At 43.6% G+C, this 57,671-nt stretch carries 41 protein-coding genes (1 of these 41 running past the window's edge); 24 read left to right on the plus strand and 17 right to left on the minus strand.

Annotated features, from left to right (window positions below; translation table 11 throughout):
* Nucleotides 1–132: 132 nt before the first annotated feature.
* From H5125_RS06705 to H5125_RS06730, 6 genes are all read right to left on the minus strand, one after another.
* Nucleotides 133–456, minus strand: coding sequence for a low molecular weight protein tyrosine phosphatase family protein (locus H5125_RS06705; protein ID WP_182743842.1), 324 nt, complete (start codon nucleotides 454–456; stop codon nucleotides 133–135).
* Nucleotides 457–567: 111 nt separating this feature from the next.
* On the minus strand, nucleotides 568–924 hold the full coding sequence (locus H5125_RS06710) for a hypothetical protein (RefSeq protein ID WP_182743843.1): 357 nt from the start codon (nucleotides 922–924) through the stop codon (nucleotides 568–570).
* 953 nt (nucleotides 925–1,877) lie between these two features.
* Entirely contained in the window at nucleotides 1,878–3,455 is a 1,578-nt protein-coding gene (locus tag H5125_RS06715; protein WP_182743844.1) for a general secretion pathway protein GspF, read from the minus strand.
* Nucleotides 3,448–3,588, minus strand: a complete 141-nt coding sequence (locus H5125_RS06720; RefSeq protein ID WP_162022691.1) for a hypothetical protein — start codon at nucleotides 3,586–3,588, stop codon at nucleotides 3,448–3,450. The genes H5125_RS06715 and H5125_RS06720 overlap by 8 nt, the downstream gene beginning before the upstream one ends.
* Nucleotides 3,589–3,598: 10 nt before the next feature.
* The gene (locus H5125_RS06725) at nucleotides 3,599–6,037 is read right to left on the minus strand and encodes a LamG domain-containing protein (protein ID WP_310734186.1); all 2,439 of its coding nucleotides are present in this window, start codon (nucleotides 6,035–6,037) and stop codon (nucleotides 3,599–3,601) included.
* 2 nt (nucleotides 6,038–6,039) lie between these two features.
* The gene (locus H5125_RS06730; RefSeq protein ID WP_182743845.1) at nucleotides 6,040–7,308 is read right to left on the minus strand and encodes a hypothetical protein; all 1,269 of its coding nucleotides are present in this window, start codon (nucleotides 7,306–7,308) and stop codon (nucleotides 6,040–6,042) included.
* 304 nt (nucleotides 7,309–7,612) lie between these two features.
* On the opposite strand from H5125_RS06730, the gene H5125_RS06735 reads away from it, so the two are divergent.
* From H5125_RS06735 to H5125_RS06835, 21 genes are all read left to right on the plus strand, one after another.
* Nucleotides 7,613–10,270: a PD40 domain-containing protein gene (locus H5125_RS06735; RefSeq protein ID WP_182743846.1), complete on the plus strand. Its 2,658-nt coding sequence runs from the start codon at nucleotides 7,613–7,615 to the stop codon at nucleotides 10,268–10,270.
* A 57-nt stretch (nucleotides 10,271–10,327) separates the two neighbouring features.
* Nucleotides 10,328–11,068, plus strand: coding sequence for an SH3 domain-containing protein (locus tag H5125_RS06740; RefSeq protein WP_182743847.1), 741 nt, complete (start codon nucleotides 10,328–10,330; stop codon nucleotides 11,066–11,068).
* Nucleotides 11,038–11,700, plus strand: a complete 663-nt coding sequence (locus tag H5125_RS06745; protein ID WP_220487248.1) for an outer membrane beta-barrel domain-containing protein — start codon at nucleotides 11,038–11,040, stop codon at nucleotides 11,698–11,700. The genes H5125_RS06740 and H5125_RS06745 overlap by 31 nt, the downstream gene beginning before the upstream one ends.
* 77 nt (nucleotides 11,701–11,777) lie before the next feature.
* Nucleotides 11,778–12,281 (plus strand): TlpA disulfide reductase family protein, encoded by a 504-nt coding sequence (locus H5125_RS06750; RefSeq protein ID WP_101087756.1) that lies wholly within the window; start codon nucleotides 11,778–11,780, stop codon nucleotides 12,279–12,281.
* 4 nt (nucleotides 12,282–12,285) lie between these two features.
* Nucleotides 12,286–12,546, plus strand: a complete 261-nt coding sequence (locus H5125_RS06755) for a DUF4266 domain-containing protein (protein ID WP_182743848.1) — start codon at nucleotides 12,286–12,288, stop codon at nucleotides 12,544–12,546.
* A complete protein-coding gene (locus H5125_RS06760; RefSeq protein ID WP_242445187.1) occupies nucleotides 12,533–13,687 on the plus strand; it encodes a DUF3570 domain-containing protein in 1,155 nt (384 codons plus the stop codon). Before H5125_RS06755 ends, H5125_RS06760 begins: the two co-directional genes overlap by 14 nt.
* Nucleotides 13,688–13,741: 54 nt before the next feature.
* Nucleotides 13,742–14,302, plus strand: coding sequence for an AraC family transcriptional regulator (locus tag H5125_RS06765; RefSeq protein WP_182743849.1), 561 nt, complete (start codon nucleotides 13,742–13,744; stop codon nucleotides 14,300–14,302).
* Between the two features lie 6 nt (nucleotides 14,303–14,308).
* On the plus strand, nucleotides 14,309–16,537 hold the full coding sequence (locus H5125_RS06770; RefSeq protein WP_182743850.1) for a tol-pal system YbgF family protein: 2,229 nt from the start codon (nucleotides 14,309–14,311) through the stop codon (nucleotides 16,535–16,537).
* A complete protein-coding gene (locus tag H5125_RS06775) occupies nucleotides 16,537–19,602 on the plus strand; it encodes a hypothetical protein (protein ID WP_182743851.1) in 3,066 nt (1,021 codons plus the stop codon). Before H5125_RS06770 ends, H5125_RS06775 begins: the two co-directional genes overlap by 1 nt.
* Entirely contained in the window at nucleotides 19,589–20,380 is a 792-nt protein-coding gene (locus H5125_RS06780) for a tetratricopeptide repeat protein (RefSeq protein WP_182743852.1), read from the plus strand. The genes H5125_RS06775 and H5125_RS06780 overlap by 14 nt, the downstream gene beginning before the upstream one ends.
* Nucleotide 20,381: 1 nt before the next feature.
* The gene (locus H5125_RS06785; RefSeq protein ID WP_182743853.1) at nucleotides 20,382–20,735 is read left to right on the plus strand and encodes a hypothetical protein; all 354 of its coding nucleotides are present in this window, start codon (nucleotides 20,382–20,384) and stop codon (nucleotides 20,733–20,735) included.
* Between the two features lie 141 nt (nucleotides 20,736–20,876).
* Nucleotides 20,877–21,530 carry a MotA/TolQ/ExbB proton channel family protein gene (locus H5125_RS06790; protein WP_182743854.1) on the plus strand — a complete coding sequence of 218 codons (654 nt, stop codon included), beginning with the start codon at nucleotides 20,877–20,879 and terminating at the stop codon, nucleotides 21,528–21,530.
* A gap of 5 nt (nucleotides 21,531–21,535) precedes the next feature.
* Nucleotides 21,536–22,102: a biopolymer transporter ExbD gene (locus H5125_RS06795; protein ID WP_182743855.1), complete on the plus strand. Its 567-nt coding sequence runs from the start codon at nucleotides 21,536–21,538 to the stop codon at nucleotides 22,100–22,102.
* Nucleotides 22,099–22,632 carry a biopolymer transporter ExbD gene (locus tag H5125_RS06800; protein WP_220487250.1) on the plus strand — a complete coding sequence of 178 codons (534 nt, stop codon included), beginning with the start codon at nucleotides 22,099–22,101 and terminating at the stop codon, nucleotides 22,630–22,632. Before H5125_RS06795 ends, H5125_RS06800 begins: the two co-directional genes overlap by 4 nt.
* A 1-nt stretch (nucleotide 22,633) precedes the next feature.
* Nucleotides 22,634–23,638 (plus strand): AgmX/PglI C-terminal domain-containing protein, encoded by a 1,005-nt coding sequence (locus H5125_RS06805; protein WP_182743856.1) that lies wholly within the window; start codon nucleotides 22,634–22,636, stop codon nucleotides 23,636–23,638.
* Nucleotides 23,639–24,013: 375 nt separating this feature from the next.
* Complete coding sequence (locus H5125_RS06810; RefSeq protein WP_101087745.1) at nucleotides 24,014–24,895, plus strand: helix-turn-helix domain-containing protein; 882 nt, start codon at nucleotides 24,014–24,016, stop codon at nucleotides 24,893–24,895.
* Nucleotides 24,879–32,789: a type I polyketide synthase gene (locus tag H5125_RS06815; protein ID WP_182743857.1), complete on the plus strand. Its 7,911-nt coding sequence runs from the start codon at nucleotides 24,879–24,881 to the stop codon at nucleotides 32,787–32,789. Before H5125_RS06810 ends, H5125_RS06815 begins: the two co-directional genes overlap by 17 nt.
* On the plus strand, nucleotides 32,786–34,879 hold the full coding sequence (locus tag H5125_RS06820) for a PfaB family protein (RefSeq protein ID WP_182743858.1): 2,094 nt from the start codon (nucleotides 32,786–32,788) through the stop codon (nucleotides 34,877–34,879). Before H5125_RS06815 ends, H5125_RS06820 begins: the two co-directional genes overlap by 4 nt.
* Nucleotides 34,876–40,848 carry a beta-ketoacyl synthase N-terminal-like domain-containing protein gene (locus H5125_RS06825; protein ID WP_182743859.1) on the plus strand — a complete coding sequence of 1,991 codons (5,973 nt, stop codon included), beginning with the start codon at nucleotides 34,876–34,878 and terminating at the stop codon, nucleotides 40,846–40,848. Before H5125_RS06820 ends, H5125_RS06825 begins: the two co-directional genes overlap by 4 nt.
* A gap of 17 nt (nucleotides 40,849–40,865) precedes the next feature.
* Nucleotides 40,866–42,494, plus strand: coding sequence for an eicosapentaenoate synthase subunit PfaD (gene pfaD, locus H5125_RS06830; RefSeq protein ID WP_162022677.1), 1,629 nt, complete (start codon nucleotides 40,866–40,868; stop codon nucleotides 42,492–42,494).
* A gap of 63 nt (nucleotides 42,495–42,557) precedes the next feature.
* On the plus strand, nucleotides 42,558–42,815 hold the full coding sequence (locus H5125_RS06835) for a hypothetical protein (protein ID WP_182743860.1): 258 nt from the start codon (nucleotides 42,558–42,560) through the stop codon (nucleotides 42,813–42,815).
* A 92-nt stretch (nucleotides 42,816–42,907) separates the two neighbouring features.
* On the opposite strand, the gene H5125_RS06840 is transcribed toward H5125_RS06835, so the two are convergent.
* Nucleotides 42,908–43,600, minus strand: a complete 693-nt coding sequence (locus H5125_RS06840) for a fumarylacetoacetate hydrolase family protein (RefSeq protein WP_101088192.1) — start codon at nucleotides 43,598–43,600, stop codon at nucleotides 42,908–42,910.
* 372 nt (nucleotides 43,601–43,972) lie between these two features.
* Between H5125_RS06840 and H5125_RS06845 the strand changes: the two genes are divergently transcribed.
* Nucleotides 43,973–46,009, plus strand: coding sequence for a methyl-accepting chemotaxis protein (locus tag H5125_RS06845; RefSeq protein WP_220487254.1), 2,037 nt, complete (start codon nucleotides 43,973–43,975; stop codon nucleotides 46,007–46,009).
* A gap of 106 nt (nucleotides 46,010–46,115) precedes the next feature.
* Here the strand turns inward: H5125_RS06845 and H5125_RS06850 are convergent, their stop codons facing one another.
* From H5125_RS06850 to H5125_RS06865, 4 genes are all read right to left on the minus strand, one after another.
* Entirely contained in the window at nucleotides 46,116–47,699 is a 1,584-nt protein-coding gene (locus H5125_RS06850; RefSeq protein WP_182743861.1) for a PAS domain-containing methyl-accepting chemotaxis protein, read from the minus strand.
* A gap of 491 nt (nucleotides 47,700–48,190) precedes the next feature.
* Nucleotides 48,191–49,204 (minus strand): succinylglutamate desuccinylase/aspartoacylase family protein, encoded by a 1,014-nt coding sequence (locus H5125_RS06855; protein ID WP_101087738.1) that lies wholly within the window; start codon nucleotides 49,202–49,204, stop codon nucleotides 48,191–48,193.
* On the minus strand, nucleotides 49,204–50,109 hold the full coding sequence (gene rimK, locus H5125_RS06860) for a 30S ribosomal protein S6--L-glutamate ligase (protein ID WP_101087737.1): 906 nt from the start codon (nucleotides 50,107–50,109) through the stop codon (nucleotides 49,204–49,206). The genes H5125_RS06855 and rimK overlap by 1 nt, the downstream gene beginning before the upstream one ends.
* A 3-nt stretch (nucleotides 50,110–50,112) precedes the next feature.
* Nucleotides 50,113–50,544, minus strand: coding sequence for a RimK/LysX family protein (locus tag H5125_RS06865; protein ID WP_182743862.1), 432 nt, complete (start codon nucleotides 50,542–50,544; stop codon nucleotides 50,113–50,115).
* 470 nt (nucleotides 50,545–51,014) lie between these two features.
* Here H5125_RS06865 and H5125_RS06870 point away from each other — a divergent pair, with 470 nt between their 5' ends.
* Nucleotides 51,015–51,686 carry a DUF2461 domain-containing protein gene (locus H5125_RS06870; RefSeq protein WP_182743863.1) on the plus strand — a complete coding sequence of 224 codons (672 nt, stop codon included), beginning with the start codon at nucleotides 51,015–51,017 and terminating at the stop codon, nucleotides 51,684–51,686.
* A 443-nt stretch (nucleotides 51,687–52,129) separates the two neighbouring features.
* A complete protein-coding gene (locus tag H5125_RS06875; protein WP_182743864.1) occupies nucleotides 52,130–53,506 on the plus strand; it encodes an RsmB/NOP family class I SAM-dependent RNA methyltransferase in 1,377 nt (458 codons plus the stop codon).
* Between the two features lie 87 nt (nucleotides 53,507–53,593).
* Here the strand turns inward: H5125_RS06875 and H5125_RS06880 are convergent, their stop codons facing one another.
* The 6 genes from H5125_RS06880 to H5125_RS06905 all read right to left on the minus strand — a co-directional run.
* Nucleotides 53,594–53,992: a DUF2802 domain-containing protein gene (locus H5125_RS06880; RefSeq protein WP_059747932.1), complete on the minus strand. Its 399-nt coding sequence runs from the start codon at nucleotides 53,990–53,992 to the stop codon at nucleotides 53,594–53,596.
* A 94-nt stretch (nucleotides 53,993–54,086) separates the two neighbouring features.
* Nucleotides 54,087–54,581, minus strand: a complete 495-nt coding sequence (locus tag H5125_RS06885) for a chemotaxis protein CheW (protein WP_011636681.1) — start codon at nucleotides 54,579–54,581, stop codon at nucleotides 54,087–54,089.
* A gap of 2 nt (nucleotides 54,582–54,583) precedes the next feature.
* The gene (locus tag H5125_RS06890) at nucleotides 54,584–55,666 is read right to left on the minus strand and encodes a chemotaxis protein CheW (protein WP_101085372.1); all 1,083 of its coding nucleotides are present in this window, start codon (nucleotides 55,664–55,666) and stop codon (nucleotides 54,584–54,586) included.
* Complete coding sequence (locus tag H5125_RS06895) at nucleotides 55,650–56,444, minus strand: ParA family protein (protein ID WP_101085373.1); 795 nt, start codon at nucleotides 56,442–56,444, stop codon at nucleotides 55,650–55,652. The genes H5125_RS06890 and H5125_RS06895 overlap by 17 nt, the downstream gene beginning before the upstream one ends.
* A gap of 45 nt (nucleotides 56,445–56,489) precedes the next feature.
* On the minus strand, nucleotides 56,490–56,954 hold the full coding sequence (locus H5125_RS06900; RefSeq protein ID WP_182743865.1) for a membrane anchored protein in chemotaxis locus: 465 nt from the start codon (nucleotides 56,952–56,954) through the stop codon (nucleotides 56,490–56,492).
* Nucleotides 56,947–57,671, minus strand: the 3' portion of a protein-coding gene (locus tag H5125_RS06905) for a chemotaxis response regulator protein-glutamate methylesterase (protein ID WP_182743866.1). Its footprint extends 472 nt past the window's final position; only the last 725 of its 1,197 coding nucleotides appear in the window; its start codon lies beyond the right edge, outside the window — the gene reads right to left on this strand; its stop codon occupies nucleotides 56,947–56,949. The genes H5125_RS06900 and H5125_RS06905 overlap by 8 nt, the downstream gene beginning before the upstream one ends.

Here is a 57,671-nt window from a genome sequence, read left to right on the forward strand (position 1 = left end):
CGATGATTTGACAGCTAAATGACAGACGAAGTAGATGAATTTGTTGATTGATTTTAATTTGACTGCAAAAGCAGTCAAATAAGTTAGGCTCGCCTATTGACTGGTGGAAGGCTCATATGTGTTATGTGATTTTTATTGAACAAGTGACGGCACTTTTGATTGTAATATCTCGATCAGTTTTTCATCCATATATTCATAATCATCTGGTATGTCTAAAGAGATTACTTTCTGATCTTTTATTGCTCGACCAAACTTGCTGCTTAATTTCTTTTTATGAGCCTTTTCCATAACGAAAATATAATCAGCCCACTCAATATCTTCAAGACTTACATGAACCTCAGCATCGTTACTAACACCTGCGGAATAAACTTCCCAGTCATCTACGTTGCTGAAGATAGCTTCTGCCGTAGGACTTCTTAACTTATTCTTACTGCATAGAAACAATACGTTCTTCACTGAGCCTCCAAGAACACATAACGCCGCCATATGGGGCGCAAAAATGCTTGGCTATACTTTGCGACGAAGGAGCGCAGCCAAGCGTTTTGCGTCCCTGCCATAATGGCCTTGTTATAGCTGCCATCGCTTTGGATAGATGCCTTTAAAAGCGATATTGATAAGCTCTTGCTTATCGATATGTCCTTTTTTGAACTTCATTCCATAAAAAATGAAAGCAAATAATACGCAAAATACATATAAAGAAAAGCAAAGAACTAAAAGGCACACAGTGAACATCATCAATACTGTGCCACTATCATAGCTACGAATTGGTACATCTGACTGAATCCCAAAGCTTGAGGCTATAGCAAAAAACAACGGATATGCTACCGAAAACCCAATCAGACAACCAAAACCACCAATCTTTGCAGACTGCGAGTAAAAGTAAGGTTTTAATTTTCTTTGGCTATTGATAGCTCGAATTAGCACAACCACTTCCCTAGGATGTATAACAGCTTATTAAAGGGCCAAATAAATTTAAAGTCGGCCATTTAAGTTATTGATTAATATCATCCTACATTTGCTATCTTGTTGAAGTAAAGTAATTAAATGTATCTAACAGACAAAAACAAACCGAGCTTGTGCGTAAAGTAGAATTTGCCTTCACTTTACAAAAAACTAAAGATAACAATATCAGATAATTACGTTTTTCATATTGATAAACCGATAAAACTAAAGAACGACTTTTAATCATTCTTTAGCGTAAATCGATGAAAAACTATTATACCTGTACATAAAATTAGTACATGCCACATAAAAGTGTGCCTGCTGATTTTTCTTTAATTCTTTTGATTTTCACATGCGAAGCATGTGGCTTTTGGGGTTAAGGGGTATCCCCTTGCCCGAGTTTATCTCCCATTGGAATACACCTGATCAAACTTTAAGATAAACGCACAGATGGCCGAGCATACAAAGATTGTACTTGCAGCATGTCACAGAAGTGTTTGCACTTGAGGTAATTCAGTCACATCCATTGTGAACCAACATCAACAATCACTAACAGTTGTCAATCCGTCAGCAACGAAGAAATAGAGCCTCGAGTATAAGCGCGGCTGTGACCGTCCATGACATGGACGTCATGGCCGAGCTTACAAGGATGTACTCGCTGCGTGTCACAGAAGCGTTTGCCCTTGAGGTGATTAGGCCACATCCATGAGCCAATATCCTCTGCACTTTTGTGTCGAAACACAGCCAGCAACAAAGAAATAGAGCCTCGAGTATAAGCGCGGCAGTGACCGGCCATGACATGGACGTCATGGCTGAGCTTACAAAGATGTACTCGCAGCGTGTCACAGAAGCGTTTTTACTTGAGGTGGTTCTGTCGTATCCATGCGAGCACAATATAAACAATATCCTTTGTTCCTCCTCCACAAAGGGTATAACTACACTATTGGTTGAAACGCGGTTAATGAATCAAGCATGGTTGCATTGCCTAATCCTTGTCCTGGGGCAACTGAGGTAAATTGGCTTTGTTCGCCATGTAGAGCCATATAATTTAGCAATACGGTTTCTACCAACAAGTTAACGTTATTGGCCGACGGGGCTGACGCGGTATCAACGGATGCATCAGATCGCATAAAACCAATTTGTTGTTTTCTGGCCATTTGGTCGGCGCTGCCTCCCATTAATTGTGGTTTGCCAGACGGATTGTAAACCAAAAAGAAAGACGCACCTGTTGATGAATTATCGCCAGTCCATTCGCCTTTACCGCGCCCTTCCATTGAGTCATCGATGCGACCATTACTGGCAACTGAGCCATCACTGAACACGTATAGCATTAACGGCATATTACGACGTGAAGCATATTCTAAACACGCGCCCATGCAGCGACCGGCTCGTAAGTCTCTTAACTCACCTGTGGCGCGCTCGCCAGTGTGATAGTCAAACCCCCCCATGGTGACCGTGCCCGCACCAGAAAAGCCATTAACCACTAACTTCATGATTGACGCGGTTTTTTGGAACTCAGACTCAGAGTCAAATTCATTAATCCCAAAAATGCCACCAGGACCGACAATATCAGGGTCTAACAATGGGTTTAATGTTGATGGGTCGCCAAAACGGTCGGCAAGGTCAGCACTTTTAACATAACCACAATTAACCAAATCTTTAATCACATCACCGCGGGTAACTTGCGTGTTCACTGCCGCCATTTTTTGCGCGCTAATACGTTGAATACTTTCCATCACGGCCACAGCATCACGTTGCGACAATAAACTGAATAAATCACCTACATCCACTAAACCCGTTACGTCTGAAGGGCGATCAATTTTAGTGGGACGTTTGCTTAAATCGATAAAGTTGGTGGGCGCCATTGAATTGCCGCCGGAATCTGAATTACGCGACCCCACTAACGGCATTAACGAACCGTTCGCCCCTGCTGCCGCGATGGCATACATAGGATTGTGTGGATTATTACCCGTGTCATTATCTGAGCGATTGGGGATCACAGCACCGTTGATACGTGATGCGGTATCAGATGATACTTTCTCTAAAATTCCGCGTAAAAAAGCCGAGTCAGAGTGAAATGCCAATCCTAAATCAGTATTAATAAAATCAGACATTCCCGCATTAGGGTTTGCAATAGACGGAGCCATATCACCTGGTAAACCCAGTTTGTTATAACCAGCCGTGGATAAGAAATCTTGCTGGCCGCCAGCGCCGCCAACCAACACATTAGAACCCGCAATATTGGCACCACCGGCTAAATCGAAACTAATAAACGGAATTTTGCCCGCCCCTTGTACGCTTATGCCGCAAGAGTCTCTTAGTGCTTCAAGATCGGGTGATAGCGCCGCATGAGCATTGTTAGGGTTAGCAAACAGGCTAAATAACGATAAACCAGCAACTGCGGCGCCGCCTTTGTACAAGCCTGTCGAAATAAAATCTCGCCTAGTCATCGGCTTACTATGGTCAGCAAACAACAATGGACTGTCTGGATGAAGGTGCTTAGGTCTAGTCATTGTTGAATCCCTTTTGTGCCCGTATTACGGCTATATCAGTTGCATGGGTTAATCGCGAAATAGTCAGTCCAACAACCGTTTGCCTAAGCTGCTGCGCGGTTAATGCTATCAATCGCTGTAAATATCGTTTCATACTGTCGCCCCTATTGCACTAGCATCACGGCACTGGCCAATACGGCAGCACAACTAGACTTAGCGATAGTACGGGTGCGCTCTGCAGTACAGGTGCCACTACAAACCGACAGACCGCTCACTAAGCTATCAAGTTCATTGTAAACCGAACTTTGACTTGGCTGACTGGCTAACGATAACGGCATAAGTTGGTTAATTAACGGGTTCAATAAATTGGCGCGATCAGTGGTATTTAACGCCACACTAGGTACGGCAGTAAAGTCCACATCTGGGAACCAATTACTGCGAATCGTGTTGTCTTCAATCGCAGTATCACAATAGGCAATGGCAAGCTGGGTAATGCCCATTTGCTGCGCAGAGATAAAGGTTTCGATATTTTCAAGACTCGGTAATTGACGTTTAACTAACTGATAGGTGTTAAATACTTTAGTCGATTGTTGGTCAACGCCCGTGAGCATACTCATACTGTGATTAATTTCAGCAAAGTTACGCACACCGACTTGAGCCGATTGAGTGGTTGCTGGCATCTCGGCAGGGGTAACAAATACCCCAGGTAACACTACATTGGTGTGTTCGCCTAATTGTTCAAAGGTTAAGAAAAACTCATCCAGATTAGCGCCTTTTTCAAGGGCGATAATAGTACCCAATGCTGAGATAGAAAACGGCTCTGCAATCGCTTGCCCTGCCGATACTGATAAATCGAGATTCGCGTATGACTGGCCTTGAGCACTTTCTTTACCGTTTATACCGATACGTAAGCCTTTTAACGCAAAGCTGTCTGCTACTGGCGTACCGTCAATGTTCACAATGGCAGCATTACTAAACAAATAGCTGTAGTTATCAAACTGACTGACTTCAAACATGACGTAGGTATTGGGAAGATCAATTAAATGACTAATCGAGAAAAGTAAAAAGAACTTTTCACCCACTCCAACATTATAATTTTGCTGTACTTGCTCAGGTGCGAGTACCCGATTATAAATGGCTAATAAGCGAATATCGCCTTGCCATACATGCTGGTTTGACGCTTCTCTACCCAAAATAAGCGCGAAGCTGTCGTCCCAATTGGCAAGTGGCGCAATGTCTTCATCGACCACATCAATCAATTGACCATTAACGTAAATACTGCGGCCAGTGGTGGCATTGTAAGTCATCACTACATGCTGCAATGTGGCTTGTAATACCTCTTCCGCGTCTGGTGTACTTAATGCTGGCTCGCCATTGGTACTAGTTGCTTGAGTGCGCAGCATAAAGTCATAGTTATATTGAGTTTGGCCTAAGGTAAAATTACGTGCGCTGTCTCCCGCAGAATAGGTCACTATTCTGGCTGGACCTTCTTGAGTTACATTATTAGGTGTCACCCAAGCCTCAACAGAAAACTCACCTGTTGCGGTAATTAAATCATGCAGTTTTTTGCTGTTAGCGGTACTCGCCTGCGCTTTACCGTTAGTAAACGACAAGCCCCAACTGCCCAACCAATCTACATCACCGGTTAAGGTCAAATTAGCGGCTGGAGATATGCCTGAGGTGTCATAAGCAATGCTGCCCTCACCTGTTTTAAATTGATATAAAGCAATTACGTCAGTTTCAAAACGGCCACCACTTGAGGCGGTAATGCCATCGGTTAAACGTAATGACTTTGACACCACCATGTCTGGTGAAATCTCATCAAGTTCAATGCCATCACTGAGCGCCATAATCGCATCGCGCATTTCAATGCTATCGTCTACACAATTGCTCCAGCAGTTATGAAACTCCGAACCTAAACGCACCACAAGCCTTGATTGAGCGGGGTCGTCTAAATTAATCACTCCTTTGGCGGCTTCATAAGCTTGGCTCACATCGGTGCTGGCAAAAAATGGCGACTGGGGAGATTGTGCTGCTTCATTATGGCAAGACACACAATATTGATTCACGATGGGATAAACGTGCTGACTGAATAAACTGCTGTCATCAGGGAAGTTTTTACTAGAACCTGGATCACGAATAACCGGTGCAGTCAGCTCAATAGTATTGACCGTACTAACACGCTCATCGGCCCATAACTTGATCCATTGGGTCATGGTTTCACCACAAGCTGAATCACTGGCGAGCCAACAATTGTGTCCACCAGCGACTTTACTGACTAAACGTGAAGCTTTAGGGTCGGTTAAGTCAACCAATGGATTCGTGGCAGCATAAGCATCGTTAACGTTATTTCGACTGGCAAAATAAGGCGCTTGATTACCTTCTGTATGGCACGCACCGCATTTGTCTTGGGTTGAGATGTTATCCCACAACGATGTTTTGTATTTTTGAATATCAGCCGTTGCTGCTGCAGGGCCGGTATACACGTCAGATTGTGGCGTTTGTTGCGCAGGCGGATTCTTTTCAACATCCCCGCCACCACAAGCAGAAAGCCCGATGATTAATGAGGCAATAACAAGGCCTTTAGCCATTAAATATTTCACGGTTATTCTCCCATACAGTAGTTGCCAACTTCAGCAAAAACGCGCTTAAGTTGGTAAGAGTTCTGTTTAAAAGAAGCCGTAGTAGCACTAATTTGTGCAATATCAGCTTGGCTTTCTGCGTCTCGTAAACACACAGTTTTAAACACCTTTTTAACTTGGCATTGGGCAAAGGCATTACTGTTTGCCAGCTCTTGGCCTAAGGATTTAGCCCCACTACCTTGACCAGACAAACTGTTATCCCAACCCAATTTTTGATTAGGGCCTTCGCGCCAGTAATTGTTCCATCTATCGTTTGGTGTGGCATAGCCAAAAGGAAAACTGGTTGAATTGATATGATACTTACCTTGCACTCGTGTGCCGGTGGCGGGGTCGGTTTGACCGCTGGTGTTGTAAGCTATTGCTCCAGCTTCACCCGTTGGATCTTGGTCACGGTTAAACTCATATTCATAAAAAGCAAACGCTTGCGCCAGTGGATCCATACCACTGTGACAACTTGAGCAGTTATTGATAAATAAACGGCTGTCTCCACCAGGACTGCGGCTCACATCTTGTCGAATACGATCGGTTGGGCGGGTGTTGTCTTTTAATGGCTCTAAATCGGTACACAAATGATTCATTAAGGTAAAACGAAACATCGCGCGGTTAGTGCCTAAATAGAAAAACTCTTTCGCAGCGGCGCGGCTAGTTAATACCCCTGCCGTTGCATCAGCAGGTAATCCATTCACACTCGATTGAGTGGTGCGCTCTAAACCATCTTTTAAATCAATAAATTGGTCTTCTAATGCCTGATAATGGTCATTATTGTTGCGATTGTAGCCGGGTAAATTTAAACTATTCTTACCCACATATACCATGTCGGCTTGCAGAATATCTCTAAAATCAACATCGTCTCTAACCGCACCAATCACAGTGGCTGAATAGTCATTTAACGGCGCAAAAATGTCTTGATCAATATTGGTCCACGGTGTGGCGAATAATTTCAACGTCGTAGAATAAAATGCCGGTGTTTCCATTGCGAGGTATGCCGCTTCGATGGGTTTGCCGTCATCAAGTAATGCTGCCATATTTTGCAATGTGATTTCGGAAGCTGGAACCCCAGCTATACGGTCATGCAGTTGTTTTGCTTGCTCTAAGCTGGCAGCAACCACATTGGCCGACAAAAGGCTCAATACACCAAGTGCTAATACACTCATAAACGGCTTAAAATGCATCGTTTTTCCATAATAAGATAATAAGCTGAAGCTTTTTACCGTACGAAGTCGTTGCTTCATACTGTCTCCTTGTTAGCACTTGACTGCCTGGTATTGAACTGAAATTGATATTTGGACATGATAAAAATCGAATGGTGCTGATTAAATCATTCAACGGCTCACATTAAAAGTTTTTATTTTGTTAATTTTTTTGACACTTACAGCCAATAACTTGGCGCCAAAAAAGCGTCTTGCCGTGTCAAAATAAAGTATTCAAATATTTAATAAAAAATGTTGAAACACTGGGCCTAGAAAGCAATAATGTCAGCCGCAATAGGGTTTTGCTATGATACTCACAAAAATAATAAATCGTTAAGGAAAATAAATGAGGCCGACTTTGGGCTATAACATTATGATGTTTACGGTAATTACATTGTTATTGGGATGTAACACCGAAACAGCAATTAAAGATCAACAGCCTGATCCCGTTCTTGTTGAATATCCTGTGGCTTATATTGAGCGTAATTTAACTGCGGTCGATCAAAATCCTGCACAATTTGAAGATCTTAATCCAGGCCATTTTAATCCTGGCGCGCAACTGCTCATTAAACGCAATGCCTTCGCTGATTCACCTGCGACGAATTTAACAGCCTCCTTATTTGCTGAAGATCAGTTGATTGATATTCGCGATTTGTCGGTGTCAGATGATGGTCAACAACTGCTTATGGCCATTCGCGCACCTGAAATCGACGGTGTTGACGACGATGAACAACCTAAATGGAACATCTGGCGTTATACGGTAGCAAGCCAAATCTTAGAACGAATCATCAGCAGTGACATAACGGCAGAGCAAGGCGATGATTTAATGCCGGCGTTTTTGCCCGATGGCAGAATTATATTTGCCTCAACCAGGCAGCGTTTATCTCGGGCAATTTTGCTTGATGAAGGTAAACCACAATACACAGCATTAGATGAAAGCCGTGCTAATGAAACCTTTAACATCCATGTAATGGACCCAGACGGCAGCGCCATTAAGCAGTTAACCTTTAACTTAAGCCATGACTTTTACCCATTGGTTCTGCAAAGCGGAAAGATTTTATACAGCCGCTGGGATCGAATGGGCGGCGACCACGGAATTAACCTGTACCGTATGAATCCAGACGGAACAGAAAACGAATTAGTCTTTGGCTGGCATTCGCATCAATTGACCCTTGACGGCCAAACCGAAGCGATTGATTTTATCAAGCCACAACAATTAGCTAGCGGCGAAATATTGATGTTGCTTTCATCACAGGACGACACCAGGATTCAAAAACGTCCGGTGCTGATTAATATTGACGACTACATTGATGCCCAGCAAGCCACTGCCAATTCTGGCGCGCAAGGCGAAGCGATTACAGACGCCACGTTATCAGAATTTAACTTCTCATTTTCTGCCGCATTATCAGAAACAGGTAGAATCAATCATTTATACCCACTACCCGATAACAGCCAGCGCTTTTTAATGAGTTGGGATTTGTGTCGTGTTGTTGTAAATGACATCGTCCGCGCCTGCGGTCAACTCACCGCGGAGCAACTCGCTGACGATAATCTGATTCAAGCCGATCCCTTATACGAGCTGTGGCTACTCAACAATGCCAACAACACCCAACAATTGGTGGCCACAACAGCTCAAGGGACGGTGCTAACCGAATCGGTGGTGATGCAACCTAGCGCACAACCAAAAACCTTTGTCGCGGACAAGGTCGTCGGCAACGAACTTGATTCACAGCTAAGTCAAGAATTGGCTGGTTCTATCCACATTCGCAGCGTATATGACTTTGATGGTATCGACACCACTGCCAACGTAGGTGGTATTAGCCGTTTAAGTGACCCATCGCAAACACCCGCAGCCAACTTACCGGCTCGCTTTTTACGGATTGTGCGTGGTATTCCCATGCCACCCGACGATGTTAGAGACATTGCCAATACCGATTTTGGCCGCAGTAATAACCAACTGATGCGCGAAATTGTCGGTTATAGCCCAATTCAACCCGATGGTTCAGTCAAAATAAAAGTGCCTGCTAATGTCCCATTGGCCATCAGTGTGTTAGATATCAATGGTCAGCGTATTGGCGGACGCCACAATCAATGGATCACGTTAACGCCGGGTGAAACCCTAGAATGCACCGGCTGTCATACTGCTAACAGTCAACTGCCTCATGGCCGACTCGACGCCCAAGCCCCTAGCATTAATACCGGAGCCGCGGGTGGTTCTGCCTACCCTAATGCCACAAGCAATATCATTCCTGCGCAAGGACAAACCATGGCCGAAGCCAATGAAATGGTCAATGGCCTTGCCGAGCTTAGCGACAGTATTAAATATCAAGATATTTGGACTAACCCAGTATTGTCTGCCGTTAATCCAAATGTTGAATACAGTTACAGTAATTTGGCCACACCGGCGCCTAATGGGAGCGAATGCTTTGACAATTGGACGCCCTATTGCCGCATTCAAATCAATTATGTTGAACATATTCAACCGCTGTGGGACTTAGCTCGACCCGTTATAGACGCAACAACTCAAATAATCGTTGCCGATAACACTTGTACCAATTGCCATAATATCGTCGATGCCGATGGCGCGGCGCAAGTGCCTGCGGGACAGTTGTCGTTAATCAATTCACCTTCAAGCGATCAAGCTGCACACTTAACCTCATACCGTGAACTGTTTTTTAACGATGTTGAGCAAGAAGAAGTCGATGGTATTTTAATCGACAAATTAGTTGAAGTGCTTGATGCCGATGGCAACGTAGTTTATCAAGTAGACAGTAATGGTGAGCTTATTCTTGACGCTGACGGTAACCCTATCCCGGTGTTAACCACAGTCAATGTGCCGGCAATTTTATCGACTAATGGCGCGCGTTCAAGTAACACATTTTTTGAGGTGATGAATAACACCACCCATCAAAATATGCTGTCGGCCGATGAGCTCAAATTACTTAACGAATGGTTAGACATTGGCGCGCAATATTACAACACGCCATTTTACTCACAGGACTAACAAAGCATGCCACAAGCAAAACCATAGGTTTGCTTCATGACTTTGCGATAGGGAATTATGCAAACATATTTACGAAACACCTTTTTGTTACTGATATTGCTGTGCTTAAGCCCAGTGTTGCAGGCCGACGACAACCCAAGTTTGCGTATTGAGGTGCCCTTTATTGAGCTACATTCTGGGCCAAGTGCTGGCTACCCTGTGGTGTCGATTATCGAAAAAAATGACATAGTCACAGTGCTGCTTAAGCGAACGTCTTGGTTGAAAGTACTAAACAAACGTGGCGTTGAAGGTTGGTTTCATGAAGATAACCTAAAGGGTTTATCCCAAGATGGCCAAGCCATTGACGTTAACTTGATAACAGAACAAGACGTCATCAATCGCCAAATTGAAGCCGGTGTAATGTACGGCGATTTAGAAGGTGCCAACTTCTACAATATTTATGCGGGCTATGCATTTACACCAGTATTTAGCGCTGAAATATCAGCAGGTAAAGCACTGGGGAGTATTTCAGACAGTGATGTATTTGAGGTCATGCTGTTTAGCCAACTTTTACCCGAGTTAATTGTCGTGCCATACATTGGCGTTGGCGCGGGGATCATTAATACCGAACCCCATAGTGTGTTAGCCGACACCGAAGCGCGCCGCAGCACCATAATGAGTGCGGCAGCTGGCATTAAATATCACCTTGCACGTAACTTTTTATTACGGGCCGAATATAAACTCTCGTTAGCCTTAACCGACCGAGATGAAAATGAAGAGATCCAAACATGGAAAATAGGATTCAGCGTATTTTTTTAGTGCCTTTGTTCACTGCTAGTACTTTAGCGTTGACCGCATTAATGCCAAGCTCAGCAGCATTTGCCGCAGACGATGCCCCTAATACCGTCAAAGCCGATGTAGAACGTCGCACTGTGCTTGATGATGTTATCGATACTGAAAACGTTGAAGTGGGTATTCAAGGCGGTATTTTGTCGATTGAAGATTTTGAATCAAACCCTTGGATAAGTGCGCATGTGGGTTACCACATCAGCGAACATTTTTATGTCAAAGCGCGTTATGCCCAAGCCAAAGCGGGTGAAACCAGTTTTGAAAAATTGTCTAATGCGGCGCCATTGTTAACTGATGCTGAGCGCGAGTTAACTTATTACGGCTTAAACATTGGTTATAACCTACTGCCTGGTGAGATCTTTTTCAGCAAAGACACAGTGTTTAACAGTGTCTTTTCGATTGAATTAGGTGGCGGCAGTACCGAGTTTGCCGGTGACGAGCAATTTACCGTCAACCTCACTGCAAACTACCGAGTATTTTTAACCGACTGGATAGCATGGGATTTAAGCATGAGTGATTACCTGTTTAATACCGAGGTTACTGGCGCGTCTAAAACAACCCATAATCTGAATTTTGCTACGGGTGTGTCGTTCTATTTTTAATCCACCTCGATAGTGGTCGTTAAAAGAGACCATAGAATATTCGAGTAGCAAAAGTGAAAAACCAATAAGGAAATACAATGTTGTTCAGTCGATTTAGTGGTAAATGTCTTATTGCATTAGGTGCAATATTGTTGTCGATGCAGGTACAGGCGCTCACGCTTGGCCAAGCTGCACCCGACTTCACCTTAAAAAACCAGCAAGGGACTAACCTCAATTTAGCCGAGCAACGTGGCGAGATTATCTTGATCAACTTTTGGGCATCTTGGTGTGGACCATGCCGTAAAGAAATGCCGATTTTGCAAAAATTACAAGATAAGTATCAAGACCTCGGCGTTCAAGTATGGGGCATTAATGTTGAACAAGAAAACCAAGCAGGCAAAGACTTTCTAGCCGATCTTGATTTACGTTTCCCAATATTTTTCGACCAAACCAATTCTTTGTCTAAGACCTATCAAGTTGAAGCCATGCCAACCACAGTGATTATTGATCGCGATGGTAATGTGCGCTTTGTATTTCAAGGCTATAAAGACGGCTTTGATAAAAAGTATGCTGCGGCCATTAAACAGCTGATTAGGGAGTAAATTGATGAAAAAAACCTTATCTCCTCGTATCACTACTTTATCGCTTAATTGCATTGCGCTATTAAGCTTAATTACTTTGAGTGGCTGCACGAGTATGGGCATTGAGCCTTGGGTTAAACCTTACGAGCGTCAAAATTTAGCCGACCCTATCATGCGCTTAAATCGCCATCCAAGTGCCAGCATGCATATGGCTCACGTACTTGAAGGTCGTGAATCGGCCCGTGGCGCTGAAGGAACCGGAGGTGGTGGTTGTGGCTGTAACTAATTTGCTCAATAAAAGCATTAAGCTATTCACGGCATTACTTGTCAGTATGACGTGCTTGTCTGCCCAAGCTGCAGTGCTCGATCCTGATCGCGCTGACGTGTTGTATCACAGCTACGAAGGTGGCGGCATGACCATTGATGGCCCGTCAGTATTACTCAGAAAAAAGACCTCTGAATCGGTCGCATTTACCGCATATTATTATTTAGACAGTATTTCATCCGCATCTGTGGACGTTATCAGCACTGCCAGTGCGTACACAGAAAAGCGTAACGAAGGACAATTTGGGGTTGAATACCTGCATGACAAAACCTTGATGTCGTTTAACCTGCGTCAAAGTGATGAAGACGATTATTTAGCCCAATCATTTAGCATCAATGTGTCACAAGACACCTTTGGCGATTTAACCAATTTAAATCTGGGTTTGTCTTATGGCGACAATGAGATTCGCCGTAATGGTGACGACCAGTTTGAAGAGCAGAGCGAGCAATATCGGATTCGTGCTGGCATCAATCAAGTATTAACCCGCAACCTTACCGCAAGCTTTAACGTTGAAGCTATAGCAGACAGCGGCTATTTAAATAACCCATACCGCACAGTGAGATACATAGACAACAGCGTTCCATCTGGTGTGGCTTATCAGGCAGAAGTGTACCCAGAAACCCGCAACTCGTTTGCAGCAAAGTTCTCGGCCAGTTACTTTTTACCTTATCGCGCAGCCTTGTTTTTTCATTACCGCCACTTTAACGACAGCTGGGAAATCACCGCCAGTGATGTAGAGCTTGGATATCGACATCCACTAGGCGACAGTATCGAATTAGAATTTAAAGTGCGTTATTACCAGCAAACTCAAGCTGAATTTTACAGTGACTTGTTTCCTTATCGCGACGCGCAAAACTACCTTGCACGCGACAAAGAACTCAGTGACTTTAGCGACATCACTTACGGGATAGGCATTACCTATCAATTACCCGCCTCGGTATCGTTTGGCGACACGCGTTCAGAAGCATCGCTGCAATGGGATTATATTGACTTTCAATACAATAACTTTAGAGACCCTACCGCAGATGGCGGAGTGGGCAACGAACCGTTTTATGGGTTCTCTGCCAATGTCATCCGCGCTTTTGTCAGCGTGTATTTTTAATTGCTCGCCCTAAATATTGATACTTTTAACAACATAATTGCCAAGGCCATAACTATGACAACCAACCGTAAATGGGGTGCTTTTTTAACGCGGTTATTCGCAGCAACGTTACTGATTGCTGGTTTATTTGCATCACCAGCCCAAGCTGAAGATACCAAACAAGGCAATGGTGCATTAGCCAGCGAGCTTGAAGACATTAAAAGCCAAGTACTAAAACTCAATCGCGATCTATTTATTTTAGAAGAAGATTTATTGTTTCCTGCCAGCACCCAAATCGCGGTTTTTGTGTCGGTTGATGTGGGCCGATTTCTCAAACTCGACAGTGTTGAGTTAAAAATTGACGACAATAATGTTAGCGGTTTTTTATATACCGAACGTCAACGCAAAGCATTAGAGCAAGGTGGAATTCAGCGTATTTACCTGGGTAATCTTAAAATGGGCCCTCACCTGCTAACCGCAATATTTACTGGCAATGATGCCGAAGGTCGTACAGTGCAACGGGCCATTAGCCATAATTTTGATAAAACCGATGAAACAGTAATGATAGAACTCAAAGTCGAAGACAGTGAATCAAGCTATCGGGCTGATATCAAAGTCGAACAGTGGGTATTGTAAACAACAATGGCCGTTAACACTCAATCATTTAGCCTTATGCTAGCTCACATCGGTAACCCACTCACACGAGTTTTGGGCTGTGCAGCCATGCTATGCAGTTGCTTAACCCTCTTGCACACTACCGAGCTTCAAGCGGCAGAAAAATCAATAAAAAACTCTGTAAGTGCATCTGCGCCTAAAACCGATCTAGAAGATAAATTTTACCGCCAAGCATTGTACTTTTATTTTGCTGGCGATTATGGCGCAGCATTAAGACAAATTAGCCTCAACCGTCAACGCAAAGAGATCTATTCTGATCGCAGCCAATTGTTCGAAGCCGGACTACAAGTGTCGATTGGCTTGCACGAGCAAGCCACCCAAACCTTGGCACAATTTGAACAACAACAAGCAAATACTTCGACCCAAACCACAGCGAATAACAGTACTAATACCAATAGCAGCAAAACGAAGTCAGCCACATCGCCAACTGAATTATTATTAATCGCTTTGTTGCAGCTCAGCGAACAGCAAATTGAACACGGCGACATTGATGCGGCCAAACTCACATTAGGCAGAATTACCACATTACTGCCCGATTATGTCGAGCAATATCATGTATTAAACCAATTAGCTTATTGGCCAGATACGTCGCCATTAACCGCCCAAGTACAGCAATCAACATCAGAAGATGACCAGCCACCAGCGAGTTCATCTGTCGCTTACATCGCCTTAAACCAGGCGTTGTTGCACATGAAGCAGCAGCAATACAGTGCGGCACAACCTATATTAATTGAGCTTAAAAGCCAACAATGGCAGCCACCCAAAATTAATTTTTGGCAGCAATTGTTTAACCCTTTTGTAGAGCCCGACATTTTTGACGATAACGATGAGTTATTGCCAGAAGTTAAAGACGCCTTGTTGCAACAACAAGCCATCAATGATTATGCAAAGTTACTGTTGGCACAGTTGTATGTCGCCAATAAACAATACGATTTAGCCTATAACGAACTGAGCGATTTTCCTGAGCAAAGTCCTTATGCTGAATCCGCTTTGTTTTTATTTGCCTACTCGGCCCAGCAACAACAGCACTATGACATGTCGTTTAAGTTGCTATCGCTATTGCAGCAGCAATACCCCTACTCAAATTTAGCCTGGCAAGCCGCGTTGTTAACTGCAAAACAAGTCAGTGAGCAGCAATCTTTAGCACAAGGATTAACCTTGTATCAGCAAGCTGAACAACTGTATTTACAAAAAATTGTCGAGATAAAAGGATTTGCAGAAACAGTTAGCACCATTAGCAATGTTACCGACTTTGCCAGTAAGACAGTAGATCAACAAACACCTTCCTTGGCAACCAAGTCTGACGCGTTAGAGCTTATCCTTACCGAGCGTTTTAGCACTGATTCGCCTTGGCTAAAAAAAGCCTTAAATGACCCGCAATTAGCGACCGATTATCACACCTTATTAAGCCTTGATTTACTTAGCGACAATGTGCAAAAACAACAGATTAACAGTCAATGGTTAAAGGACACTTTAGCGCTCAACACCCAGCGCCAAGCCCGCGTCATTGAACAACAAAAACAGCTCGCCTACACAGAGATGATTAATACGCTAGACGAGCAAAAACAACGTATTGCCAAGATTATTGATCAAGCAGAAGCTGAACAAAATGCCCAAGTGTTTGCCGACCCAAGTCAGCAACAATGGATAGACCGTATTGATGCCAGCCAAGCCAGGTTAACTACATTGGCGACTCAACGTAATATCGACGACGAACAACAACGACTTGATAGGATTAAAGGGGTGTTGCAGTGGCAATTACAGCAAACATTGCCACAACGACTTTGGCAGCATAAAAAAAGCCTGAAGCAATTAACAACACAACTTGAACAGCTTGAACGACAAGCCAATCGATTTAGTGCATTGTCGAGTAACACCCGCTTGTTATCTGACTTTGAGTTACGTCAACAACAAACCCAAACCGACATTAACAGCACGAACGTTAATATTACCGGACTGCGTGACAAAACCGACCGAGATATTCGTGGCAAAATGAGCATTTTTACCCAGCAACAACAATATACGTTACAGCAACTACTGCTCACCACTCGCCACCAAATGGCCAATGTATTAGAACAAATGTCACAAGCAGACACTGCGCCAATCAATCCCTTCTCAGCAAACGAATCGGCGGTAAACAAATCGACTGAAAGTGATTCCACTGTAGTTGAGTCAGCTGCACAAGGAGCGCGCTAATGTCAGTATCGGCTTATTTATCAGGCGCATTAATCTTAATCAGTGGTATTGCATTATCGGGGTGTTTTAGCAGTGGGCAGGCTGATTATGCTCAACAAGCTAAACGCACTAGCTTAGGCGATTTGGCCAACAAACGCAGCAGCGAAACGGTGGCGAGTGTTGAAATGAGCCAAACTCAACGCAGTGCCAAGTTGGCTAATATTTATCAACAATTGCTGACACTTGAGCCCGATCCTGAAATCCGGACGCACGTTGAATATCGCTTAGCGCAAATCAATACCGAATCATTTGAAGCCCAGTCTTATGCAGACCTCGATGATGAGTCGCAACCAGACAGTCAAGTGCTAGCTCAGTTGACTCAAAACGATGCGGCACTGCAAAAATTAGTTAACGAATATCAACAGCTATTGCAGCGTTATCCGCAGCGACCTGAAAACGAACACATACAATATCAATTAGCTAAAGCGCTCGATTTACAGGGTAAATTGGATGCGAGTTTGGCTGAAGTTGAATCATTACTGCGACACTATCCGCAGACAATGTATCTTGCCGAGCTTAACTTTAGACGCGGTGAAATCTATTACAACTTACAGAATTACTCGGCAGCCATTACAGCATATCAGCAAGTATTAACCGCTAATGATAATCAAAAATATCAACTGAACAGTTTATATATGCTCGGCTGGTCCGAATTTAAACTCAATCGACTTGCCAATGCCGACAAAGCATTCTTGCAAGTGTTTGAAGCCTTAGTGGCCGGCCAGCAAAGTAATCGTGATATTGCAAACTTAACCTCCGACAACTTTGCTTTTGAAAAGCTCGGCAGCCGCGCGCAAAATTTGGCGATTGATACCCAAAGAGTCTTGAGTATTTCACTAAGCCAGCAGCTTCAATCTCAGTCGTTGGTGTCTTTGGTTAAAGACAATCAATCGCTGCCTTATCTTGATTTGTATCAGCATGTATTATTTGCCAATTTGGCCCAATTTTTACTCGACAAAAAACTCGACTACGATGCAGAACTAACTTATCAGGCATACATCGATTTGGCGCCAGACAATATCTGGGCAGCTCGCTATTCGCTAGATTTGCTCGACCTTTATCAGCGTCAAGGCAAGTTTGCAGCCATGCATCAGCTGAAAAATGACTATGTTAATCAATATGGTCTTAGCAGCACTTTTTGGGTAAATGCCAGCACAGCGCAGCAAGCAGAGTTATTACCACAACTGCTTAGCTTTAGTGACGAGCATAGCCGCCGTTTGTATGCCGATGCACAAACTCAGCAAGGTGCACAACGAATTAGCGCTTTCGCACAGGCTGCCAGCGCATTAAAGACCTATTTACAATTGGCCAAATTACCTCAAGCCAGCACGTTACTCACTAAAGATATTCTTAATGACGAGTACTTGTTTGCTGACGCCAATTTTGAAGCCAAACAATATCAGCAAGCGCTTGCCAGTTATTACGCCATTGCCTATGACACCACAGCAACGTCGGCAGCCTTGCGTAAGATACAACAGCAATCGGCTTACGCAACAACCGTCACCATACGCGAAATCATTTCGCAACATGATCAAAGCCAACAAGGTCAGAACCAACAAAAACAAAGTGGTCAAAGTAATACTGATGATTACAATAAACTCATTTCACAACGTAATCAGCTAGATAAAGACTTTATCAATCAGTATCCATCTGACGAGCGTGCCTTACAGCTCGCCAGTAACGCCGCCCAATATTCGTTTGATGCTAAAAACTACATCGACCTTAAATACTTTACTGATTTTGTATTACAAGCCCACGGCATTCACACGATCAATAATGCGGCAAGCTCAGTGCAAACCGCTACGCCGTTGTCAGACTCTGCCCGTAAGCAAGTGCAGTTTGTTAGCCAGCTTTATGCCAATAGCTTGTATCAGCAAGAGCAATACGCACAGGCTGAAGAGGGTTACATTTTAGCGCTGCAATACACAGACAAGAGCACAGACTCATGGTCTGAAATGCGTAATCTGTTAGCTTCTAGCATTTACTCCCAGGCTCAAGCGGTTAAACAAACACAACCAGAATTAGCCGTAAGCCAGTTATTACGCGTTGCTCAGGCAGTGCCTGAATCAAAATACGCGGTTAATGCCGAACTCGACGCTGCAAACTTATTGCTTGAACAACAACGCTGGCAAGAAGCGGTCGACGTATTAAAACCGTTTCAGCAACGTTATCCACACCATGAGTTTAGCGCGGTCATTCCAGCTAAATTAGCTCAATCCTATGAAGCACTAGCCCAATGGGATTTAGCCGCCGAGCAGCTTTTGATCATTGTCGCCAATGAAAAGCCCGGCGCATTAAAGCGTGAAGCTCAATACACTGCGGCGGAGTATTATTTAAAAGCAGGCGATAACAGTAGCGCACTCAGCACCTTTAGAACTTATGCTAAAACCTACCCACAACCGTTTGATGTAGCACAAGAGGTTCGCTTTAAAATGAGTGAGTTTTACCGCCAAAGCGGTGAAGCTAATAAGCAATATTACTGGTTTAGACAAATCCTAAGCTTTGATCGCAAACAATTGCAGCAAGATGCGAATGCCATTCAAGCTCGTCAAATTGAACTTGCCTCTATCGCAGCATTTTCCTTGGGTGAAGCTGAACAACGCAGTTTTGCGGCAATTAAACTCAACGCACCGTTGCAAAAAAGCTTGAAGCGCAAACAAGATACGATGAAAAAAGCCATTGGTTATTATCAACAAGTGCTCGACTTTCAATTAGCCAAATACGTTCCTCATGCAACATATAACCTCGCTGAAATGTATCGCCAACTTGCAGCCGACATGATGAGCTCACAACGCCCTGGCGACTTAGATGAATTAGCCTTGGAAGAGTACGAGATTTTACTCGAAGAGCTGGCTTATCCATTTGAAGAGAAAGCCATCGAAATTCACATCAGCAATACCCAAAGAGCATGGGATGATATTGTTGATCAATGGATTGAAAAAAGCTTTGAACGCTTGGCACAAATGTCCCCTGCCCTTTATCAAAAACAAGAGTTAACGCATGAGGTTATCGATGCTATCCATTAAGTCATTATTTACCTCATCGACACCGAAACTGGCACTATTCGCGCTAGTAAGCCTTATGCTGTTACCCGGTTGTAGTACGTCACCTAGTGGCACTAACGCCAACAAGCAAACCACTACGGACCCAAGCCTAAAGGGCATGGACAAAGACATTGTCGACTTAGTTAGCCTCAATACAAAAAGTGTCAATAACAGCACCAGTATCAGTGCTGGCTCAACGGATAACCGTAATATGTATCTTGAACAAGCCTCACAACGGTTAGCCGATGTGCCCACATCGGTATTGAGTCAATATCAGCAAGCCATTAGCCACATGAAAAACCAGCAATGGCAAGCGGCGAATAGTTTGTTTGATAAAGTGATTGTTGCAGAGCCTCAATTGTCGGGCGCCTATGTCAATAAAGCCATCATAGCAATAAATCAGCAGCAATTAGATCAAGCCGATGCACTGCTCGCAAAAGCGATTGCGGTTAATAACAGCAATCCTTATGCCCACCAAATTAAAGCTAATATAGCAAGGGTACAAGGCCAGTATGCTCAGGCTGAGCAAGGTTATTTAACGGCGCTAACTCTGTGGCCTCAATACCCACAAGCACAATTAAATTTGGCGATTTTATTAGAGTTATATCGCGGTAAGTTGTTGCAAGCCCGCCAATACTACCTGGCGTATTTGGCTAATCAGCCAAATGATGAACAAGCCAAACGTTGGCTCGCTGGCGTAGAAATAAAAATTCAACGCGCAGGGTTAACATTACCCGACAATGCTAATGGAGCAGGCTAAGATGACCATGCTAAAAGTGTTTCAAACAATCTGTTGTCATCGCGCATTACCACTGGTGTTAGCCACTTGTTTACTGAGTGTATCAGCTCAGGCTACGGCCAATGATGACACTGAAAAGCAACAAGCGGTGAAACCAGCGAGCAACAAACCTGTCGTCATTCAAAGCCAAGTGACGGGCTCACAAGAGCAACCCAAAGTGCTTTATATTATGCCATGGCAAGGGATCAATAATCCGATAGACATTAACAACGAAGGCATGCGACTGACGCTGCCTGAGTTTAGGCCTATCAATCCAAAAGTATTTCGACAACAAGTCAGGGATTTTGCCAACGGCACACCAGAAAATAATCAATAAACACCCTGTAATAAGCCATTAAATAAGCCATTAAATAAACAACATGCTAGCCAAAAACTGAGTAATACCTAACAAAAACAATTGAACACCTGTAGCCATTAACGCCAATGTTCAATACGACAATAAGAGAAGGAACATCACATGAGTTTTACCGACCATATCATTGCGTTTTTACAAAATGGCGGCACATTTATCTACCCTATCGCATTAGTTTTAGTGGTCGGTTTGGCCATTACCATTGAGCGCTGGTTATATTTAAGCTCTGCACATCGTAGTAATCAGCACGCTTTTGCACTGATTAAAAATGCCTTAAAAACAGGTGACATCAATACCATTAGTCAGCATGCACAAAACCATAAAGCGCCTGTGTTTGACGTGTTGCAGTCTGGTATTGCCCGTATATCAAGTGCAAGTCGCCGTGAAGACGTAGAATACGCCATGGAAGAAACCGTGATGGAATACATGTTACGCCTTGAAAAGCGTACGCCATTTATAGCAACGCTCGCTAACATCGCCACCTTATTGGGTCTATTAGGTACCATTATGGGCTTAATCGCAGCATTCTCGGCAGTGGCTAGCGCCGATCCAGCTGAAAAAGCCAACTTATTGTCTTCTAGTATTTCTGTTGCGATGAACACCACCGCATTTGGTTTGATTACCGCCATTCCGCTGATTTTATTTCACTCAAGCCTACAGACTAAAACGGCAACCATCGTTGACTCAATTGAAATGGCAGGCATCAAACTGCTCAATTCATTGTCATTTAACAAGCAAACGGATAACAACCGAGGCTAATGAGTATGAGACGCCGTCGTCGCCCTAATACCCAAGACGCAGAACTGGATATCACCTCATTCATGAATTTGATGATTGTGTTAGTGCCAGTACTTCTGCTGAGCTTGGTGTTCTCACAAGTGCGTATTTTGAATCTGCAATTGCCGGTATTGTCTGAAGCTGAGCAAGCACAAGATGATCAAGAACCTAAAATACTCGAATTGGTGATAACCCCGGCTCGCTTAGCACTAAACTACCCAGCCGGCATGTCACTTAAACAGTTTGAACTGACTGATAACGGTTATGATTTCGCCGCGTTGTCTGTTTATCTACAAGACTTAAAGCTGACATTTCAACAACAAGGTATTGAAAAAAATGACATAGTATTGTTACTCGACCCAGCGGTTGACTATCAAACCATCGTGTCTGCCATGGACACGGTGCGATCATTTAAAGCGGTAGTGGCAGCCAATTTGGTTGATGCTGAATTGTTTCCGATGATCTCATTAGGTGATGCGCCTGCCGTTAATGATGCAGACATCGCCACACCGGCGCAGACCACTATTGGAAAACCAGTAGGAGCTAAGCCATGATGAAGCAATCGGCAAGAAGCCGCAGATTAGCTAAACACCACAAACGCTTAAAAGCTGGCAGTAAGCTCAACCTTGTTGCATTAATGGATATTTTTACCATTTTGGTGTTTTTCTTAATTGTGAATCAATCTGAAGTGCGAGTACTGCAAAATATCGAAAAAATCAGTTTGCCCGTGTCTGTTGCAGATGTACTGCCAGTTGAAAACCTGGTGATTACAGTGTTTACCGACACCGTATTAGTGCAAGAGCGCCCTATATGGCAAAAAGGTACTGATGAAATAGGCTTAACCGAACAACAAAATCCTGAGTTTATTAATGCCTTAACCAACGAATTGACCTATCAAGCCAGTAAACGCACCGAGCTTAGCGAAACCGAGCAACAAAATGGCCGGGCAGTAACCATTATTGGCGATGCATCCACGCCTTATGTTGTTCTTAAGCAAATTATGGCTGCTTGTGCTGCAACCGGTTACCGAGATATTTCGTTGGCGGTTGAACAACAAGCAAAACAAGCTAATGGTGAGGGCTAATATGACAACAGCAACCTTACACCATCACCAAACCAATCAGAGCTTTAATGATTTAGGCGACTTATTTAAACCCAGCAAACAAGACAAACTGTTTAAACAGATTTTGTGGTTGTTGCTGTTAGTTTATGTCGTCTTTGCGGTCGTAGTACCCATGCTTGAACAAATTGAACTTCCACGTGAAGTAAAAGAGCAAGTACCACCGCAATTAACCAAAATCATCTTGCAAGAAAAGCAATTACCGCCACCGGCCAAAGCAGAAGAGAGGCCAGAGGTGAAACCGCCTGAGCCAGAACCGCTGCCAAAGCCTGAGCCTGCACCACCAGATGAAAAAGTACCAGAAAAGTCTGTTGAACAAGCTGTAAAACCTCAAGTTGTTCAACCAGTAACACGTGACGCTGCAAAAGAGAAAGCCAGCACATCAGGCTTAGCGGCGATGAAAGATGAGCTTTTTTCAATGCGCGAAGCCTTTGATATTAAACCTACAGCGCAACGCAAACTTGACCAAACCACGTCTCAAGAAGTCAAAGTAAAACGTGATTTATTAGCTGGTGCGGCCAATAAACAAACTGACAGCTTGGCAAAATCAACTATCAGTAAAACTGTTGCAGCAGAATCGTTAAGTGGCAACCAAACTCAACAAATACGTTTAGCAAAAGAAGAAATATTAGCTACCCAAGGTGCCTCTGCAGAAAAAGCCAGTCAAGCTAGCCAAGGTGGGCAACGTTCTGAAGCAGCATTAAGACGAACATTAGAGGCCAATAAATCGCGGCTTTATTCGTTGTACAATCGTGCACTTCGAAAAGATCCGTTTTTAAAAGGCAAAGTGATGTTTGAAATTGTCATACAACCCAATGGCAATATCAGCAAGGTAACGATTAAATCAAGCGAACTCAATAACCCCAAGTTAGAGCGTCAATTAACCTTGGTATTACGTTCAATAAGCTTCCCAGCAGAAAAAGTCGCGCTAATGACTACTATCTGGGCTATCGACTTCTTCCCGAGTTGATGGGCATAAACCTTATATGTCGATTGATCAAAAAAAGCAGGTAATGAGAAAACTCGTTACCTGCTTTTTATTTGGGGCAATATATCAAATGATTAACTGACAAAATAATCGCCAAAACAAGGTAAATTCAGTGCAATTTTAGATCTAGAGATGCCTTGACACATTCCTCAGATAATCATTTTTTACACCTCATATCTTGTTTTCAGTCTCGGGTGATTGTATCGGAGTGAAACCTCAGGTAATCTGCTTTGTGTTAAAAAAAGCATAAATGGATATTTAGACTAATTTTTTATCTTCTTTAAGTATGACTTAAGTAAGTATCGGTAAGTTTAAATGCGCTAAAGTCCCAATAGATTATTTGGAATTCCTGTCTAGATGACAAAAAAGATAACCACACATTTAGAATCTGGTCTATTTAAGGGTAAGCCTCGCCCAAAAACGGTCCAACACCGTAATGCGACGACAACACCTGAAATGCGTCAATTTATTCAGCAATCCGATTACAGCGTCAGTCAATTATCCAAAATCCTCAATATCAGCGAAGCTACAGTACGTAAGTGGCGTAAACGTGACTCAATCGATAACACCCCAAATACCCCGCACAAACTCAACACCACACTATCTCCGATGGAAGAGTACGTGATGCTGGGTTTGCGTTATCAATTAAAAATGCCTTTAGATAGGCTATTAAAAGTCACCCAAGAATTTATCAACCCCAATGTCTCTCGCTCCGGTCTTGCCCGCTGCTTAAAGCGTTTTGGGGTCTCTAAACTAGACGAATTTGACAGCCCTTTTGTGCCAGAAAAATTCTTCAATCAGCTGCCTATTACTCAAGGCGCCGATATTCAAACCTATACCGTTAACCCGCAGACATTAGCCGACACTTTAGCCCTGCCGAGTCCAGATCCAGACAACGTAGTGCAAGTAGTGTCGTTAAGTATTCCGCCTCAATTAACGAAGCAGCAAGCCTATTCTGTTTTGCTTGGAGTCGATTTTAAGTCTGACTGGGTTTACCTCGATATTTATCAAGACAGCCATACCCAAGCGAGTAATCGCTATATAACGCATGTCTTAAAGCACGGACCATTTCATTTACGTAAGTTATTGGTTCGCAATTATCACACTTTTCTTGCTCGATTTCCTGGAGCAGGTCAACCAGCCGCAGTATCCACTAGCACCATTGATGCAGCTGGATCCCAACACCAGATAACTGAACCTCAGTTATCAAACGGAGACTCATATGAGCCAATCCAGTAATAAAGATAAGCGTTTAAACAAACGCTTAAAAGACATGCCTGTCGCGATTGTCGGCATGGCGAGTATTTTTGCTAACTCACGTTACCTAAACAAGTTTTGGGATTTAATCAGCGAAAAAATTGATGCGATTATCGACGTTCCAGAAAGCCATTGGAATGCTGAAGATTACTACAATGCCGATAAATCAATGGCCGACAAAAGTTACTGTAAACGCGGTGGTTTTTTACCTGAAGTCGATTTCAATCCAATGGAATTTGGCTTGCCCCCTAATATCCTCGAACTAACAGACACCTCACAACTTTTATCGTTAGTGGTCGCCAAAGAAGTGCTAGCTGATGCAGGTATTGATGCACAGTACGATACCGATCGCATCGGTATTACACTAGGCGTCGGCGGTGGTCAAAAAATTAATCACAGTCTCAGTGGTCGCTTACAGTACCCAATACTCAAAAAAGTATTTAAAAATAGTGGTCTAAGTGATGAAGACACTGAGATGTTGATCAAAAAGTTTCAGGATCAATATATTCACTGGGAAGAGAACTCATTTCCAGGTTCACTCGGCAATGTGATTGCTGGGCGTATCGCTAACCGCTTTGATCTAGGCGGCATGAATTGCGTGGTTGACGCAGCTTGTGCAGGTTCTTTAGCGGCAATGCGCATGGCGATTACAGAGTTAGTTGAAGGCCGCAGTGACATGATGCTCACTGGTGGTGTGTGTACCGATAACTCGCCTTCTATGTACATGAGCTTTTCAAAAACACCGGCATTTACCACTAATGACACCATTCAACCTTTCGATATCGATTCTAAAGGTATGATGATTGGTGAAGGTATTGGCATGATGGCGCTTAAACGTCTTGATGATGCTGAGCGTGATGGTGACCGAATTTATGCTGTTATCAAAGGTATTGGCTCATCATCAGACGGTAAGTTTAAAAGTATCTACGCACCGCGCCCAGAAGGCCAGGCAAAAGCATTAAGACGCGCTTATGACGACGCAGGTTTTGCGCCGCACACTGTTGGCTTAATTGAAGCCCATGGTACTGGTACTGCAGCTGGTGATGTCGCAGAGTTCAATGGTTTAAAATCAGTGTTTGCCGACGGTAATGACACTCAACAGCACATTGCTCTTGGGTCAGTTAAATCACAAGTTGGCCACACTAAATCAACAGCAGGAACCGCTGGTGTGATTAAAGCAGCGCTGGCTTTGCATCATAAAGTGTTGCCACCGACCATTAACGTCAGTAAGCCGAATCCTAAATTAAACATTCAGGACTCGCCATTTTATTTAAATACCGAAACCCGTCCATGGTTACCAAGAGTCGACAATACACCGCGCCGCGCGGGTATTAGTGCCTTTGGTTTTGGCGGTACCAACTTCCACATTGTGTTGGAAGAATATCGTCAAGAACATGTTCGAGGCGATAAGTATCGTCAACGTTCAGTGCCACAAAGTCTATTGATCCATGCTGAAAACAAAGCCGCATTACAGGCTCAATTAACCGCACTGCAAAGTGAAATTAATGCTGTTGATACCACACAGCAAAATCGCCAAGAAATTGTATTAGCCGATTTTGGTAAACGTTTTGCCTTGAATACCATCGCCCCTAATGCGGCACGCATAGGCTTAGTCGTTGCTTCATTAGCAGACTTAACCATTCAGCTGACTCAGGCGCTGGCGCAGTTAAGCTCAAATACTGCCGATAGCTGGCAATTGCCTTCTGGCACCAGTTATCGCGCAGCAGCATTGATTCATCCTGAAGCGGCAAGCCATAAAGTGGCAGCATTATTTGCCGGACAAGGGGCACAATATCTGAACATGGGCGCCGATTTAGCCTGTTTGTATCCAGAAATGCGTCAGCAACTGATGCAAGCAGATAAGGTGTTTGCCCAACATAAACAAACACCACTATCGCAAATTATGTACCCAAATCCTGCTTTTGAAGCCGAAGATATTGCCGCGCAACAGGCGGCATTAACCAATACCGCCAATGCCCAAAGTGCTATTGGTGCGGTGAGCATGGGCCAATATGCATTATTGACTCAAGCAGGTTTTAAAGCTGATATGGTTGCCGGCCATAGTTTTGGTGAACTGTCAGCATTATGTGCTGCAGGCGTTATTAGCCAAGCTGATTATTATCAATTGGCCTTTGCTCGTGGCCAAGCAATGGCGGCTACACCTAAAGATCAAGACGCTGGGGTAATGTACGCCATTATTGTCCCCGCTCAATCTGTTGACAACGGTGTTGAAAAGCTTGAACAGTGCATTAGTGCATTTGAAGGCGTCAAGGTGGCTAATTACAATGCACCAACCCAATTGGTTATTGCAGGCCCAACAGCGTCATGTACCCTAGCGGCACAAGCTATCACCACTGAACTTGGTTTTAAAGCAATCGCCCTGCCGGTTTCTGGTGCGTTCCACACTCCATTAGTGGCACATGCGCAGCAGCCGTTTGCTGCGGCAATCAATAAGATTAAATTTGCTAAGCCAAAACTAAGCCTTTATGCCAATGGCACAGGTAAAGCACATCCTAATGATCCAAAAGCAATCCAAGCAGCATTTAGTGAACATATGTTGCAATCGGTTCGTTTTAGCGAGCAACTAAACGCCATGTATGATGCGGGTGCTCGAGTATTTGTTGAGTTTGGCCCTAAAAACATCCTCCAAAAATTGGTGGAGGCTACCCTAGGCAATAAAGCAGAATCAGTCAGTGTAGTGAGCTTGAACCCAAACCCTAAAGGCAATAGTGACACTCAACTGCGCCAAGCAGCGTGTCAGCTTGCGGTATTAGGGGTGGCATTAACTGAGGTTGATCCTTACCAAGCGCCTATCGCTGAGCTTGCCAAAGTGTCACCGATGAACGTTAAGTTAACCGCGAGTAATTATATTAGTCCGGCCACTCAAGCCAAAATGCAAAAGTCATTGCAAACCGGCACCGTTACCAGCCAGACAGTGGAAGTGCCTGTCGAGAAAGTTGTGGAAAGAATTGTGGAAAAAGAAGTCATTAAAACTGAATATATTGAAGTGCCAGCAACATCCGCACCAGCTCAAGCGCCAGCATCTGCAACAGCGGCACCTTTAACGGCAACAGCTCCTATCGCTAAAGCTCAACCGGTTAGCTCAAGTGTGTCAGCGTCGACCGATAGTATCGGTGCATTTTTTGCGGCGCAGCAACAAACCGCTGAATTACATCAGCAGTTTTTAGCCATACCACAGCAATATGGCGACACCTTTGCTCACCTGATGACAGCCCAAGCACAAATGGCGTCATCGGGATTAGCCATTCCAGAAAGCTTGCAACGTTCGATGGAGATGTTCCACCAGCATCAAGCACAAACATTGCAAAGTCATACGCAATTTTTAACGCTACAAGCACAAGCAAGCCAAGCTGCGTTAGCCATGTTGCAAGGGCAAACACCAATGCCTATGGTGGCTCCAGCATCTGTACCTACATCAGTACAGCCTGCGTTTGTACAGCCAAACCAAGTTGCTCAAGCCACAACGACACCTTCGCCAGTGGTAGCACCTATTGCTCCAGCTCAGGTTCAAACAGCTCAAGCAGTTCAATCTCAACCGACAGCCAGTCAACCTGTTCAAGCTCCTGTCGCTCAGCAAGTTAGCTCAGCAGCGGTTTCTGCACCAACAGCCGGACTAACACAGCAACAAGTGTTAGACACTATGCTCAATGTGGTCGCAGACAAAACCGGTTACCCAACAGAAATGCTTGAACTTGGCATGGACATGGAAGCAGACCTTGGTATTGACTCAATCAAGCGGGTAGAAATTCTCGGCACAGTCCAAGATGAGCTTCCAGGTTTACCTGAACTGAGCCCAGAAGATTTAGCCGAGTGTCGCACCCTGGGCGAAATCGTTAGCTACATGCAAACTAAACTGCCTGCGGCAAACACAACTACTATAGCGTCAACAGGATCAACATCGGTAGTTACTGCAGCACCAGCATCAACGGGCTTAACCGCTGAAAACGTTCAGCGCACCATGTTAGCTGTGGTTGCCGACAAAACCGGTTACCCAACTGAAATGCTTGAACTTGGCATGGACATGGAAGCAGACCTTGGTATCGACTCCATCAAGCGTGTAGAAATTTTAGGCACAGTACAAGATGAGCTTCCAGGCTTACCTGAACTGAGCCCAGAAGATTTAGCCGAGTGTCGCACCTTGGGTGAAATCGTCAGCTACATGCAAACCAAATTACCAGCGGCCAACTCGGTTGCTGTAGCGTCAACGGGATCAACATCGGCAAATGCTGCTGCACCGGCAGCAACGGGCTTAACCGCTGAAAACGTCCAACGCACCATGTTAGCTGTAGTTGCCGATAAAACTGGTTACCCAACGGAAATGCTTGAACTGGGCATGGACATGGAAGCAGACCTTGGTATCGACTCAATCAAACGTGTTGAAATTCTAGGCACAGTGCAAGACGAGCTACCAGGTTTACCTGAACTCAACCCAGAAGATTTAGCCGAGTGTCGCACCTTAGGCGAAATCGTCAGCTACATGCAGACTAAATTACCTGCTGTCAGCACATTGGCTCCAGTAGCAACGGTATCTTCATCTTCATCTGCAACAGCAACGCCAACAACGGGCTTGAGTGCTGATACCGTTTTAAGCACCATGATGTCAGTAGTAGCCGACAAAACCGGTTACCCTGCAGAAATGCTTGAACTGAGCATGGACATGGAAGCAGACCTTGGTATCGACTCAATCAAACGTGTTGAAATTCTAGGCACAGTGCAAGACGAACTACCCGGTTTGCCTGAGTTGAACCCAGAAGATTTAGCCGAGTGTCGTACCTTGGGCGAAATCGTCAGTTATATGCAAACAAAATTGCCTGCAACTAACACTGTGGCTCCAGTATCTGCACCTGCAACAACTGGCTTAAGTGCTGATACCGTATTAAGCACCATGATGTCAGTGGTAGCCAACAAAACCGGTTACCCTGCTGAAATGCTTGAACTGAGCATGGACATGGAAGCCGATTTAGGTATCGACTCAATCAAACGCGTTGAAATTCTAGGCACAGTGCAAGACGAACTACCAGGCTTACCTGAGCTGAACCCAGAAGATTTAGCCGAATGTCGCACCTTAGGTGAAATCGTCAGCTACATGCAAACCAAATTGCCTGCAGCAACCGCTATTGCGTCGGTCGCACCAGCATCAACTGCAAACAAGGCTGACGTTAACACCGCGGCATTACCGCCACACAGCGAGGTAGCGCTAAAAAAGTTACCAGCGGCGGATAAACTCGTAGATTGCTTTTCAACAGACTCTTGTATTGTCATCACAGACGATGGCCACAATGCAGGTTTACTGGCTGAAAAGCTAAATGCAAAGGGATTAACCGTCGCCGTTATTCGTAACCCACAAACCATTAGCGTGGCACATTCACCATTAAGCAGCGATATTAAAAGCTATACGTTGAGCAGCATTGATGATGCCCAAATTGCACAAGTCATTGCCGATATTAAAGCCGATTTGGGCGCTGAACATGCCATTGCAGGCTTTATTCATTTACAGCCTCAAGCTACCGCTAACAGCAGCGAATTAATGTCGTGCACTGTTGCAGCAAAAGCCGCTGTCGACAACGCGTTTTTATGGGCTAAGCATCTTCATGCTGAATTTGCTAAACCAGCTCAAGGTTCGCGCTTATGCTACTTTACCGTGAGCCGTTTAGACGGCGGATTTGGTTATCTTGATAATTCTCAGCTAGCAACAGCAGAGCTCAATCAAGCAGCCTTATCTGGCCTGAGCAAAACCCTAAGCCATGAATGGCCACAGGTGTTTTGCCGCGCATTAGACATTGCCAACAATATTGATACAGCAAGTTTTGCCGATGCCATCGTTGCTGAGTTATTTGATATCGATGGTGCCAATGTTAGCGCGGACCGCATTAATGAAGTGGGGATCAGTAATCAAGGTCGAGTAACCTTAGTTGCCGGCAATGCTAGCGAACAGTTTGCACCAGCAAGCCTAAACAAAAATGACACTATTTTGGTCACCGGCGGTGCAAAAGGCGTAACGTTTGAATGCGCCCTTACCTTAGCCAAACAATGCCAATCACATTTTGTGTTAGCAGGTCGTAGCCAACATTTTGGCACCGACTTACCGGTTTGGGCGCAAGGCAAACAAGCTTCAGAATTAAAAGCCGCAGCCATCGCTTACATTCAATCTCAAGGCAACAAACCGACGCCAAAACAGATTGATGCACTCGTGTGGCCAATCAGCAGTAGCCTAGAAATCGATGCTGCGTTAAATGCGTTCAGCAAGGTCGGCGCCAGTGCTCAATATGTCTCGATGGATGTCAGCGACGCCAAAGCAGTAGCTGCCAGTCTTAACAGCCTAACGAATGCTAAGGGTGAATCATTAACCATTAATGGGGTTATTCACGGTGCGGGCGTGTTAGCCGATAAGCACATTCAAGATAAAACCTTGGATGAACTTAACCGCGTATACCACACCAAAGTGACTGGGCTTGCCAGCATTATTAATGCACTCGACCCACAACAGATTAAGCTGATTGCACTGTTTTCATCGGCGGCCGGTTTTTACGGTAATACCGGTCAAAGTGATTACGCTATGTCGAATGAAATCCTCAATAAAACTGCACTGAAACTGGCGCACACTTTACCGCAAGCTAAAGTGATGAGTTTTAATTGGGGTCCTTGGGATGGTGGTATGGTCAGCTCAGCATTAAAGAAAATGTTTGTTGAACGTGGCGTTTACGTTATTCCGCTACAAGCGGGTGCCGAGCTATTTGCTCACAGTTTATTAAGCCAACAAGGGGCACAACTGCTTATTGGCTCTGATATGCAAGGTTCATCAGAGCAGGACAACGCTGTAAAAAAGCTTAATGCGGACGCTTTGCTTATGGCCAAGGGTTCGCTGACATTTGCTACTAATACACTTGTGACTAAAGCATTTACGGCTAACGCAGTTACTACTAAGGCAGTTACGACTAAGTCATCAGCTACTGATATTATCAGTCAGACGCTGACTCGAGTATTAACCCCGGCTGAAATGCCTTTTGTTAGCGACCATTGTATTGCTGGCAATCCGGTATTGCCGACGGTATGCGCCATGCAATGGATGCGTTATGCGGCAGAAACCTTATGTCATGTGCCTGTCAGTATTGCTGAATACAAATTGCTTAAAGGGGTTATTTTTGACACCAATGAGCCACATTTGTTGCAACTGGAACTAACGCAAACTGACGCAGGGATCAGCGCGCTGATCTCCTCTCGTTTGGTAAACGATCCAAGCGCAGCCATGAAACCGCAATACCAAGCTCAATTGGTGATCAATCATGTGATATTGGCAGCTGATGTTGCTAAACCGACTGTTAGCGACAGTAGTTTGGCTCATTGGGCTAACATGACGCCATTGTTCTCAGGGGCCGAGCTATACCAAAACGGAACCTTATTTCATGGCCCACGTTTGCAAGGTATTGCTCAAGTGTTGGCATTTGATGATGCTCAGCTACTGTGCCGAGTGCAATTGCCGCAGATTAATGCCGCAGACTGCCAAGGTTTTATCCCGTCATCGGTATTAGGTGGTAGCCAAATTTTCGCTGAAGATTTGCTACTACAAGCCATGCTGGTATGGGCAAGACTGAAATACGATGCCGCAAGTTTACCGGCATCAACCGGTGAGTGTGTTACCGCTTGGCCATTTGCAAATGGTGATAAAGGTTATATTCAACTTGATGTGGTTAAGCACAGCGGCAGAATGCTGGTGGCTAACGTGAGTTTATATCATCAAGACGGCCGCCTGAGTTGCCAAATGCTCAATGCTAAAGTAACCATTAGTAAGAGTTTGAATGGGGCATTTATTCCACATCAAGCTTCTGCAGAACTATCACACAAGGACACAGTGTGACAGCCACAGATAACATGGCGCTAAAATCCATTAGTGAGCGTATTTTGCAGCAACAAACCAAGCCAATGCGCTTGGCTTTGTTGCTGAGCAAACCCAATATCGACTCGGTTAATGAGCACAAGGTTGCGATTGATAATCAGCATAGCGACGGTTTTGAACTGGCGTTATTACACAGCATAGAGCGGCTATCATCCACTGCAGATGAAATGATCAATCTTGCCGATCGGTTGTGGATAATGCCGGGGTTACTTGCCGCGAAACATGGCGTTCATGCGCATGCTTATCTCAATGGTATTGCACTTGGTAGCAATCAGGCAGAAGCAATAACACTGGCGCTGAACCATGCAAAACGTTTACATACTCAACCGCAGATTGTCGCGTTAGATAGCAATGCAAAAACCAATACGGCTAACAATGCACAAACCGCATTAGCAGCAATGGTTACCCTAGTAGAGTCTATCGCCAGTCGTAACATACCAGCACAAGATAAGGTCAACAGTCAGTATTGGTTTAGCCCACTCCACCAAAGTCGGGTTGCAGCGTTATGTTACCAAACTGGCGACGATGTTCAGGCAATGATCTTGACCCAAGGACGTGCATTAGTCGCCTCAAAGCAACTGGTTAATCCCCAACGTTTATGGCTGCCACTGTGTGCCACTTCATTGGCGCAATTGCACACTAAGCTAATGGCTTTTTCTGCACAGGTCAATTCGGCGACAGACGATTTAAGCTTACTTACACTTATCAAAAGTACATTGGCCGATTATCAAACTGATGCCCCCCTAGCCTTAGTGTTAATGGCGCAGGATCGTAGCGGATTAATCGTAGAAGTTAGTGCGATGTTGGCAATGATGTCGACTCATCTAGAGCCTGACGTTAGCGATAAGCCGCCGATAGAATATAAAACCCCAGCTGGCAGTTGCTTCTATTCTGCACCGCTTGGTGATCATGGCTTGAGTTTTGTCTATCCCGGCGTAGGTACTGTGTATCCAAACATGCTCAGTCAAATGGGATTAGTGTTCCCCAATGTGTATGCCGAACTCGAAAGCCAAGGTGACATGCAGTCGATGTTACAAACCGAGTTTATTTACGCGGCAGATAAAAACCGTGCCACACAGATGAGCTTAAGCCAATTAGCCATTGCCGGTGTTGGCGCCAGTTATATTTTAACCAAGCTGTTGCAGCAAGAGTTTGCCATTGAGCCCAGGTTTGCCTTAGGTTACTCCATGGGTGAAGCTGCCATGTGGGCGAGTTTAGATGTATGGCAAGCGCCACATACTATGATTGAAGCAACCCAAAACAGCAGTATCTTTACCCAAGATATTTCTGGAGAGCTTCGCTGTGTTCGCCAGCAATGGCAATTAACCGATGACGAACCCATTGTCTGGAACAGCTTTGTGACTCGAGCAAGTATTGATGAACTCACGCCCCATTTAACGGATTATCCACGCGTTTACATTGCCATTATTCAAGGCGATACCTGTGTTATCGCAGGTTGTGAATCCAGTTGTAAAGCATTGTTAAAGCAAGCAGGTAAACGTGGTATTACAGCCAATCGAATTACCGCAATGCATACGCCAGCCGCGCTAAATATTGTCGACGATGTACGCCAGTTTTATCAGCAACCGCTGCTGGAAAATTTACCCAAGCAATTGCAGTTTATCTCGGCGGCTCAAACAGCACCTGTCACGCTAGACTCGCACGCTATTGCACAATCGATTGCCGATACTTTTTGTCATCAGTTGGATTTTACTCAGTTAATCCACAATGCTCGAGAGCAAGGCTGCCGATTATTTGTTGAGGTAGGAGCCGATAGGCAAACCACCACCTTAATAGACAAAATCAATGCTCAGAGTGGTAACACGTCCCCAGCGATGGCGATTGCTGTTAATGCCAAGGGCGGCGACGATGTCAGCAGTTTACTCAAGTGTTTGGGACAATTAATAGCGCATCGCGTGCCGATGTCATTAACGCCCTTTTGTCGCAGCCTTGACGATGCAATTAACACATTATCTCAGCAGACGGCAATAGCCGGCGGCTCACCACTGTCTCGTTGCAGTGAAACATCATTAGAAGGAGAACCTCATTGAGTTCTCAAGCCACCCCTAAAATCGCCATTGTCGGTTTAGCCAATCAGTATCCCGACGCGGATACTCCGGCTAAATTTTGGCAAAACTTATTAGACAAAAAAGATTCGCGCAGCCAAATCAGTGCGAGCAAACTCAATGCTTCACCAAGTGACTACTTGGGTGTACAAGGCGAGTCGGACCGTTTTTATTGTGATAAAGGCGGCTACATTCAGGACTTTCAATTTAACCCTCAAGGTTATCGTATTGAACCCGACGCATTCACTGGTTTGGATGACAGTTTCTTGTGGGCAACCGACACAGCGCGAAATGCGTTAACTGATGCAGGTATTGACCTTAATCATAACGTGCTGCAGCGCACTGGTATTGTCATGGGCACCTTATCGTTCCCTACTGCCAAGTCTAACGAGCTATTTGTGCCGCTTTATCACAGCGCAGTCGAAAAAGCCTTACAGACTAAACTCCAACAGCCAAACTTTAGTCTGCAATCGTTTAATCAAGCATCGCAAAACAATGGCATTACTAATAGCAATGTAGCACCTAAAACGGTCAACCTGCGTAATGGTGCTGTTGCCCATAATGCCTCAAAAATCGTGGCCGATGCTTTAGGTTTGGGTGGTACGCAACTGAGTTTAGATGCCGCCTGTGCCAGTTCAGTTTACGCATTAAAATTGGCCTGCGACTACTTGCATACCGGCAAAGCAGACATGATGCTGGCTGGCGCGGTATCGGGAGCCGATCCGTTCTTTATCAATATGGGATTTTCGATATTTCATGCCTATCCCGACCACGGTATTTCCGCCCCATTTGATAGTAACAGTAAAGGTTTGTTCGCTGGTGAAGGTGCTGGGGTATTAGTGCTCAAACGCCTTGAAGATGCCGAGCGTGATGGCGACCATATTTATGCCTTGGTCAGTGGCATTGGCTTGTCGAACGATGGCAAAGGCCAGTTTGTGTTAAGCCCAAACAGCAAAGGCCAAGTGCAAGCATTCGAGCGCGCTTATCGCGATGCAGCAGCAATCGATCCAAGTATCACCCCTGCCAGTATTGAAGTGATTGAATGTCATGCTACGGGAACACCATTAGGCGACAAAGTTGAATTAACCTCGATGGAGCGTTTTTTTGAAGATAAACTTCAAGGTAGCGCCACGCCATTAATTGGTTCAGCAAAATCCAATTTAGGCCATTTACTCACCGCTGCAGGCATGCCAGGGATCATGAAAATGATTTTTGCGATGCGCCAAGGCGTGTTGCCACCGAGTATTAATATCAGCTCACCTATCGCCTCGCCTAATGGCTTATTTGGCCAAGCGACCTTGCCAAATGCAGTGCTACCTTGGCCCGATAAAGTTGGCAATAAAGCCCGCCATGCTGGCGTATCAGTATTTGGTTTTGGCGGGTGTAACGCTCATTTATTGATTGAGTCATATCAAGCTAAAACCGTCGCTGACAATACGCTGAATAATCATTCTCAAAATAATCATTCTCTAAATAATAATGCTCAAAATAATAACGCTCAAAATAATAACGCTCTGAACAATAGCATTCAAACTCGCAGCACGGCGTTAGTTAATGCAGAAACGCCAATGCACATTACCGGCATGGCGGCGCATTTTGGTCAATGCAGCAGTATTGATGCACTGGCGAAAAAAATCATCGCCAAACAAGCCATCTTTAGCACGCTACCCACTCAACGCTGGAAGGGCTTAGACAAACATCCTGAACTATTAGCCCAATATGGCATCACCCAAGTGCCGCAAGGCGCGTATATCGATCAGTTCGATTTTGATTTCTTGCGTTTTAAAGTGCCACCCAATGAAAATGACCGGCTGATTTCACAACAACTACTGTTGATCAAAGTTGCCGATGAAGCTATCGCCGATGCAAAACTGACACCAGGCAGTAAAGTCGCAGTGTTAGTTGCCATGGAAACCGAACTTGAACTGCATCAATTCCGCGGTCGAGTTAACTTACACAGCCAAATAGCGCAAAGCCTTAACGCTCAAGGAATCCAATTATCTACAGCGGAATATGACAGTCTTGAAACCATTGCGATGGACAGTGTGCTCGACGCCGCTAAGCTTAACCAGTACACCAGCTTTATTGGTAATATTATGGCGTCACGGATAGCCTCATTATGGGATTTCAACGGCCCAGCATTTACCATTTCTGCAGGCGAGCAATCAGTTAACCGCTGTATCGATGTGGCGCAAAACTTGTTTGCGTTAGGCTCGTTACAAGAGCCATTAGATGCCATCATTATTGCCGCTGTAGACCTGTCTGGCAGCATTGAAAATATGTTGTTCAATACCGCAAAACTTAACGCCAAAGGATTAAGTTCAACCGATTGGCTAGTGGGTGAAGGGGCTGGCGCGCTAGTGCTGCAACAAACTAGTTCTGCACACTCTCAGCTTGATAGTTACGCCAGTATCGACAGCGTTAACTTTACGCCATTGTCACAATTACCAACACAATTACCAGCCGAATTATTAGCAGATGTTGTTGAGTTAAACCAATCACCTGAATGTATATTATCGACTCAAGGTCAACAGTTTGCCCAAGGATTAGCTGATGCTGCAATCGCGGTCAGCTCAGCGCCGTTATTGAGTAAAGCTCATGATATTCTCGGTCATACATTTGCTGCTTCTGGCATGGCCAGTTTGCTGCACGGTTTAGTGCAAACTCGTCACATCGATAAACCGTCTATCAATGCCAGTGTATTCACCAGCAGCGACAATCAATACTCACAAGTTAATCTGTCTGTTTCTGCGGCGCAACAACACGCATTGCACGCTAGACTGGGCAATAATTTAACTCAACAACTGGCTACGGGCAGTAAGTTAAGTTTAATTAAACAAGTCAGTTTAGGTGGTCGAGATATTTACCAACACATTATCGACAGCCCACTTGATACCCTCGACAGTATTATCAATCAATGTGCTGATATCGCCCCAACTGTGGTCAACACCATTGAAAGTAAGCAACCAACTATTCGTGATAATAGCCGTCTTAGCGTCAATAATAGCGAGAATATCGCCGAGCCTCTTATGTCAGAAAATATGCCCGATAAAACAATTCCAAAGCAACCAAGGGTTGCCAGTATGACAAATCATGCTATTCCACCTGCACATTTAACGGCATTTCAACAAAATCAGTGGTTAGCACAACAAGCGCATTTAGCTTATTTGGCCAGCCGAGATGCAGGCTTGAAAGTAGCCGACAGTTTATTACGATCTCAATTGGCTGGTTTTAGCCATCAGACAACTGCGACTCAAGTCGCGTCTCCGGCTGCTAATACTTATGCCGTTAATGCTGCAGTACAAACCGCGGTTAAGAGTGAAACCATTAGCCCAGCTAGGTTAATCCAACCTAATCATGCTTGTGTGCCCGCTTACACTGCACCTATTCCAGCGAATAAACCGTGTATTTGGAATTACGCTGATTTAGTTGAATATGCCGAAGGCGATATCGCTAAAGTATTTGGCTCAGATTACGCCATTATCGACAGTTACTCGCGCCGAGTTCGCTTACCGACCACAGATTATTTATTGGTGTCACGCGTCACTAAACTCGATGCCACCATGAATCAATACAAACCGTGTTCAATGACTACAGAATACGACATCCCCGTCGATGCGCCGTATTTAGTGGATGGTCAAATCCCTTGGGCTGTCGCGGTAGAATCGGGTCAGTGCGATTTAATGTTGATCAGTTATTTAGGTATCGATTTTGAAAACAAAGGCGAGCGGGTTTATCGCTTATTAGATTGTACCTTAACCTTCTTAGAAGATTTACCTCGTGGCGGCGACACTCTGCGTTACGACATTAAAATCAATAACTTTGCCAGCAATGGCGACACATTATTATTCTTTTTCTCTTACGAATGTTTCGTAGGCGACAAGATGATCCTAAAAATGGATGGCGGTTGTGCGGGCTTCTTTACCGACCAAGAGCTGGCCGATGGTAAAGGGGTTATTCAAACTGAAGATGAAATAAAACATCGTCAACAAGTGCTAAATAACCCAAATAAACCAACTTTTACCCCATTACTTCACTGCAGCCAAACGGCATTTGATTATGGCCAAATTCATCATTTACTGACCGGTGATATTGGCAGCTGTTTTGGTGGCGACCATGTCGCGCATCAGTTACAAACTGGGCTGCAAAAATCGCTTTGTTTTGCCTCTGAAAAGTTCTTAATGATTGAGCGAGTGAGTCAATTACAAACACAAGGTGGTACGTGGGGCTTAGGCTTACTCGAAGGTCATAAACACATTGCGCCAGACCATTGGTATTTCCCTTGTCATTTCCAAGGCGACCAAGTGATGGCAGGCTCGCTAATGGCAGAAGGTTGTGGCCAGCTATTACAGTTCTTTATGATCCACATTGGTATGCATACTCTAGTAGAAAATGGTCGATTCCAACCATTGGAAAATGCTTCGCAAAAAGTTCGCTGTCGTGGCCAAGTGTTACCACAAACGGCTGAGCTGACTTACCGCATGGAAGTGACTGAAATCGGTATTCATCCTCGCCCTTACGCTAAAGCCAATATTGATATTTTACTCAATGGTAAAGTCGTGGTCGATTTCCAAAACTTGGGTGTGATGATTAAAGAAGATGCCGAATGTGCTCGTTATCCGCTTATCTCGTTAAACACAGCCAACACTAGCCCTGCCGTTGATTCAAACGCTAGCAGTAAAGTGATTACCAACAAAGCCCCGTTAATGGCGCAAGTTCCAGATTTAAACGCCCCGAGTAACAAGGGCGTTATTCCACTAAAACACGTTGAAGCGCCCATAGTCAGTGCCGATTCAAAGTACGCTAATCGCGTGCCTGATACCGTGCCATTTACCCCATACCATATGTTTGAGTTTGCTACTGGCGATATCGAAAAATGCTTTGGCCCTGACTTTAGTATTTACCGCGGACTTATCCCGCCGCGGACACCTTGTGGCGATTTACAGTTAACCACTCGCGTGGTTGAAATTAACGGTAAACGCGGCGAATTGAAAAAGCCATCATCGTGTATCGCTGAATACGAAGTACCAGCAGATGCTTGGTACTTTGCTAAAAACAGCCACCAAGCGGTAATGCCTTATTCGGTGTTAATGGAAATTTCATTACAACCCAATGGCTTTATTTCTGGCTACATGGGCACCACCTTAGGCTTTCCTGGGCAAGAGCTATTTTTCCGTAACTTAGACGGTGGCGGAAAATTATTACGTCATGTGGATTTACGCGGCAAAACTATCGTCAATGATTCAAAGCTATTATCAACCGTCATTGCTGGCAGTAACATTATTCAAAGCTTCACCTTTGAGTTAAGTGTCGATAACGAGCCGTTTTACACCGGTAGTGCGGTATTTGGTTACTTTAAAGGTGATGCGCTTAAAAACCAGTTAGGCATAGATAATGGTAAAATAACCCAACCATGGCATGTTGATAATAACGTCGCGGCAGACATCAGCGTTAATTTATTGGATAAACAGTCACGGGTGTTTAATCCGCCAACTAGCCAACCGCATTATTGTTTAGCGGGCGGCCAGCTTAACTTTATCGACCAAGCCGAAATTGTTGAAGCAGGCGGCAAATACGGTAAAGGCTATCTTGCTGCGTCACGCACTATTGACCCAAGTGATTGGTTCTTCCAATTCCACTTCCATCAAGATCCGGTTATGCCCGGCTCATTAGGTGTTGAAGCCGTGATCGAGTTGATGCAAACTTACGCCATCAGTACAGACCTAGGTAAAGGTTTCACTAATCCAAAATTTGGCCAAATATTGTCGGATATTAAATGGAAATATCGCGGTCAAATTAACCCACTTAACAAACAAATGTCACTTGATGTACATATCAGTGCAGTAAAAGATGAAGACGGTAAACGCATCATAATAGGCGACGCAAACCTCAGTAAAGATGGTCTGCGCATTTATGAAGTCAAAGATATCGCCATCTGTATTGAAGAAGCTTAGGCCAAAAAGGAATAATAATGACAACTCAAGTGCATAACGAAAAGCTTTCTCCTTGGCCATGGCAAGTTAGCCAGCAACACGTCAGTTTTGACCCTGTAGGCATGGATAAGAAGCTTAAAGATTTATCACAAGCGTGTTATGTGGTTAACGACACACAACAAGGCTTAGGGGTTGCTCAGCAAGCCCAAGTCGTAACCGATGCGATTACTGCAGCAAATGCTCTGCCAGTCAGCGCATTTGCCCCTGCCCTTGGCACCCAAAGCTTAGGTGACAGTAATTTCCGCCGCGTGCATGGGGTAAAATTCGCCTATCATGCTGGCGCAATGGCCAATGGTATTTCTTCTGAAGAACTGGTTATTGCGTTAGGTCAGGCTGGTATTTTATGTTCATTTGGCGCAGCAGGGTTAATTCCATCTCGAGTTGAACAAGCGATTAACCGCATTCAAGCCGCGCTGCCAAACGGGCCTTATGCGTTTAATTTAATCCACAGCCCAAGTGAACCCGCACTTGAACGTGGCAGTGTCGAGCTATTTTTAAAACACAAAGTGCGTACTGTTGAGGCATCAGCCTTTTTAGGCCTAACCCCACAAATTGTCTATTACCGCGCAGCTGGCTTAAGCCGTGACGCACACGGTGATGTGCAAATAGACAATAAAGTAATTGCGAAAATCAGCCGTACTGAAGTGGCGATTAAGTTTATGCAACCTGCGCCAGTTAAAATACTGCAACAGTTGGTGGATGAAGGACTTATTAGCGCAGAACAAATGGAGCTGGCTCAATTAGTTCCTATGGCTGATGATATTACCGCTGAAGCAGATTCAGGCGGTCACACAGACAATCGGCCATTAGTCACTTTACTGCCGACCATTTTGGCATTAAAAGATGAAGTACAAGCACAGTACAAGTATAAAACCCCTATTCGGGTTGGCGCCGGTGGTGGTGTTGGCACGCCTGACGCAGCACTGGCGACTTTTCATATGGGCGCAGCCTACATTGTTACCGGTTCAATCAACCAGGCTTGTGTAGAAGCGGGAGCCAGCGAGCATACTCGTAAATTACTGGCCACCACCGAAATGGCCGATGTGACGATGGCACCTGCTGCCGATATGTTCGAAATGGGCGTTAAGCTGCAAGTCGTAAAACGTGGCACCTTATTTCCAATGCGCGCCAACAAGTTATACGAAATTTATACCCGCTATGACTCTATTGAAGCCATTCCAAGCGACGAGCGTGAAAAGCTTGAAAAACAAGTATTCCGCTCAAGCCTGGATGATATTTGGGCTGGCACGGTAGCGCATTTTAATGAGCGCGACCCAAAGCAAATTGAGCGCGCTAAAGATAATCCTAAACGTAAAATGGCGCTGATTTTCCGTTGGTACTTAGGTCTGTCTAGCCGTTGGTCAAACACTGGTGAGCTTGGTCGCGAGATGGATTATCAAATCTGGGCTGGTCCGGCACTCGGCGCATTTAACGCATGGGCTAAAGGCAGTTATTTAGATGACTACACCCAGCGTCATGCAGTAGACTTAGCCAAACACTTAATGCATGGCGCAGCTTATTTGGCCCGAGTTAATTTATTAACAGCACAAGGTGTTAGCCTTCCGGTAGCATTACAACGCTGGCGCCCAGTTGATCAAGTAAAGTGATCGACCAAGTGAATAGATTGATCTCGCTTTATTGCGAGATCAGCTAGAAAGATAGGAACCGACATGAGCGATACCCAGAAACTCGATTTTTCAGCGATTAATGACCCAACATTGGCATCCTTTAATCAACAAAAAAATCTGATAAAACGCATGCTTAAAGGCAACAGCGCAACTTGCAGCGACTGTAATAAACCACTAACACTGCAATTACCGCCTAATACTAAAAAGGCACCAAAAAACGCTAAAGCCCCAGGGATTTATTGCGCTAAAGGTTGCACTGATATCGAGCTAGACATGGAAGCCGTAGCGTTAATGCAATAGCATTAATACCCATTTAATGTCTTCATAAAAAAATGACCCTCTTTAGTAAGAGGGTCATTTTTTTCGAGTATTCTTTATTGCACGGCCTAACGTTATTTAGCCAGCCATTGCTTAACGATCTTTGGGTTACCACAAAGCTGTTCAATCGGTTTATCGCCGGACAGCGCAGCCTCAAATACAGTAAATGGTACATTTGCCCATAAGCTCAACTCAAAGGTAGTATTTTCTGTCACCACGCCTACGCCTTTAGGTGTCCCTGTCATCACAATGTCACCATCATTTAAGCTCATAAACTCACTGACAGCGTTATAAATAGCGTGTGGCTGGTACATCATTAATTGCTGATGACCTAATTGCGTCACGGCATTATCAATGGTTAATTGAAAGCACCAATCTTTTATCTCTGCGGTTATAGCAATAAATTCGCTGAATAACGCCGAACCATCAAAAGCTTTAGAACGCTCCCACGGTAAGCCTTTAGTTTTTAAATTGGTTTGCAGCTCACGCTTAGTCATATCAAGCCCAACACCAACCGCACTAAACTGACCATTATTCACCATAAAGCATAATTCGGCTTCATAATGTAAAGGCTCACCTAAGTGACTACACAAAGTAGTGGTAATGGCTGAGTTTGGTTTAAGGAACACCACCATATCATCAGGAATTTCATTACCGAGTTCGTCAATATGCTCAGCATAATTACGCCCAATACAAATGATTTTTGATGGCGAGACGAGGCGTACTTGCCCATCTGATTGCGTTAGCGAAACGGATTGTAAACTCACATTAACCTCGAATAATTGAAATAGTGATAAGAGTAATCCTTCTAACAATAAAGCGAATTATTTCAAAATAGAACAACGACTCTTTTTAAATCATACCCAAAGCATTATCGCTTGCCTATTAGATTGTGAATGGTTCAATGATATTGCTCATTAATCATAATCAATTGGCACACATGCTCAATATCTATTTGGATTGAAAAAGTAAAATATAACTATAAAAACAAAGGTATATTTCTATTTTTACACAATGCCATTTACATTATTTTAACAACCAACTACTCTAGAGTTTGTCACTATTGGACAAAAATCATGCTTGATTAAGTATTAATACAGTAAGAATGACGTCAGAAAAATAACAATATGAGAGACTAAATGACAATATTCGAATTGACAATCAAACAAAAAATAGCATTAGGATTTGCCTCAATTGGCTTATTACTGCTTGCTGGAAGTAGTTTTTTTTATCATTCCTTGAGTAAAATTCAAACAGCCAATATTAATATCGAAACGTTAGCAGTACCGGTACAAAACCAGTCAAATGCCTTACAAATTACCTTATTAAAAATGGCTAAAACCGGCAGTTTAGCTTATTCACAAATCGATAATGACAATATTGACCTCAGTTATAAGCAGTTCAAGCAATTGCAACTAGAGTTCAGAGAGGTATTAAAGACATTATCTGCAAAAGTTGCTGATCAACCCACAATGCTTCAGTCATTAACGCAAGCTCAAAAATCATACCAGCAGTACGAACAGCAATCGCACATCATGTTCAGCGCTAAACTTGAAATAGGACAAAACCGCGACAGCTTCAGCGCGTTAAAACAACAATTTGATAATGTTCGAATTAATGCCAGTAACAATATGATTGATTTAGAACTGATAGAAGCCCCGTCGGGCGAGCAGCAGTTATTAAACGAAGTCATTGGCGGCGGAGTACGCATCGACGATATGCTATTTACTCTGGGCAATACCATGACAGAACTTGGCCGATTAACCTCTATTGATGCCGTTAATATTCATAAACAAGATGTGGCCATGTTATTAGGTAATATTACGGTTAATGGCAACTACTTAACCCAACAAGCAGAGCCTTTGGGTGCAACTGCGCTATTTGTAGATTTTGACACCAACTTGCAAGCAATTAAACACTTCACCGATAACCCTGGTAGCTTGTATCTCGCGCAACAAAATGTCGTCAATCAGCAGCGCTTAGCTGAGAATAGCAACCTGCAAGCCAACACCTTTTTTGATGCAACTAACACTCAGTTAGATCAATTGGTCAAACTTGCCAATGAAAGATTCCATCAATTACAAATGGTTGCGATTGATGAAGTGAGTACCGCACAAACTTTTGCTATTACAATGGCAGTGGTGTTTGTGTTAATGGCGATGTTTATCTATTACTTTACCTCAAAAGCCATGTTAGGCCCTCTACAAGCCATTAACAGTGCATTATCGCGCATTGCCAGCGGTGATTTATCTCGGAGATTAACCAAACGAAATAATGATGAATTTGGCGAGCTGATGGATAACATCAATAAACTGTCTGACGATCTAACTAATTTATTGCAAGCCATTAGCCGTGATGCACACTTGCTAGATGAATCCGCTCTTCGCTCGCAAGCGCAAAGCGAGACAATATCTCATTCGGCCGCCGGACAAATTAACAATATTAATCAAGCTAAACAGCTTGCAGAGCAAATACATCACAGTTCAAATCAGGTCAATGAGCAAGCTTCAGAATCTGAACAACATGTTAAATTAGCCTCTTCGCAAGGAGTACAAATAAAAACCATTGCTAATGATAACCGTTTCCGTATTGAAGCCTTATCAACCAGCTTGCGCGACTCAGTCGAGACCATGGCAAAGCTCAGTCAACACAGTGATAATATTGGTGGGATTTTAACCACCATCAGTGCGATTGCCGATCAAACTAATTTGTTGGCCTTAAATGCTGCTATTGAAGCCGCTAGGGCCGGTGAGCATGGGCGTGGATTTGCCGTTGTTGCTGATGAGGTGCGTTCATTAGCCTCTAGAACGCAATTAGCAACCGCCGAAATTCAAACCATGATTAGTGCCTTACAACAAGAAACAACCTATGCCGTGACAGCCATCTCACAAGGGCAAATACAAGCCAGTGAATGTGTAGAACAAAGCCAGTCGTTGCATGATGCAATCGAACAAATAGAGGCGGCGCTTAGCACCATTAATGGCATGAGCCAAAGCATTACTCATGCAGCCAATGAACAAGTAAGCCATAGCCAACAAATAGAGCAAACGATGACTCAAACAGCCGATTCAGCAGAACAAAATGCCCATGAGTCAGCTTCAATGACACAGCAAAGCCAGCAATTAAATCAATTAGCTCACTCACTTACCACCTCTGTTGAACGCTTTAAACTCTAATCAGTAGCGTAATAAAATCTTTAATAAGAGACACAATAAAATAGGCCAGTAATCGCAATGATTTCTGGCCTATTTTGACGCTGAAAAAGATGCTGTGGTATATCGTCTATTTCTTACCTAAGGTCCCTACAGCAAAGCGCCTGATAATAGATCGAACCATTAACACTGACTGGCCCAATTCACTACTGTTATGTAGCGATTTTTCTGATGAAGCTTTAGTAATTTCTGCAGAATCAGCAATATCAATAATTTGCTGATTAATATGCTCAGCTACTGCACTCTGCTGCTCTACCGCCGCGGACATATCTAAAGTAAGTTGGGTGATTTGTTCAACGGATTGGTTAATCGACGCTAATGCATTACGTGTTTTATCAACAATTTCAACACCTTTACTGGCCGCTTGTTCACCACTAACCGACACTTGAACGGCATTACTGGCTCGCTTCGTTAATACGCTCACAATGCTGTGAATTCTGTCGGTGGATTCGCGGGTTTTCAGTGCTAGGGAGCGCACTTCATCTGCAACAACGCTAAAGCCACGACCTTGTTCTCCCGCCCTTGCTGCTTCAATCGCGGCATTTAAGGCCAACAAATTAGTTTGGTCGGCAATACTCGAAATCAGGCTGGCGGCTTGTCCTATCTCACTTGTAGATTCAGATAACTCGCGTACTGTTTTGGCGATATCCGCGACAGAGAGATTTAACTCATCAATAGATTGCTTAGCTTCATTAGCCAGTTGAGCCCCTGCATTAACATTGTCTAACGCTTCTTTTGCACTATAAGCATTACGTTCAACGTTCGCGGACACTTCTTGGATAGCAGTGGACATTTGGGTAATTGCCGAGGCAATTTGTTGTGTTGCTCCACTTTGTAAGCTCACCGCTTTAGCCGTTGACTCAGCCTCTATTTGGGTGTGTTCGACAATGCCATCTAATGATTTTGCAGCATCTTCAATCCGCGTCATCGCAGTACGACAACGGGCAACTTCGCAACCCAACGCTAATTTTGCCTGCGCTTTGGCGCCAAAGTCAGCAAAATAGGTTTCTGCAACAATGAGATCTGTAAACGAATTAGGATTAAGTTGGACCACTTCATACCAATCTTGTTGCTGTTTATAGCCCAACCATGCCGTTGATACTACAAGCGTGAATAACCCTATTGCACCAGGGAGAACGCCCCAAAATTCAGTTAATACAAGGGAAAAAATAAACATGGGTAACCAAGCCGGTAATAATTTAATGACTTGATGTTTTATTTTTGCATGAAGTGGTCTTGGTGACTTTTTAGCTTTTATTCTGGCATAAGCCGCTTCAGCACGGGCAATTTCGCTTGGTAATGCAGTCACCCTAACGGACTCGTAACCGGCGACTTTATTATTATCAAATACTGGCGTAACAAATGCACTAACCCAATAATAATCACCATTTTTACGGCGATTCTTAACCAGCCCCATCCACACTTTACCACTAGAGATACATGCCCACATATCCTTAAATACTTCACTTGGCATATCAGGATGACGCACAAGATTATGTGGCTTACCAATCAATTCATTTTTGTCGAAGCCGCTGACGTCAACAAAAGCATCATTGCAGTAGATAATATGACCGCGCAGATCGGTTCCTGAAATTAAACGAACATCATCATCGAAGTGGTACTGATTAAGGGTAATGGGTTGATTATTGCGCATAGGCACTGACATCCTTGTCTCGGTATAGTGAATAAGAAAACTCATTAATGCTATCTGTTACACCAAAGGTGCATAGACAGAACTTCCATTTAATAAGGTGGTTGAGAAATGTCATCACTAATGTGAGTGTGCCATATCCCTATTTATTATAAGTCATTATAGTTTGATATGTATTTGAAAATTGTCAATTAAATAATTAATTTAACCCTAATACTTACCACTCGCACAGTGATATAGATAAATTCTGCTAAGACGTTTCTCTCGATTTACCCAAGCGACTACCCAGGGCAGAGCTTAACAGGTTAACTGCAAAAGTGAGTTATTACTTAAGGGGATATAGTGGTGAAGGCTTAATATGTGAGGCAATGTATTGCCCCACATATTAATTTGACGCTCAAATGATCCAAGTCGTGCTCTCAATCAGCTAACAATATTCAATTTGAGCAGCAACAGGGCCATTTACACAAAACAAACATCAATGTACAAATGTATTAAGCGTATTCTTGCATAAAATCGTCAAGGTTATCGTTGATGATTTCTATCTCGTCACCGCTAAATTGCGCAATATGAAACAAGGCTTCGCCTTCATTGGTCACGGGAATATTACTGTTGCCAATAATAATTCCGTCTGTCGGCGCTAGCAATGGCAATGGTTCACCACCCAAAGGGTTAACGATATTGGCTAACACCTGCCCTTTAGAGACGCGCTCACCCAATTTAAGCTTAATATTTACTAATCCATCAGACTCACTGCGGACCCAATAACTGCGGCTGGCATTGACGCTGGTACTTTTGGTTTTAATTTTGCCTTTAGTCATACTTAAACAGCGCATCACATTGATAACACCATTAACGCCAGATTTAATCGACATATCACTAAAGCGCAGTGCTTCACCTGCTTCATATAAAATACAAGGAATATTCAGGCTGTTGGCATAACCACGCATTGAACCCTCACGTGCTTTTGATGACATTATCACCGGAGCACCAAAGGCATTTGCCATGTCGAGCATCACTTCATCGTCGGTGTCACAACGGATCTGCGGTAAATTATCGCGATGGATAGCACCGGTATGCAAATCGACAATATGGGTTGCACGTTTCACTAAAATACTGCTGAATAAATGGGCTAAACGACTCGCTAGCGCACCTTTAGCAGAGCCCGGAAAACAGCGATTTAAATCGCGACGATCCGGTAAATAACGAGATTGTTGAATAAAACCAAACACGTTAACGATGGGAACAATTAATAGGGTTCCCGTTAAGGTTTTAGCATTAACACGACCGAGCAAACGTCGACATATTTCAATGCCATTTAACTCATCACCATGGATTGCTGCACAAACCAATAAAACAGGTCCCGCTTTAGTGCCGTGAAACACTTCAACGTGCAAATCCATCGGTGTATCGTTATACAGTTTTGCTGCGGGCAATTTGACACTTTGTTGAGTGCCTGCCGCTACGCTAACATCACCGATAACAAACGGTTCATGCTTTTTTACCATTAACCAACACCTTTCGTTTTTGAACTGGTGGATTTAACGTTTTTCTCAATAAACTGAATGATTTTTTCAGCAACATCAATGCCAGTAGCTTTTTCGATACCTTCAAGACCAGGAGATGAGTTAACTTCCATCACTAATGGACCGTGTTTAGAACGTAAAATATCTACGCCAGCAACATTTAAACCCATTGTTTTAGCGGCACGTAACGCGGTTGAGCGCTCTTCAGGCGTTAATTTAACAATGCTAGCAGAACCACCACGGTGTAAATTAGAACGGAACTCGCCAGGTAATGCTTGGCGTTTCATCGCGGCAATCACTTTGTCACCAATAACAAAACAACGAATATCTGCACCACCGGCTTCAGCGATATATTCTTGCACCATGATATTAGCTTTTAGGCCCATAAAGGCTTCAATAACAGATTCAGCCGCTTTGCGAGTTTCAGCTAAGACAACACCAATACCTTGGGTTCCTTCAAGTAGCTTAATCACACAAGGGGCGCCACCGACCATGTCTAATAAATCGGGGATGTCTGCCGGTTTATTGGCAAAACCTGTTACTGGTAAACCAATATTTTTACGTGATAATAGTTGCAATGAACGTAACTTATCACGTGAGCGAGTAATCGCGACCGACTCATTTAATGGATGTGTTCCCATCATCTCAAACTGGCGCAATACCGCGGTGCCATAAAAGGTGACAGATGCGCCAATACGCGGAATAACCGCATCAAATTTTGGCAGTTCTTCACCGCGAACATGGATGCTAGGCGCATTCATGTTGATGTTCATATAACACTTTAATGGGTCAACAATATTGACAATATGACCACGAGCTTCAGCAGCTTCTTTTAACCGACTTGTCGAGTATAAATTCTTATTTCTCGACATTATTGCAATATGCATTTGTTATTCTCCTGCTAGAAATGATTCTGCTGAATTAACCAAAAAACGCCCTTCTAATGCGCGGCGTCCCAATAACATTCTAAATTTCATGTGATCTCTATTGGTTAACGTCAGTTCGATGTCAAAAAGCTGATCACCGATTTGGATCGGCGTTTTTATCACGTAGCGTTTCGTTACATGACCACCAGAGTCACTAACATCTCGGCGATCAAATACATGAAATTCACATACGACTTCACGATCTGAACCTTGGTCAGGATGAAGCCAGACTCGAACCCATTTTTGGTTTTCTTTTTGAAACGGTTTTATTTTGAACGCATGTAAACAAGATGTTTTTGCGCCAGTATCCACTTTGATTTTGACTCTTTCGTTGCCAATATCAGGAAAAGTGCCCCATTCACGCCAACCCACAATACCGAGGGAATGTTCAGTCATGGTCAATCCTTTCTTGTAGAGGAATTATTCATTCCAAAGTGTTATCTTTCTATAAATTCAATATTTGAGCAGACGCCACAATTAAGTTTTTGATTGCACTGCTCAACGTATACGCTTTGTTAACCAAACGTTAACCGACAAAGTTTTTGTCAAAAATATAGCCTTCAAAACAATTTTAACACCAACACTTTATTTATATCAAACTAACATTAACAACATATCTAAAAAAAATTTCTATGTCAGTAAGTTACAACAACAACACGACCATACCTAAAGCGCCAAAAACTAACGTTTACCTTGTTTTTTAATACAAAAAATACAGAGTTAACATTTAAATGTTCAAATAACGTGCACAATATTAATGGCTTAAATCAACCCTAGCTATTTCACTCAGAGTAGACATTGTTTAACATGATAGCCAAATTATAACATTAATATCTGCATCGCTATTGTAAAAAAAAGGTACCGTCATGTTCAGTCAACATAGTTTCGATTTTTTAAACAGTCTAGCAGTTAACAACGATAGAGAATGGTTTAAAGCCAACCAACAGCAATACGAAGATCAAGTGAGAACGCCAGCTTTACAGTTTATAGAAGCCATGCAAGGACCTATTTTAGCGATGTCGCCACGATTCATCGCCGTGGCTAAAAAAGTTGGCGGCAGTCTAATGCGTCCACAACGCGACAGTCGCTTTAGCAAAGATAAAACGCCTTATAAAACCAATGTCGGTATTCAGTTTAAACACTTTCAAGCCAAAGATGTCCATGCTCCGGGGTTTTATGTTCACATCGCTAATGATGAATGCTTCATTGCCGCGGGTATTTGGCACCCAGAATCAAAAGATCTCAATGCCATTCGTCATTGTATTGATGAAAACCCTAATGCTTATCAAAAAGCATTAACTCAACTATCACAAGCAGGATTTGAATTAACGGGAGACAGTTTAATTAGACCTCCACGAGGATTTGATAAACATCACCCAATGATTGACGAGCTCAGGCGCAAAGACTTTATTGCCATCAAACCAATTAGTTCAGAACAAGTATGTCAGGCTGATTTTGTTGAATTTTGTGCACAAGAATATCAACATACCCGCGCGCTAATGGCCTATCTATGTTTTGCATTAGATTTAGACTTTTAGTGAGAGTGAATCATAACATCATCATAGAAGCGTCGTTTCGACGACGTGAATAAGCGTATTTAACCTGAACTCGGGATAAGGAATGAACTTAGCTATTTAAAATCAGCATGTTAACCAAGCTCACTTTCAAGCTTGTCATTTGTTATGCTAACAAGGCGAATTGACACGTCAATAGCTAGCCTATTGTAAGTCGATTCAACACAGTTAGCAGGACAAAGGGCTGTTTGAAAGGCGTTTATTATCCCGAGCTCAGGTTATTTAACACAGAACGCGGGTGATAACCTTTGAGAATTATTTAATATTACAAGATTATCGCTAAGGTATGATGTCATTTTGACCAACATAGTTTTAGCTCATCATTTAGATAAGCCGTGTTAAACTAGCAAGAAATAGTCCCCTGTACAGCATCGGTTATGTGCTGTGCGGCAATATCAGGTCAATTCATGAGTCATAATATTCCCGCCATGTCTAACGCAACCACATCAGACGAGACACATGCGCAAGAAATAGCTGCGACGACACCAGCACAAAAGCGAGCCCTAAGTTATTCAACCACTATTGAGACACTGTTTAATCAGGTTATGAGTACCAACATGCCTGCCGATCGAATCATTGGCCAATATTTTCGTGAACATAAAAAACATGGGTCAAAAGATAGGCGAGTGATCCGCGAAAGTTTGTTTGGTCTATTTCGCTGGTGGGGCTGGTTAAAGCAATTAAATTCAAGCCAAAAACACACTACATGGTTTCAACAGCTAAGCACATGCGCGATGTTGGAACAACATGAATGGAATGACGTTACTACTGCCTGGAATGACTTCGCAAGTTGGCCTCAAACCCGCCCGGACCAGGTTGAACTGATAAATACCCCTTCATTAAATGACAAATTAACCGCCTTTATTAATGTAAGTGGCATTGATACCTGTCAACTAACCCAGTTGTTACCACAATGGTTTTGGCAACTTTGCCCTATTGATGATGTTGATCAATATGCTGTTGTTAATGCAATGAGCAGTCGACCTCCGATCTGGGCTCGTGCACAAACATTATCAACAGAAAAAGTGATCGAATCTCTTCGACAAGCGGGCGTTGAAGCAAAAGCGAATAGTTACTTTTCTGATGCCATAAATTTAGGTCATAAAAGTATTAATCTAAATGAAATAAATGTTTATAAACAAGGTTATCTTGAAATCCAAGATTTAGCCTCGCAAGTAATTGGTCAAATTTGTCAACCAAGTAACCATGAAAAATGGTGGGATGCTTGTAGTGGTGCTGGCGGCAAAACACTGCAATTATATTCATTAATGTTGCAGCAAAGCTCTGCCTTAACGGGCAGTATTATTGCATCTGATATTCGAACTAAACCGTTGGAAGAGCTACGCAAGCGTGCCAAACGTGCAGGTTTTGATAATATTAGTGTTGCACCTTGGAAAGGCGACGTATTGCCTGTAGATGCGAATACCTTTGACGGAGTGTTAGTCGATGCACCCTGTAGCTGCACAGGTACTTGGCGTAGAAATCCAGATATGCGATGGCTTGATGATGCCAGTGCAGTAACAGATAAACCGATGCTACAGCTAACCATTTTACGACGTAGCGCAGTGGCAGTAAAAGTAGGCGGTAAATTGGTTTATGCTACGTGCTCTTTATCACCTAGTGAAAATGAACAAATTGTAAAAGACTTTTTATCAGAAACATCCGAGTTTGAACTTGAACCGGTCATCCATCCTTTTACTGGGCAACCGTGTAATATGCTGACAATTTGGCCTCAGCAAGCCAACAGTGATGGCATGTTTGTCGCAAAAATGCGCCGCAAATAGTACGCCTAGCCGAAAGAGAATTAAAATTTCCCACTAAAAAGCCATCATATCGATGGCTTTTATTATTGCAAGCTAATGGTTAACGGGCTATTTTCGATGTAGGCGTAATATTAATTCAGCTTCTGCTTTAGGTAACTCACACTCTTGCATTAACTCTTCAATACCGGCCCCCAAACCCACCATTTTTACTGCCCTAGAATATAATTTGGCTTGAGGGTCTTGCTGGCTAGCTTCTTCCAGCATATCAAATTGCTTGGAGAGTTTTTTCTCTAATTCGACAACACGCCTTCCTACACCAATAGTACCACTGCGCAATTCGTGTAGTTCACGTTTAACAGCTTCCCGCTGACGGTCGCTTTCTTTTACTAGCACTGTTAGGGCATTAACTTTAGTTTTTAATTTACTCGACTGTTTTTGTAAGTAAAGTACCAAACCAAGACATGCAATAACGTACACTAAAGCTGCAATTAGAAATTCATCACCCATTAACATACCTTTGTTGCTTCAACCAAAAAAACAAAATTAAAGCCAAAACAAAAAGCCAACAGTAATTCGGTTGGCTTTTTTCATCAGATTACGATTAAATTTGTGTTAACTCTACCCACTCATCATCAGATAATAATTTATCCAAGTCGACTAGAATCAATAATTCGTTATCGCGGTTGCTCACGCCTTGAATATATTTAGCGCTTTCTTCAGTGCCCACATTCGGCGCGTTATCAATTTCTGAGCGACGTAAATAAACCACTTCAGCGACACTATCAACTAAAATCCCGATCACTTGTTTTTCAGCTTCAATAATAACCACTCGAGTAGAATCATCCAGTTCGGCTGATGGCAAACCAAAACGTGAACGAGTATCGATAACCGTTACCACGTTTCCGCGTAAGTTAATAATACCTAAAACATAATCTGGTGCACCTGGTACAGGAGCAATTTCGGTGTAACGTAATATTTCTTGAACTTGCATTACGTTAATACCGTAGGTTTCATTATCTAGCTTAAATATAACCCATTGTAATACTAAATCGTCTTTAGCTGCAGTAGCCGCTGCTACACTTCTAGAATTGCTCATAGTTAACCTCGGTCAATCGAATCCTGACAACCTAAACCTGCATCAAGCATTTTGATTAATGCTTGAACATGTAAAATGCCACACATTTGTTGTTTTACTACCCCAGCAAGCCAAGGACGCTTACCCGGTTTCTCACGCCAATTGACGTGTGATTTATCTATTTTAACGGCGTTAACTAACGATTCGCACGTTAATCCCCACTGACTATCTTCAAGCATAACAAGATATTGATAATTTACTGTCTGTGCTAATTCTGGAGTATATTTTTCAGGCATCACCCACGCGCACGTATCAACCACATTTATTTTAGTATCTCGGTGGGTTTGCACCCCTTTAAACCAAGATGGCCTACCGATAAGATGGCTTATCTTCTCTATTTTTATAATCCCACCCAAACTCACCAATGGCACAGCGAGTGTTAACCCTGCTACATTGAAGAATAACACCTGAAATTCATCTTCAAGTAACTCTTGCAAATCATGAGTAATACTGGGCGGTTGGTGTCCAACCTGAGTCTGTGGCGCATTGTGCTCTTGCGTCGGCGAATTCTCTACCAACTGTTCATGCTTAATAATAGCGTCTTTTATATCAGCATGTGAACTTTCGTTATTGTTTATATCGACTAACGGCTTGATTTCTTTATTCGTTAATTCTGTTTGTTGTATTTTTGCACGACTAATGCCAACTTCAGGCTCAATATGAGTGATAGCCTGACGAACTCGTTCTGCACTGGCTTTAATCTGTTGCGTTAAATCGGTTTCTACTCTGGGTTTAGACACAGCAGATAATAATTTTTCAAGTGCCTGTTTATCGACACTGGTAGTTGGCTCTGCATATTGCCTAGCAATGACAGGAGAGGCTTTAGATGATGTTAGTTGTGAATAATGTGCCGATAACGTCATTTCAGCCGACATACGAGTCGGTTTGTCGTCGTTAATAATGGACACTTTATCGGTGATGTCATTAACGGAATTAACAGAAAGACTTGGTTTTACCTCAAGGCTTTGCTCAGTAATCGGTTTAGGCGATTCCTGTAATAAAAGACTGAAATAATCAAAAACAGTTTCATCAACCGATTTTGACATGAGTAAACTCCTGAGAAAATAAAAAATCCAGCAAACGATTATATGCTTTTACACCTCGGCTACTGGCTGAATAATGTGATGCGGGTAAATGAGCCAAACTTGCATCTCTAAATTTTGTATCTACAGGTATTACATCATTGGGCCACAGTGTTGAAGCATATTTATCCTGCAAAAATTGTAACGCTATTGGGGACGCTTTAGTGCGCTTGTCATACATTGTAGGTAATACGGTATAGCTATAACGGGTTTTCTTAGAACGCCCCATTATTTCCATGGTTTTCACCATACGTTCGAGTCCTTTTATCGCCAAAAACTCAGTCTGAACAGGAATAATAATGTGATGACTTGCTGCTAATGCATTAACCATTAACACCCCTAATACTGGCGGACAATCGATAATAGCAACATCATATTTATCTTCAAGCAATGACAATAAGTTACGTAACACCAACCCCATTCCTTCTTGATGACCTAGTGACCTATCAAGTGTCGCTAACGCCATATTAGCCGGAATGATATCAAGCCCTTCAATTTGAGTTGGAAGCACATTTTGTAAAATAAACTCTTGGGTCAGTGTTTGATGATTCAAAAAAACATCATAAAGCGAGCAAGGCACTTCGTCTGAATCAATACCTAAGTAATAGCCCAATGAAGCATGAGGATCGGTATCGATTATCAACACTCGTTGGCCACGTTTAACCAATGCTCCGGCTAAACTGGCTACTGTGGTGGTTTTACCTACCCCACCTTTTTGGTTAGCTACCGTCCATACTTTCAAAGAAGCCTCTCAACTCATTATAATGATATTGTTATGGTAAATTGACTACTGCTTGTGTTGTTTATCATCGCGGGTTGTTACACGGATGCCACCATTAGGTAAACGGATCACTTTAACCCCCTGAGCATCTTCTGACACTATGACTTCTTGATCATTTTGTTCAGCAGAAACATCAGTATCGTGCTCAACCTTATCAAGATCAGTAAGCGGTGCATCATCTAAAGAACCCGGACCAAACAGCACACTTTGTGCTTGTTTTTTTCCTGCTGACGCTATGATTGCTTGAGTTTGTTCAGGATGTTGAGTTAACCAATTAGCAATATTCGCGGCCTGATCATCGGGTACCATCAATAACACTTGAGACGCCGTTAATCGTGCTACATCCTGCTCTAATAAAGTCACTTTTTGATCAGCGTCAATATATAAACCCGCTAATACTACTATGGCAATAAAGGACAAAAAAAATCCCAGTTTTTGCTTCGTCTGCAATGAGTATTCTGGCTTAGCCACGACTAGACTCTTTTAAAATAGCTTCAGCCATATTATCTAATGAAATAGAGTGAGTTGCGATACCGGTTGATGCTACAGCTTGAGGCATACCATATACCACGCAGCTTGCTTCATCCTGCGCCCAAATAGTGGCACCGACAGACTTTAACATTCTGGCACCTTCTCTACCGTCTGCGCCCATTCCCGTTAATACAACCGCTAAAACATCACCGCCAAAAGCTTTGGATGCTGATGCAAAAGTAATATCAACACACGGCTTATAGTTCATTTCTTGGGTTCCGGAAATGACTTTAAGTCTTCCAGAAATACCGCTTCGCTCAATCATGAGCTGCATGCCTCCGGGCGCCAAATAGGCACAACCGGGGCGCATGGCATCACCATTTTCGGCTTCTTTTACCTCAATTTTACACAAGGTATTTAAACGAGCTGCAAAGGCTGGAGTAAACGCCGCAGGCATATGCTGTATCAACACTATGGGATGAGGATAATTTGCAGGAAATGCAGTTAATACTTTCTGTAATGCTACTGGCCCACCGGTTGAAGTCCCGATGAGTAACAATTTATATTGCTTACCACTGGCCCGAATAGACGATATTGAAGACGTTGTCGGATTAGCGCTCTGACGATCTGCTAAGGTTGTGGATAAACTGGAACGAGTCGCTACAGGCGTTGTTGTGGAAGCTAAACGACTGCTTAGCGGACGACGAGGCGTGTTGA

The organism is Shewanella sp. SR44-4 (assembly GCF_014163715.1).
Lineage (GTDB): Bacteria > Pseudomonadota > Gammaproteobacteria > Enterobacterales > Shewanellaceae > Shewanella.

What these genes read in the sequence shown, in the direction of transcription:
- H5125_RS06865 (WP_182743862.1), bottom strand. Translation starts at nt 50,544, where the DNA reads ATGACTGAACATTCCCTCGGTATTGTGGGTTGGCGTGAATGGGGCACT.
- H5125_RS06870 (WP_182743863.1), top strand. Translation starts at nt 51,015, where the DNA reads ATGTTCAGTCAACATAGTTTCGATTTTTTAAACAGTCTAGCAGTTAAC.
- H5125_RS06875 (WP_182743864.1), top strand. Translation starts at nt 52,130, where the DNA reads ATGAGTCATAATATTCCCGCCATGTCTAACGCAACCACATCAGACGAG.
- H5125_RS06805 (WP_182743856.1), top strand. Translation starts at nt 22,634, where the DNA reads ATGACAACAGCAACCTTACACCATCACCAAACCAATCAGAGCTTTAAT.
- H5125_RS06795 (WP_182743855.1), top strand. Translation starts at nt 21,536, where the DNA reads ATGAGACGCCGTCGTCGCCCTAATACCCAAGACGCAGAACTGGATATC.
- H5125_RS06785 (WP_182743853.1), top strand. Translation starts at nt 20,382, where the DNA reads ATGACCATGCTAAAAGTGTTTCAAACAATCTGTTGTCATCGCGCATTA.
- H5125_RS06855 (WP_101087738.1), bottom strand. Translation starts at nt 49,204, where the DNA reads ATGGTAAAAAAGCATGAACCGTTTGTTATCGGTGATGTTAGCGTAGCG.
- H5125_RS06745 (WP_220487248.1), top strand. Translation starts at nt 11,038, where the DNA reads ATGGAAAATAGGATTCAGCGTATTTTTTTAGTGCCTTTGTTCACTGCT.
- H5125_RS06715 (WP_182743844.1), bottom strand. Translation starts at nt 3,455, where the DNA reads ATGACTAGACCTAAGCACCTTCATCCAGACAGTCCATTGTTGTTTGCT.
- H5125_RS06810 (WP_101087745.1), top strand. Translation starts at nt 24,014, where the DNA reads ATGACAAAAAAGATAACCACACATTTAGAATCTGGTCTATTTAAGGGT.
- H5125_RS06790 (WP_182743854.1), top strand. Translation starts at nt 20,877, where the DNA reads ATGAGTTTTACCGACCATATCATTGCGTTTTTACAAAATGGCGGCACA.
- H5125_RS06770 (WP_182743850.1), top strand. Translation starts at nt 14,309, where the DNA reads ATGGCCGTTAACACTCAATCATTTAGCCTTATGCTAGCTCACATCGGT.
- H5125_RS06800 (WP_220487250.1), top strand. Translation starts at nt 22,099, where the DNA reads ATGATGAAGCAATCGGCAAGAAGCCGCAGATTAGCTAAACACCACAAA.
- H5125_RS06880 (WP_059747932.1), bottom strand. Translation starts at nt 53,992, where the DNA reads ATGGGTGATGAATTTCTAATTGCAGCTTTAGTGTACGTTATTGCATGT.
- H5125_RS06740 (WP_182743847.1), top strand. Translation starts at nt 10,328, where the DNA reads ATGCAAACATATTTACGAAACACCTTTTTGTTACTGATATTGCTGTGC.
- H5125_RS06775 (WP_182743851.1), top strand. Translation starts at nt 16,537, where the DNA reads ATGTCAGTATCGGCTTATTTATCAGGCGCATTAATCTTAATCAGTGGT.
- H5125_RS06780 (WP_182743852.1), top strand. Translation starts at nt 19,589, where the DNA reads ATGCTATCCATTAAGTCATTATTTACCTCATCGACACCGAAACTGGCA.
- rimK (WP_101087737.1), bottom strand. Translation starts at nt 50,109, where the DNA reads ATGCATATTGCAATAATGTCGAGAAATAAGAATTTATACTCGACAAGT.
- H5125_RS06720 (WP_162022691.1), bottom strand. Translation starts at nt 3,588, where the DNA reads ATGAAACGATATTTACAGCGATTGATAGCATTAACCGCGCAGCAGCTT.
- H5125_RS06735 (WP_182743846.1), top strand. Translation starts at nt 7,613, where the DNA reads ATGAGGCCGACTTTGGGCTATAACATTATGATGTTTACGGTAATTACA.
- H5125_RS06815 (WP_182743857.1), top strand. Translation starts at nt 24,879, where the DNA reads ATGAGCCAATCCAGTAATAAAGATAAGCGTTTAAACAAACGCTTAAAA.
- H5125_RS06765 (WP_182743849.1), top strand. Translation starts at nt 13,742, where the DNA reads ATGACAACCAACCGTAAATGGGGTGCTTTTTTAACGCGGTTATTCGCA.
- H5125_RS06850 (WP_182743861.1), bottom strand. Translation starts at nt 47,699, where the DNA reads ATGCGCAATAATCAACCCATTACCCTTAATCAGTACCACTTCGATGAT.
- H5125_RS06885 (WP_011636681.1), bottom strand. Translation starts at nt 54,581, where the DNA reads ATGAGCAATTCTAGAAGTGTAGCAGCGGCTACTGCAGCTAAAGACGAT.
- H5125_RS06755 (WP_182743848.1), top strand. Translation starts at nt 12,286, where the DNA reads ATGAAAAAAACCTTATCTCCTCGTATCACTACTTTATCGCTTAATTGC.
- H5125_RS06750 (WP_101087756.1), top strand. Translation starts at nt 11,778, where the DNA reads ATGTTGTTCAGTCGATTTAGTGGTAAATGTCTTATTGCATTAGGTGCA.
- H5125_RS06845 (WP_220487254.1), top strand. Translation starts at nt 43,973, where the DNA reads ATGACAATATTCGAATTGACAATCAAACAAAAAATAGCATTAGGATTT.
- pfaD (WP_162022677.1), top strand. Translation starts at nt 40,866, where the DNA reads ATGACAACTCAAGTGCATAACGAAAAGCTTTCTCCTTGGCCATGGCAA.
- H5125_RS06890 (WP_101085372.1), bottom strand. Translation starts at nt 55,666, where the DNA reads ATGTCAAAATCGGTTGATGAAACTGTTTTTGATTATTTCAGTCTTTTA.
- H5125_RS06730 (WP_182743845.1), bottom strand. Translation starts at nt 7,308, where the DNA reads ATGAAGCAACGACTTCGTACGGTAAAAAGCTTCAGCTTATTATCTTAT.
- H5125_RS06835 (WP_182743860.1), top strand. Translation starts at nt 42,558, where the DNA reads ATGAGCGATACCCAGAAACTCGATTTTTCAGCGATTAATGACCCAACA.